Annotated in this window: 42 protein-coding genes, 2 tRNA genes and 1 pseudogene (2 of these 45 only partly in view); 33 read left to right on the plus strand and 12 right to left on the minus strand. The window is 37.8% G+C overall.

Annotated features, from left to right (window positions below; all coding sequences use genetic code 11):
• Positions 1-1,175 carry the 5' portion of a preprotein translocase subunit SecA gene (gene secA / locus LGB01_03105; protein ID MCB4753203.1) on the minus strand. Its footprint begins 1,450 nt before the window's first position, so 1,175 of the gene's 2,625 nt are visible here — the first part of the coding sequence; the start codon lies at positions 1,173-1,175; its stop codon lies off the left edge, out of view.
• Between the two features lie 179 nt (positions 1,176-1,354).
• On the opposite strand from secA, the gene lolA reads away from it, so the two are divergent.
• From lolA to LGB01_03120, 3 genes are all read left to right on the plus strand, one after another.
• Positions 1,355-1,879 (plus strand): LolA-like outer membrane lipoprotein chaperone, encoded by a 525-nt coding sequence (lolA, locus tag LGB01_03110; protein MCB4753204.1) that lies wholly within the window; start codon positions 1,355-1,357, stop codon positions 1,877-1,879.
• A gap of 98 nt (positions 1,880-1,977) precedes the next feature.
• A complete protein-coding gene (arsC, locus tag LGB01_03115) occupies positions 1,978-2,331 on the plus strand; it encodes an arsenate reductase (glutaredoxin) (protein ID MCB4753205.1) in 354 nt (117 codons plus the stop codon).
• 114 nt (positions 2,332-2,445) lie between these two features.
• On the plus strand, positions 2,446-4,044 hold the full coding sequence (locus tag LGB01_03120) for an ATP-binding cassette domain-containing protein (GenBank protein MCB4753206.1): 1,599 nt from the start codon (positions 2,446-2,448) through the stop codon (positions 4,042-4,044).
• A 24-nt stretch (positions 4,045-4,068) separates the two neighbouring features.
• Here the strand turns inward: LGB01_03120 and LGB01_03125 are convergent, their stop codons facing one another.
• On the minus strand, positions 4,069-4,809 hold the full coding sequence (locus LGB01_03125) for a YebC/PmpR family DNA-binding transcriptional regulator (protein ID MCB4753207.1): 741 nt from the start codon (positions 4,807-4,809) through the stop codon (positions 4,069-4,071).
• A gap of 267 nt (positions 4,810-5,076) precedes the next feature.
• Here LGB01_03125 and LGB01_03130 point away from each other — a divergent pair, with 267 nt between their 5' ends.
• From LGB01_03130 to galE, 9 genes are all read left to right on the plus strand, one after another.
• Entirely contained in the window at positions 5,077-5,397 is a 321-nt protein-coding gene (locus tag LGB01_03130; protein MCB4753208.1) for a thioredoxin family protein, read from the plus strand.
• Positions 5,398-5,564: 167 nt separating this feature from the next.
• Complete coding sequence (gene gyrA / locus LGB01_03135) at positions 5,565-8,057, plus strand: DNA gyrase subunit A (GenBank protein ID MCB4753209.1); 2,493 nt, start codon at positions 5,565-5,567, stop codon at positions 8,055-8,057.
• Between the two features lie 42 nt (positions 8,058-8,099).
• Positions 8,100-9,140, plus strand: coding sequence for an aspartate-semialdehyde dehydrogenase (locus tag LGB01_03140; protein ID MCB4753210.1), 1,041 nt, complete (start codon positions 8,100-8,102; stop codon positions 9,138-9,140).
• Positions 9,141-9,713, plus strand: coding sequence for a YqhA family protein (locus LGB01_03145; GenBank protein MCB4753211.1), 573 nt, complete (start codon positions 9,141-9,143; stop codon positions 9,711-9,713).
• Positions 9,713-10,762 (plus strand): uroporphyrinogen decarboxylase, encoded by a 1,050-nt coding sequence (gene hemE / locus LGB01_03150; protein MCB4753212.1) that lies wholly within the window; start codon positions 9,713-9,715, stop codon positions 10,760-10,762. Before LGB01_03145 ends, hemE begins: the two co-directional genes overlap by 1 nt.
• Complete coding sequence (locus LGB01_03155; protein MCB4753213.1) at positions 10,763-11,686, plus strand: radical SAM protein; 924 nt, start codon at positions 10,763-10,765, stop codon at positions 11,684-11,686.
• 46 nt (positions 11,687-11,732) lie between these two features.
• Positions 11,733-11,807: transfer RNA gene (locus LGB01_03160), tRNA-Asn, on the plus strand.
• A gap of 14 nt (positions 11,808-11,821) precedes the next feature.
• Positions 11,822-11,898, plus strand: a tRNA-Arg gene (locus LGB01_03165).
• Between the two features lie 582 nt (positions 11,899-12,480).
• Positions 12,481-13,491 carry a UDP-glucose 4-epimerase GalE gene (galE, locus tag LGB01_03170; protein MCB4753214.1) on the plus strand — a complete coding sequence of 337 codons (1,011 nt, stop codon included), beginning with the start codon at positions 12,481-12,483 and terminating at the stop codon, positions 13,489-13,491.
• A gap of 64 nt (positions 13,492-13,555) precedes the next feature.
• Here the strand turns inward: galE and LGB01_03175 are convergent, their stop codons facing one another.
• Entirely contained in the window at positions 13,556-13,879 is a 324-nt protein-coding gene (locus LGB01_03175) for a divalent-cation tolerance protein CutA (GenBank protein MCB4753215.1), read from the minus strand.
• Complete coding sequence (locus LGB01_03180) at positions 13,866-14,324, minus strand: low molecular weight phosphotyrosine protein phosphatase (protein MCB4753216.1); 459 nt, start codon at positions 14,322-14,324, stop codon at positions 13,866-13,868. The genes LGB01_03175 and LGB01_03180 overlap by 14 nt, the downstream gene beginning before the upstream one ends.
• 174 nt (positions 14,325-14,498) lie before the next feature.
• On the opposite strand from LGB01_03180, the gene LGB01_03185 reads away from it, so the two are divergent.
• The 10 genes and pseudogenes from LGB01_03185 to ccsA all read left to right on the plus strand — a co-directional run bounded on the left by LGB01_03185 (position 14,499) and on the right by ccsA (position 32,988).
• Entirely contained in the window at positions 14,499-14,960 is a 462-nt protein-coding gene (locus tag LGB01_03185) for a 23S rRNA (pseudouridine(1915)-N(3))-methyltransferase RlmH (GenBank protein ID MCB4753217.1), read from the plus strand.
• Between the two features lie 10 nt (positions 14,961-14,970).
• Positions 14,971-15,327, plus strand: coding sequence for an RNA polymerase-binding protein DksA (gene dksA / locus LGB01_03190; protein ID MCB4753218.1), 357 nt, complete (start codon positions 14,971-14,973; stop codon positions 15,325-15,327).
• Positions 15,328-15,347: 20 nt separating this feature from the next.
• Complete coding sequence (locus LGB01_03195; GenBank protein MCB4753219.1) at positions 15,348-16,385, plus strand: hypothetical protein; 1,038 nt, start codon at positions 15,348-15,350, stop codon at positions 16,383-16,385.
• A gap of 7 nt (positions 16,386-16,392) precedes the next feature.
• On the plus strand, positions 16,393-17,349 hold the full coding sequence (locus tag LGB01_03200; protein MCB4753220.1) for a tRNA-dihydrouridine synthase: 957 nt from the start codon (positions 16,393-16,395) through the stop codon (positions 17,347-17,349).
• Positions 17,350-17,410: 61 nt separating this feature from the next.
• Positions 17,411-17,839 (plus strand): hypothetical protein, encoded by a 429-nt coding sequence (locus LGB01_03205; protein ID MCB4753221.1) that lies wholly within the window; start codon positions 17,411-17,413, stop codon positions 17,837-17,839.
• A 38-nt stretch (positions 17,840-17,877) separates the two neighbouring features.
• Entirely contained in the window at positions 17,878-18,543 is a 666-nt protein-coding gene (locus tag LGB01_03210; GenBank protein ID MCB4753222.1) for a sulfite exporter TauE/SafE family protein, read from the plus strand.
• A gap of 6,152 nt (positions 18,544-24,695) precedes the next feature.
• On the plus strand, positions 24,696-24,878 hold the full coding sequence (locus LGB01_03215; GenBank protein ID MCB4753223.1) for a hypothetical protein: 183 nt from the start codon (positions 24,696-24,698) through the stop codon (positions 24,876-24,878).
• 900 nt (positions 24,879-25,778) lie between these two features.
• Positions 25,779-27,332: an excinuclease ABC subunit UvrA gene (gene uvrA, locus LGB01_03220; GenBank protein MCB4753224.1), complete on the plus strand. Its 1,554-nt coding sequence runs from the start codon at positions 25,779-25,781 to the stop codon at positions 27,330-27,332.
• Between the two features lie 94 nt (positions 27,333-27,426).
• A pseudogene (locus tag LGB01_03225) lies at positions 27,427-29,764 on the plus strand (DNA polymerase I).
• Between the two features lie 116 nt (positions 29,765-29,880).
• Positions 29,881-32,988 (plus strand): cytochrome c biogenesis protein CcsA, encoded by a 3,108-nt coding sequence (gene ccsA, locus LGB01_03230; protein ID MCB4753225.1) that lies wholly within the window; start codon positions 29,881-29,883, stop codon positions 32,986-32,988.
• Positions 32,989-33,044: 56 nt separating this feature from the next.
• Here ccsA and LGB01_03235 read toward each other — a convergent pair whose 3' ends face one another.
• Positions 33,045-33,680: a ThiF family adenylyltransferase gene (locus LGB01_03235; protein MCB4753226.1), complete on the minus strand. Its 636-nt coding sequence runs from the start codon at positions 33,678-33,680 to the stop codon at positions 33,045-33,047.
• 51 nt (positions 33,681-33,731) lie between these two features.
• The gene (gene surE / locus LGB01_03240) at positions 33,732-34,529 is read right to left on the minus strand and encodes a 5'/3'-nucleotidase SurE (protein ID MCB4753227.1); all 798 of its coding nucleotides are present in this window, start codon (positions 34,527-34,529) and stop codon (positions 33,732-33,734) included.
• A 239-nt stretch (positions 34,530-34,768) separates the two neighbouring features.
• Here surE and bamD point away from each other — a divergent pair, with 239 nt between their 5' ends.
• Both bamD and lon read left to right on the plus strand, forming a co-directional pair.
• A complete protein-coding gene (gene bamD, locus LGB01_03245) occupies positions 34,769-35,509 on the plus strand; it encodes an outer membrane protein assembly factor BamD (GenBank protein ID MCB4753228.1) in 741 nt (246 codons plus the stop codon).
• 39 nt (positions 35,510-35,548) lie between these two features.
• A complete protein-coding gene (lon, locus tag LGB01_03250; GenBank protein ID MCB4753229.1) occupies positions 35,549-37,966 on the plus strand; it encodes an endopeptidase La in 2,418 nt (805 codons plus the stop codon).
• Between the two features lie 46 nt (positions 37,967-38,012).
• Here lon and LGB01_03255 read toward each other — a convergent pair whose 3' ends face one another.
• The 3 genes from LGB01_03255 to uvrC all read right to left on the minus strand — a co-directional run bounded on the left by LGB01_03255 (position 38,013) and on the right by uvrC (position 43,867).
• Positions 38,013-41,156 carry a response regulator gene (locus LGB01_03255; protein MCB4753230.1) on the minus strand — a complete coding sequence of 1,048 codons (3,144 nt, stop codon included), beginning with the start codon at positions 41,154-41,156 and terminating at the stop codon, positions 38,013-38,015.
• 15 nt (positions 41,157-41,171) lie between these two features.
• Complete coding sequence (locus tag LGB01_03260; GenBank protein MCB4753231.1) at positions 41,172-42,413, minus strand: hypothetical protein; 1,242 nt, start codon at positions 42,411-42,413, stop codon at positions 41,172-41,174.
• A gap of 167 nt (positions 42,414-42,580) precedes the next feature.
• Positions 42,581-43,867 (minus strand): excinuclease ABC subunit UvrC, encoded by a 1,287-nt coding sequence (gene uvrC / locus LGB01_03265; GenBank protein ID MCB4753232.1) that lies wholly within the window; start codon positions 43,865-43,867, stop codon positions 42,581-42,583.
• A gap of 994 nt (positions 43,868-44,861) precedes the next feature.
• On the opposite strand from uvrC, the gene LGB01_03270 reads away from it, so the two are divergent.
• The 3 genes from LGB01_03270 to guaA are packed head-to-tail and all read left to right on the plus strand — an operon-like array spanning position 44,862 to position 49,255.
• A complete protein-coding gene (locus LGB01_03270; protein MCB4753233.1) occupies positions 44,862-46,313 on the plus strand; it encodes an FAD-binding protein in 1,452 nt (483 codons plus the stop codon).
• Between the two features lie 38 nt (positions 46,314-46,351).
• Positions 46,352-47,683, plus strand: coding sequence for a sodium:proton antiporter NhaD (nhaD, locus tag LGB01_03275; protein MCB4753234.1), 1,332 nt, complete (start codon positions 46,352-46,354; stop codon positions 47,681-47,683).
• Between the two features lie 30 nt (positions 47,684-47,713).
• A complete protein-coding gene (guaA, locus tag LGB01_03280; protein MCB4753235.1) occupies positions 47,714-49,255 on the plus strand; it encodes a glutamine-hydrolyzing GMP synthase in 1,542 nt (513 codons plus the stop codon).
• 48 nt (positions 49,256-49,303) lie between these two features.
• Here the strand turns inward: guaA and LGB01_03285 are convergent, their stop codons facing one another.
• The 3 genes from LGB01_03285 to LGB01_03295 are packed head-to-tail and all read right to left on the minus strand — an operon-like array spanning position 49,304 to position 50,281.
• Entirely contained in the window at positions 49,304-49,534 is a 231-nt protein-coding gene (locus tag LGB01_03285) for a hypothetical protein (GenBank protein MCB4753236.1), read from the minus strand.
• Positions 49,527-50,141 (minus strand): metal ABC transporter permease, encoded by a 615-nt coding sequence (locus LGB01_03290; protein MCB4753237.1) that lies wholly within the window; start codon positions 50,139-50,141, stop codon positions 49,527-49,529. The genes LGB01_03285 and LGB01_03290 overlap by 8 nt, the downstream gene beginning before the upstream one ends.
• 59 nt (positions 50,142-50,200) lie before the next feature.
• Positions 50,201-50,281: a hypothetical protein gene (locus LGB01_03295; GenBank protein MCB4753238.1), complete on the minus strand. Its 81-nt coding sequence runs from the start codon at positions 50,279-50,281 to the stop codon at positions 50,201-50,203.
• 347 nt (positions 50,282-50,628) lie between these two features.
• Here LGB01_03295 and htpG point away from each other — a divergent pair, with 347 nt between their 5' ends.
• The 6 genes from htpG to LGB01_03325 form a co-directional block, all read left to right on the plus strand.
• The gene (gene htpG / locus LGB01_03300) at positions 50,629-52,491 is read left to right on the plus strand and encodes a molecular chaperone HtpG (protein MCB4753239.1); all 1,863 of its coding nucleotides are present in this window, start codon (positions 50,629-50,631) and stop codon (positions 52,489-52,491) included.
• 86 nt (positions 52,492-52,577) lie between these two features.
• Positions 52,578-53,510 carry a cation diffusion facilitator family transporter gene (locus tag LGB01_03305; protein ID MCB4753240.1) on the plus strand — a complete coding sequence of 311 codons (933 nt, stop codon included), beginning with the start codon at positions 52,578-52,580 and terminating at the stop codon, positions 53,508-53,510.
• A gap of 55 nt (positions 53,511-53,565) precedes the next feature.
• Positions 53,566-54,141, plus strand: coding sequence for a uroporphyrinogen-III synthase (locus tag LGB01_03310; protein MCB4753241.1), 576 nt, complete (start codon positions 53,566-53,568; stop codon positions 54,139-54,141).
• A 380-nt stretch (positions 54,142-54,521) separates the two neighbouring features.
• Positions 54,522-55,790: a phosphoribosylamine--glycine ligase gene (gene purD, locus LGB01_03315; GenBank protein ID MCB4753242.1), complete on the plus strand. Its 1,269-nt coding sequence runs from the start codon at positions 54,522-54,524 to the stop codon at positions 55,788-55,790.
• A gap of 8 nt (positions 55,791-55,798) precedes the next feature.
• Positions 55,799-56,251, plus strand: coding sequence for an RDD family protein (locus tag LGB01_03320; GenBank protein ID MCB4753243.1), 453 nt, complete (start codon positions 55,799-55,801; stop codon positions 56,249-56,251).
• A protein-coding gene (locus LGB01_03325) for an LPS-assembly protein LptD (GenBank protein ID MCB4753244.1) crosses the window boundary here: on the plus strand, positions 56,244-57,671 show its 5' portion. 693 nt of this gene lie beyond the right edge of the window; 1,428 of the gene's 2,121 nt are visible here — the first part of the coding sequence; its start codon is at positions 56,244-56,246; the stop codon falls past the right edge of the window. The genes LGB01_03320 and LGB01_03325 overlap by 8 nt, the downstream gene beginning before the upstream one ends.

Consider the following 57,671-nt stretch of genomic DNA (forward strand, 5'->3'; position numbering starts at 1 on the left):
TGTGCTGTACCGGTCATGCCGGCAAGCTTGTCATAAAGACGGAAATAATTTTGATAGGTAATCTCTGCAAGTGTTTGTGACTCCTCTTGTATCTGGACGCCCTCTTTTGCCTCAAGTGCCTGATGCAGTCCTTCAGAGTAGCGACGTCCCTCAGAGAGACGTCCTGTAAATTCATCAACAATGATAATCTCACCATCTTGCATAACATAGTCAACATCTTTCTCAAAAAGATAGTGAGCCTTGAGTGCTTGATCGAGGTGATGGGAGAGGGCAGCATTTTCAAGAGAATAGAGATTGTCTACTTCAAAGAGATCTTGTGCCTTCTGAAGACCTTGTTCGGTCATAATGATAGTACGGTTTTTCTCATCAACAACAAAATCACCAGTCATGATCTTATCTTCGCCTGGTTTAGCAGGAAGTTCTTCACCTCTTTCCATCTGTTTGGCAATTTCATTTGCCTTAGCATAATGATTGTGATCACGCTGTGTTGGGCCAGAAATAATGAGTGGTGTTCTTGCTTCATCAATGAGGATAGAATCAACTTCATCTACAATGGCATAGTTGTGCTTGCGTTGTACTTTCTCTTCAGCACGTACCTTCATGTTATCACGCAGGTAGTCAAAGCCATACTCATTATTGGTACCATAGGTAATATCGGCATCGTATTGTGCCTTACGTTCTGTCTCATCATAAATATCGGAGACAACACACCCAACTGTATATCCAAGAAACTTATAGAGGACACCCATCTCTTCGGAGTCACGTTTAGCAAGGTAGTCATTTACGGTGACCACATGTACCCCTTTACCTGTCATGGCATTAAGAATGACTGCAAGGGTTGCAACAAGAGTCTTTCCTTCACCGGTTTTCATCTCAGCAATATTGCCATCATGCAGAACCATGCCTCCAACCATCTGGACATCATAATGTCTTAGTCCAAGAGTTCGTTTACTTGCTTCACGTGTAATTGCAAAGGAGTCGTAGAGTACTTCATCTGGTGTTTTTTCTCCACTATTTACAGATTCTCTAATGGTATCAAAAGCTATCTTGAGCTCTTCATCACTCATTGGGCTATAGGTACCTTCAAGGTCATTGATATGTTTGACTTTTTTGAGGTAGTTTTTGACAATTCTATCATTTTGTGTGCCAAACACTTTAAGTAGATTTTTGATCATTGTGGCATTGCCTATCTTGTAATTTTATGTAAAAGTGCGATAATTTTATCTAAAAAGTGATTAATGCTCCGTTAAGAGGATGAACGCATTGCTCCCCTACTTTTCCGTAATATTTGCAAGCTTAAGGCTAAACACCTTGCAAGTATTTTTAAGATATATTCTCCAAATAAAGGAAAAAAATGAAATTACTGTGGATAACACTTATGGGTGTAGTAGTGATGTGGGCAAACACAATCATGTTACCTGAACATTTTAAGGCAGCATTTGTTCAGACAATTACGAATCCAAAACAGAAAGTTATTCACTACAAGGGAAGTGTAGTCTACAGTGAGAATAATTTATTTAAGTGGTCTTATGTGGAGCCTACAAAAAAAGAGGTGTGCACCAATGGGAAAGAGATACTTGTGGTTGATCATGATCTTGAACAAATCTCTGTTTACCAGATTGATAAGGGTTTTGACTTGATGCAGATACTCAAAAGTGCCAGACTCTATAAAAAGCATATTTATGTGACACAGTATGAAGGAAAAAATTATACGATTAAGCTTAACAACAAAGGACAGTTGCAGAGTGTGCTCTATTATGATGACTTAGACAACAAGGTTCAGATACTCTTTACTAAAATGAAATATGGCAAAGGAAAGTTACCAGCTTTAGTCATAAGATGTAGCTATTCGGCAGACTATGATATTATTAAAGGATAGCAATACCTTTTGAGGTACCTGCGCAAGACACCATAGCTATAATCTTAATTTTAATATAGACAGGATAGGCTTCCAAAAAAGATAAAAAAGGATTATCTATGAACAAAATCACTATTTGGCACAATCCTCGATGCAGCAAGTCAAGAAATGCGGTTAACCTTCTTGAAGAGAAAGGCATAGAAGCGGAAGTAATTCAATATCTTGATACACCACCAAGTAAAGAGGAGATTAAAAAGGTATTAAAAATACTAAATATCTCTGCACAAGAACTTATGCGAAATAAAGAGACAATCTATAAAGAGCTAGGTTTAAAAGATATAAAAGATGAGGAGAGACTCATTGAAATGATGGCAAAGTACCCCAAGTTAATAGAGCGTCCCATCGTCATTAAGGGTGGCAAAGCAGCAATTGGACGACCAATAGAAAAGATTATTGAGCTACTTGATTCGTAATGGTGACAATAGGTATGGTTAGAGTGTACTATCATTCCTCAATTATTGTCTTTAATCACTTTTAATACATTATGATAGAATGCCACAAAATTATATGATACAAAGGAGACTGTGATGCTCAGTACAGTCAATCTAACACAACGCTACGGAAAACGTGTACTTTTTGATAAGATAAATCTTACTCTTGATGTGGGTAAGCGTTATGGACTTATTGGTGCCAATGGTGCAGGAAAATCTACTTTTATGAAGATTCTTGCTGGAGAGATTGAACCAAGTGAAGGTGAGGTGCAATTACAGCCTGGGCTCAAGCTAGGGATGCTTAGCCAAAATCAGTATGCATTTGAGGATTTTACACTTAAAGATGCGGTACTATATGGTAACAAAAAGCTCTATGATGCCCAAAAAGAGAAAGAGAAACTCTATATGGAGGGTGATTTCGAATCAGACAAGGTCAATAATCGCTTAGCAGAGCTGGAGATGATTTGTGCTGATGAGGACCCTACCTATGAGAGTGATGTGAAGATAGAGAAGCTCTTAGCTATGCTCGGTTTCTCAGCCAAACAGCACAATGATTTGATGAGCTCTCTTACTGGTGGCGATAAGTTCAAGATTTTATTGGCACAGGTACTTTTCCTTAAGCCTGATGTACTCCTGTTAGATGAGCCAACTAATAACCTCGATATGGAAACGATTGCATGGCTTGAAGAGGAGCTTAAGCGACATGAGGGGACATTGGTAGTTATTTCGCATGATAGACACTTTCTTAATGGTGTGGTTACACATATTCTTGACCTTGACTTCCAGACCATTCGTGGATTTACTGGAAACTATGATGAGTGGTATATTGCTGCTAACCTTATAGCCAAACAGGCTGAAGTAGACAGAAATAAAGCACTCAAAGAGAAAGAGGAGCTTGAAAAATTTATTGCCCGATTTTCTGCCAATGCCTCTAAAGCAAAACAGGCAACTTCTCGACAGAAGCAACTCGATAAGCTTGATGTAGAGGAGATAAAGCTCTCTTCTAGGCGTGATCCCTCTGTGATGTTTCGTCCACATCGTGATATTGGGAATGAGGTGCTAGAAACGATCAAGCTTTCAAAAAGCTATGAAGATATCAAGGTATTTGAAAATATTAGTTTTAAAGTCAATAAAGGTGACAAGATTGCGTTAATTGGTGCTAATGGAGCAGGAAAGACTACACTACTTGAGATACTTATGAACAACCTAGAGTCCGATAGTGGGAGTTATAGCTGGGGACAGACTATCACAACAAGTTACTTTCCACAGAATACAACTGATGTGGTTGTTGGTGATATGGAGTTGCCACAGTGGATACAGGGCTTTAATCCTAAGTGGCACATTGACGATATTCGTAAGACGTTAGGACGTATGCTTTTTAGTGGCGAAGAGCAGAAGAAGAAGATTGATGCCTGTTCAGGAGGAGAGAAGCATCGTGTTATGATGAGTAAAATGATGATGGATTCTGCCAATTTCCTTGTGATGGATGAGCCTAATAACCATCTTGATCTTGAAGCAATTGTAGCACTTGGTGAAGCATTGCATAGTTATCAGGGTGGTGCCATTGTTGTTTCACATGACCGTGAGCTTATCGATGCTTTTGCTAATCGTATTATTAAGCTTAATGAGGATGGTACAGTGATAGACTTTGAAGGGGATTATGAAGAGTTTGTAAAGAAGCATGGAAATGATTAATCATTTCCATGCATAGATGATGTATTAGCTTATATTGGTATACACTGTTTGCACATCATCATCCTCTTCAAGCTTCTCGATGAGTGCCTCTATCTCCTCAAGTTGCTCATCATTAAGGTCAATAGGCGTATTGGCAATATACTCTAGTGCCGACTTCTTTGGTTCGATATTTCTCTCTTCAAATGCTTTGCCCATTTCACCAAATGAGGTAAACTCGGCATAAATACGTAAAATAGGTTTATCATCCCCATTCTCTTGTGGTTCAACATCTTCTTCTATCTCCTCTAAACCGTAATCTATGAGTTCAAGTTCAAGTTCTTCGATATCCATGCCCTCTATTTTATCTATAACAAAGACTGATTTTCTAGTAAACATATAGTTGAGTGATCCGGATGTAAGCACTTCAGCACTATTTTTACGGAGAATGGCTTTGACGTTAGCAATGGTACGGGTGCTATTGTCAGTAGCACACTCAATGATCATTTGTACACCATACGAGGCCTTGACATCATAGGTAATTTCTTTGATATCTGCAATATCTTTATTGAAAGCACGTTTTATTGCAGCTTCAATATTATCCTTTGGCATATTCTGTGCTTTAGCATTGAGGATGGCAGTACGTAGCTTGGAGTTCATCTCAGGATCAGGACTCCCTCCCTCTTTGGCTGCCATGGTGATGACCTTTCCCAGTTTGGGAAATAGGCGGGACATGGTGCCCCATCGTTTCATTTTTGCTGCTTTACGGTATTCGAACGCTCGTCCCATTACATCTCCTCTCCAATAAAATAGATTATTGAGTGTATTGTACCCTTTTGATGATGAGAAATGAGTGATAGGGAACAAATAGCAGACCTATCTAATCAATTGATACAATATAGTTTTAAGCAATTAGATTATTATGGAAGTTCTATGAAATAGAACAAAAAATATAATACTTTTGTTATACTCCACGAAAAAAGATACAGGTAACGTGTATGGACATAAAAGATAAAAAGTATTGGATATACAGATATAGATTTAAAGAGATCAAAAATGATACTTAGAGAACTACAAAATATAATACAAGAAGAGTGTGGCGTACTTCTCTATTTTTCTGGCAAGAACTGTAGTGTTTGTCATGCACTTAGACCAAAATTCAAGGAACTATTTGACAAAGAGTTTCCACTAGTCAGGCAGATATATCTTGATGCCCACGATAACCCTAAAATCTCTGTACACTTTCAGGTCTTCAGTGTACCAACGATAATTGTCTTTCTAGATAGCCATGAGTTTGTTCGTGAGGGAAGAGCAGTGAGCTTGTACGGAATGGCTAAGCAGCTGAAACGACCGTATGACATGATGACAGAAGTATAGCAAAGACCCAAAATAAGCTATTTTATATAAAATATTATGTTAATCAATAATTCCTGTTTTGTAAAAAAATCTCTATAAACCGCCCTAAAACCCAAAATAAGCCCTTTTGCCTTTTTCTTAATATACATTTAGATAAAATCATGAGACTTTTTAAAAAGGAAAATAAAATGGCTAATTTGTTTGAAAATAGTCACAATACTGAAGAGGTATTGATTGAGGAGAGTATCAGGTCAAGCTATCTTGACTATTCTATGAGCGTTATTATTGGACGCGCACTCCCTGATGCACGTGATGGGCTCAAGCCAGTCCATAGACGTATTTTATACGCGATGAATGACCTAAATCTTTCACACCGTGCCCCATACAAGAAATCAGCACGTATTGTTGGGGATGTGATCGGTAAGTATCATCCCCATGGTGATAACGCAGTCTATGATGCACTTGTGCGTATGGCACAAAACTTTTCTATGCAGTCACCACTCATTGATGGGCAAGGAAACTTTGGTTCTATTGATGGTGATAATGCTGCTGCAATGCGTTATACTGAAGCACGTATGACAAAGATAGCCGAGGAGTTACTAGGTGACATTGAGAAGGATACGGTTGATTTTGTGCCTAACTATGATGATTCTATGGTTGAACCAGATGTACTACCTTCTCGTGTACCCAATCTGTTACTGAATGGTTCGAGTGGTATTGCTGTTGGTATGGCAACCAATATTCCTCCGCACCGTCTAGATGAACTGATTGATGCCTTGGTGCTTCGTATTCAAAACCCTAAAGCAACAATCGAGGATATGATGAAGATTGTTCAAGGACCTGACTTCCCAACAGGTGGTATTATCTTTGGGCGCAAGGGAATTACTGATGCCTATACCACAGGACGTGGACGTATCAAGGTAAGAGCCAAAACGCATATTGAGCAAAAGGGGAACAAAGAGATTATTATTATCGATGAGCTTCCTTTTCAGGTCAATAAAGCAAGGCTCATTGAAAATATTGCCCAACTGGTACGCGATAAACATATCGAAGGTATCAGTGAAATTCGTGATGAGTCTGACCGTGAAGGTATCCGTGTGGTACTTGAACTTAAACGTGATGCAATGAGTGAGATTGTTCTTAATAATCTTTTTAAAAGTACACAGATGCAAGTGACTTTTGGGATTATTATGCTTGCTATTAACAATAAAGAACCTAAAGTCTTTAATTTGATGGAGCTTTTTGACCTCTTCCTTAATCACCGCAAAACAGTTGTTATTAGACGTACTATTTTTGACCTCGAGAAAGCCAGAGCCAGAGCACACATACTTGAAGGCTTAAAGATTGCAGTGGACAATATTGATGAGGTAATCAAAATTATCCGTAGCTCTTCTGATGATGAGGATGCACGTAGTAATCTTATGGAGCGATTTAAACTTTCCGAGATCCAAGCAAAAGCAATCCTTGAGATGCGTTTACGTCGCCTGACTGGTCTAGAGATTGAGAAGATTGAAAATGAACTTTCTGAGCTACTCAAGAAGATTGCAAAGCTTGAGAGTATTCTCAAGAGTGAAGCAAAGATTAACACTATTATTCGTAAAGAATTGATAGAGATAGGAGAGAAATTTACAACCCCAAGACGTACTGAAATTGTAGACGACTATGATGACATCGATATTGAAGATCTTATTCCAAATGAGCCAATGGTTGTGACTATTACCCATAGGGGGTACATTAAGCGTGTGCCAGTTAAACTCTATGAGAAGCAACACAGAGGTGGTAAAGGTAAAACGGCAGTAACAACCTATGATGATGACTTTATTGAGAGCTTCTTTACCTCTAATACGCACGATACACTTATGTTTGTTACCAATAAAGGACAACTCTATTGGTTAAAGGTTTACCGTATTCCTGAGGGCTCTAGAACTGCCAAAGGTAAAGCAGTGGTTAACTTAATTAATCTTCAGCCTGAAGAGAAGATTATGGCAATCATTCCGACAACGGACTTTAATGAGAGCAAATCGTTAGTCTTCTTTACAAAGAATGGAATTGTTAAACGTACTAATCTTAGTGAATACTCCAATATTCGAAGTAATGGAGTGCGTGCCATTAACCTTGATGAGAATGATGAGCTTGTGACAGCTAAAATTGTTACACCTGAAATCAAATGGCTCTTTGCAGCAACAAAGAAAGGACTCTGTATTCGGTTTAAGGTTGAAGATGCCAGAGAGATTGGACGTGTCGCACGTGGTGTTACCGCAATTAAGTTTAAGATTAGTAATGATTATGTTTGTGGTGCAACAACCATCAAGAGTGAAGAGGATGAACTTCTAATGCTCTCTGAAAAAGGACTTGGAAAGCGTACAACTGCCAGTGAATATCGTGAGCAAAATCGTGCAGGTAAGGGGGTTATCTCTATGAAGCTAACACCTAAAACTGGTGATGTGGTTGGCGTAGTTATGGTTGAAGAGGATAAAGATTTGATGTGTTTAACTTCTGTGGGTAAGATGATTCGTGTTGATATGGAGCAGATTAGAAAAGCAGGACGAAATACATCAGGTGTCAAAATTGTGACTGTTCAGAAAAAAGATATTGTTGTCTCTGTAGCAAAATGTCAAAAAGCAGAGAAGCCACAAGAGTTTTCTGAGAATGAGCATACAAACGAAGATGAAGTGTTGTAATCAAGTATCAAATTTTAAAAAAATAATATAGGACTCTTTATAGTGAAAGAAAAATATAATATAGCGGTTGTCGGTGCTTCAGGTGCTGTAGGTGAAGAACTTTTTAATGTACTTGGAGAGGTTAATTTCCCTATCGATAATCTTTTACCATTGGCGAGTGCTAACTCGGTTGGTATTAAAGTAGAGTGTCAGGGAAAAACCTACAAGATAGAAGAGTTAACTGAAACAGTTTTTGAAGGACGCAATATTGATATTGCTTTTTTTAGTGCAGGAGGGAGTATTTCGGCAGACTATGCTAAGTATGCGGTTGAAGCAGGAGCTGTGGTTATAGATAACACTTCACACTTTCGTATGGATCCCGATGTACCTTTGGTTGTTCCTGAAGTAAATCCAGAAGATATTGAACTGTGGGAAGACACTGGCATTATTGCCAACCCAAACTGCTCAACAATCCAGATGGTGCAATTACTCAAACCTCTACATGATCTTTATGGCATTAAGCGGGTCGATGTCAGTACATATCAGGCAGTTTCTGGTGCAGGAAAGGCAGGCATGGAAGAGCTGGTAAAGCAGATGCAGGACTTCTTTGCCTTTAGGCTTAATGATTCTGAAATTAAGGCATTTTCACACCAAATTGCACTCAATGTTATCCCTCAAATAGATGTTCCGCAATTAAATGGCTATACCAAAGAGGAGATGAAGATGGTTAATGAGACTAATAAGATCATGCATACAGACTTTGCTGTTTCGGCAACCTGTGTACGTGTTCCTGTGTTGCGTTCACACTCTGAGTCAATTACCGTTACCTTCAAAGAAGGTGTAGATGTGAGTGTGGAAGAGGCCAAAGAAGTATTGGAAAACTTTGAAAATGTTAAAGTTATAGATGATCTTACAAACAGTGAATACCCTATGCCAATTATTGCAACCGATACTGACCACACCTATGTTGGTCGTATCCGTAAAGATATTTTTGCGGAAAATATCCTCCATATGTGGGGTGTGGCAGATCAAGTACGCGTAGGTGCGGCAACTAATGCTGTGCGTATTGCACAGAAATGGATTAAGCTTCAGGAGGATATATAGATGAAAGAGAAGACCCATGCAGACAAGAAACAGCTTCAGGAAGATTTATTGAGCCAAAGTTGGTATGAAAGCACCTTTGAAAATATACTTTGGAGTACACGTTTTTTTGTACTGCTTGCAGTTATTTTTAGTATGATTGGAGGCATATCACTTTTTATTGTAGCGAGTATTGATGTATGGCATGTGGCAGTAATGGTTTTTGAAAACTATTTTGGTCACGCTGTACATGTAAGCCATTTTCATGAAAAAATTGTAACTGAACTTATCGGTGCAGTTGATCTCTATTTGATAGCAATCGTACTTTTTATTTTTGGCTTTGGACTCTATGAACTTTTTATCTCTCAAATTGATGTAGCAAAAAAAAGTGCTGCATCTAAAATACTAGAGATACATTCTCTTGATGAGCTTAAAGATAAACTTGCTAAAGTAATTATTATGGTACTTATTGTTGGTTTCTTTAAGCGGGCAATGAATACAACCTACACTGAACCGCTAGAGATGCTTTATCTTGCCAGTGCAATACTTGGTCTTGCGCTTTCATTTTATTTTATGCACAAAGGAGACAATCACTGATGTCAAAAATATTTGTAGACGCCTGTCTGGGTAAAGAGACTCCATATACGCCAGTATGGATGATGAGACAGGCAGGGCGTTACTTGCCTGAATATATGGCAGTACGTACAGAGGCAGGCAGTTTTCTTGATTTGTGCCACAACCCAAAAAAGGCAGCAGCAGTAACCATTCAGCCTCTTGATATCATTGGTGTTGATGCAGCAATTCTTTTCTCAGATATCTTGGTTGTTCCTGATGAGATGGGAATGGATCTAAGTTTTGTTAAAGGAGAAGGTCCAAAATTCTCAGACCCTATTAGGGATCAAGAAGATCTTGACAGGCTTACCGGTGGCGAAGAGGCAGCAGACAAACTACTCTATGTGTATGAGACTATTAGGCTACTCAGAGAGCAACTCGATGGGCGTGGTGACGAGAAAGCACTCATTGGCTTTACTGGTGCACCGTGGACACTGGCAACCTATATGATTGAGGGGAAAGGGACAAAGACTTATGATGTTTGTAAAAAGATGATGTACTCCAATCCTAAATTGCTTCACAGTATCCTTGCTAAAGTGACAGAAGTGGTCAAGTATTATATGCTTAAACAGATTGAATCAGGTATTGATGTAGTACAGATATTTGACAGTTGGGCAGCAGCAATAGAGCCAAGCAAGTATGACGAGTTTAGCTGGAAATATATGGTAGAAATTGCCAATTTCCTTAAAGAAAAACATCCTGAAGTACCTATTATCATGTTCCCCAAAGGGATCACTGCGTTTATTGAACGTGGATTGGTTTATGGTAATTTTGATGTAATGGGTATTGATTGGGGAACCCCGATGACAATGGCAAAAGAGAAACTTGGAGACAAATATGTGCTTCAAGGAAATATGGAACCTTGTCGTCTCTACTCAAAAGAGGCTACTACAGAATGTGTTGAAGCCATACAGGATATCATGGGAGGCAAGCGCCATATTTTTAACCTTGGACATGGCATACTCCCAGATGTTCCAGTAGAAAATGCAATACATTTTATTAAAGAATGCCAGAGGATAAGTGGTAGAAATTAGATGCCAAATATTATCTTTGGTCCCATCTCTTCCCGTCGATTTGGAAAATCCCTTGGTGTTGACCTAAGTCCAGGAAAGAAACAATGTAATTTTGATTGTCTTTATTGTGAACTTAGTCCTGCCAAAACAATGGTACAACAAGATGAAGTACTTTCGGTAGAAGAGATTATTGCTTCTATCAAGAAAGGACTTGAAGGGCATGAAGACATTGATGTTTTAACTGTCACTGCCAATGGAGAACCAACGCTCTATCCAAATATTTCTGAGCTCATTGACGCAATCAATAAGATTAAAGGTAATACAAAAACGCTTATTCTTTCCAATGCTTCAACCATCAATAGTTCTAAAGTGCAAGAGGCATTACTAAAATTTGATGAAGTAAAACTATCACTCGATTGTGCAACACAAAAGTGTCTTAAGAAGCTTGATCGCTCTCATAGCGGTATCGATGTTGAGCATATCAAGTTGGGAATGTTAACATTTAAAGACAAGTATCATGGATCGATGATTATAGAGATACTTGTAGTGAAAGATTTGAATGATTCCAAAGCAGAGATAGAGCAATTAAATAACTATCTGATGAAATTACGCCCTGCACGCATTGATATTGGTACTGTAGATCGTCCTCCAGCATTTGATGTTAAGTCAGTTAGCTATAAGGAACTATTGTCCATTAGTCACCTTTTTGATGCATCACTACCAATTCATATTGTTTCTCGAAAAAAAGCAGAAGTCAACCCCTCTACCTATACACAAGAGGAGATACTTCAGACCCTTTCAATGCGCCCTTTAACAGAAGAAGATATATGTGTATTATTTGACGAAGAGAGCCAGAAGAGGTTTGAGATATTAAAATCTGAAGGAAGGGTCATTTCTGTCAATATAGTCGGGGTAATTTTTTACAAAAAGGCTTTAGAGCCTTGACTTTAAAGGACTTTTTCTCTATAATCCCATTCACAAATTCGATTGTTCCGGCATAGCTCAGCGGTAGAGTAGATGACTGTTAATCATTTGGTCCCAGGTTCGAATCCTGGTGCCGGAGCCACTTTTTATGTAGATGCACTCGTAGCTCAGCTGGATAGAGCACCCGCCTTCTAAGCGGGCGGTCTCAGGTTCGAATCCTGACGGGTGTACCACCTTTTATTGTTGTTAAGATAATCACCAGTTCAAAGTGTAACGGTATCTGTTACTACCAAATATGGTATCCAATAGACTTGGTAATTTTCGATATGTGCGATTTGGTATTCCTACAAGTGATCACTATATCTTGCATATTATTAGTAGCTCAATGGTAGTGCAGGTGCCCTCTGTTTATCAAATAGCACCCTCATTTAAAAAGTTATAATCTTTATCAGTTTTATTCTGGATCTCTATAATATGCAGGTTGGAGACTATTTTGAACAGGAGAGAACTTATCTACTAGTCTTAGGAAACCATGAGAATCCTGTGGATACAATATATACTGTTACTATTTACAACATTAGTCTACCATAATTCTTTTTGATAAGGTTTGTTTGCCATATCCTACTTAGAGATAAGCCATAAAAATATTTATAGATGTATTAGTTTATTCTTATCTTTATAGATAAAATAATCAATTAAAATGAATATAAAAATAGTTATTTTTAAAAATAGATACATTATTTCTTTGTTAGCTTTCAATATAACCTAGGTTTACTTAATATAAAATACTATAGTTGAATATATAGGAGTTTAGAATGAATATTTTAGTGACTGGAGGTGCTGGATATATTGGATCACATACCTCACTCCTTCTTTTGGAAGCTGGACATAAAGTGATTGTCCTTGATAATTTCAGTAACTCATCTAGTGAAAGTATTAAGAGAGTAGAGGAGATTACTGGAAAACCTATTGTACTCGTAGAGGGCGACATAAGGAACCAAAATGAGCTTGAAGTACTCTTCTCTTCTTATGAGATTGATATTGTAATTCACTTTGCTGGGCTTAAGGCAGTGGGTGAGTCCGTTGAAAAACCAATGAAGTATTATGAGACAAATGTTTATGGTACAGTACAGTTGTGCAAAGTGATGGCAGAGCATGGGTGTCGATCTATTGTATTTAGTTCATCTGCAACGGTTTATGGTGATCCTCATTCAGTTCCTATTAAAGAAGATTTTTCATTACATCCTACCAACCCCTATGGTAGAACCAAACTGATGATTGAAGAGATGCTACGCGATCTATATATTTCAGACAATCAGTGGAAGGTGATACTGCTTCGCTACTTTAATCCAGTAGGAGCACATGAGTCTGGTAAAATAGGTGAAGATCCAAATGATATCCCCAACAACTTAATGCCCCTTATTGCTCAGACTGCAGTAGGTAAACGTGAAAAAATTTCTATATTTGGAAATGACTACAATACGCATGATGGTACAGGAGTACGGGACTATATTCATGTGATGGATTTGTCAGAAGGACACCTTAAGGCACTTGAAAAGATTGGTAATATGAATGGTGTTCTCACCATTAATTTAGGAACTGGACGAGGGTATTCTGTATTTGATATGGTTAAAACTTTTGAAAAAGTATCTGGAAAAGAGATACCTTATGTTATTGCACCAAGACGCAGTGGAGATATTGCCCAATGCTATGCTGACCCAAGTTATGCAAAAGAGGTACTTGGCTGGGAGGCAGAAAAAGGCATTGAAGAGATGTGTGAAGATACTTGGCGGTGGCAAAGTATGAATCCAAGAGGGTATCATTAAATTAGATGCCTAGCCCGATTTCATAAGTCTATTGCTTACCTTTTTTGTAGCTATTTATATAAGTTCAGTTTTTGGTTTCCCCATCAATCCACCGCAAGTAATCTGGCTTGGCATCATCTATAATAAACATTAGTATTTCAGGAACATCATAGGTGTGGATTTTTTCTATTGTTTCTTTAATCTCTGCAAAGAGTGAAACGTTTGTTTTGATTTCAAGGCGTATCTCTTTGCTTGTAATGATTTTGCCTTTCCATCGATAAGAACTCTCAATAGATGAGACCTGTACACAAGATACAAGTTTTTCTTGTAGTAGGGTTTGTGTAATCAGATCTGCATTCTCTTGATTGTCTGTGGTTGTTGTGACCATACAGTAGTTAGATGCACCCATGTTCCACCTTTTCAATCAAGTCTTTTACGGCAGTTTCAATCATATTGTAAACCTTTTCAAAACCTTCAAATCCATTAAAAAAATAGGGATCTGGCACATCCTCCCCTCCGTGACTACCAAAATCACCAAGTAGGTAGATATTTTGAAACCCCATTATTTCTAGATCATTTCGGTTCTGTTTATCTAGGGCAACAATATAATCAAATTTGTACTGGTCACTTTGCGTGACAGGTCTTGATCTTTGTGATGAGATATCAATATTGTGCTGTTGTGCTACTTCAATAGAGTGTTTGCAAGGTGCCTCACCTTTATGCCACTCACTGGTTCCTGCAGAGTCAATTTCAATTGTTTTTTGAGATTTCTGAATAAGATAGTGATGGGCAATTCCCTCAGCAAGTGGACTGCGACAAATATTTCCAAGACAGACAAATAAGATACGCTTCATCCCGCCCCCTCTTAGTTCAATTAAGGTATTTTAGTATAATTTATCCTAAAAAAGAGAGAATACTGGAGAAACATAAATAATGGTCTAGCCCCCTCTGTTGACTGTCCTTAAACGTTGCTCTCATTTATTACTAAAAACAGGTACAATCATAAAACTTTAAGGTAGGGATAGAGTATGAAGATAAATGTTATTATTGTTGATAAAAAAGGGAAAGATGGGCTATATGCACCACTGATAGAGCACTATAAAAAGATTGCAAAACCATTTGCAAAAATTGATGTCATAGAGTGCTTTGACAAAGAGATTGCTAAAGCACATGATATCTCTCCCAAGGCAGCACAGAAGGCATATTCTGAAGCAATGGAGCAGTACCTTCTTGGTAGTTTTAATATTGCATTAAACCCTTCATCAAAAGAGGTAGATAGTTTTGATGTTGCAAACCTGCTTAAGGATAGAAGTAGTATAAACTTTTACATTGGCGGTGCATACGGCTTTGAGAGCAATTTTTTAAGTAAATGTAATAAAGCCATATCATTTGGTAAAATAACACTTTCACATAAACTGGTTAAGATTGTACTACTCGAACAGATATTTAGGGGTTTGGCAATTAACAATAATCATCCATATCATAAATAGGAAAATGAGCATGTTGACACAAAAAGAACTGGAGATATTCAAGGGTAAATTACTTGATAGGAGAGTACAGATTGAAAAGAATCTTATAGGAACGGCACAGGAGCTTGATGGCATGAGAGAATTAGAACTCAATGATGAGGGTGATTATGCCGCAGCTTCGGCAGAAAGTATAGTAGATGGTGCAATCTTGGATAAACAACGAAAAGAATTAGCAGAAATTGATTTGGCTTTGGATAAAATAAACAACGAAACCTACGGTATTTGTGAAATGTGTGAAGAGCCAATAGGGCGTGCGCGTCTTGAGGTCAAAAATTTTGCACGTTTTTGTATTGTTTGTAGGGAGATTAGCGAAAAAGAAGAACAGTAAACCTGTTAAAAGGAGTAGATATGAGAATCAGGTTATATATATTCGTGGCACTGCTATTGATAGGGGTCACGGGTGTATCGACACAGATGATTAACCCAAATCATTTTTCAATAGAGGTTATGGGGCTTCATTTTGATTTTCCTATAGCAGTATGGATTGTATTGCCAATGCTTCTTCTTCTTCTTTTTACAGTAATACACATGTTTTACCATAGTCTTAAAAACTATTTTGAAGCAAAGAAGTGGTCACACGACATTCAAACACTTGAAGATGCGTTCTACTGGTCACTTATGCATGAGCCTAAAGAGCAGAAATATATGGTTGATGAGATAAAGAGGTTAGCAGTCATTCTTAGCAAATCAACGATTGATATGGTTGATAATGTGGAAGGGATGAGTGATAGGCTTGTAGGCGCTACAAGTAGCCTTAATAGAATTAAGCATGGTGAGTATGTAGACCTTAAAGAACATAAACTTGCAAGGGTATTTAATGAGGGGAATCCTCACCTTATACAAAATTGTCTCAATCGCCTTAAAGATGATTTAAACTTTGTAGAAGAGGTGATCAATCTTCCTTCAAGTTTTTCACAGATCATACAGCAGGAGGCATTAAAGATTTTTGCTACCAAAGTAACATTTTTTAAAGCACGAAAATATGTAAAAATATTTGATGTTAAAAACTTCATGGTTATGCTTAATCGTGCAACAGAAGATAAAGATTTGGGTCTGAGTGCAGATATGTTAAATGAGTTTGTAGCAGTTTTACAGCTTTCATGTAGTGACTATATTCATATTGCCAAAGTAACCAAAAAAATATTTTCTCCTGATGAGAACTTAGCACTTTTCCGAGACTACCAACAAGAGACTCCCAAGGCACAAAATGCCTACCTTTATCTACTTTTTGAATATGAACTACTCGATAAAATTGAAGCATATTTTGAAGAGCATGAAGTACATGAGTTTGTAAAGTATCGCGCACTTTTTGAATTAAAAAAACAGGACAAAGGATTTAAGCTAGAAGATTTAATCGATACAGAGTCGATTTGTAAAAATATCTAAAGCAGATATGCCTAAACTTGATTTTACCAAACCTTTCTATGCTCTAGCCCCACTAGCAGGATTTACGGATCTTCCTTTCCGCTCTGTTGTTAAAAAGTTTGGGGTTGACCTGACTGTCTCAGAGATGATTAGCTCTAACGCACTGGTATACAAGAGCAAAAAAACATACCGCATGTTGGAAAAAGCACCTTCAGAAGACCCATACAGTATTCAGATTGCAGGTAGTGATCTTGAGGTGATTCAAAAAGCAGTTGAAATTATTAATGAAAAAGAAGGGGTAAGTGTTATTGACCTTAACTGTGGCTGTCCTGCTCCCAAGGTGGTCAATAATTTACAGGGATCCTCCTTGCTAACCAATCTCTCACAGATGGGAAAGGTGATTGAAACCATCAAGAAATACTCTACCAAGGAGTACACTTCTGTTAAAATGCGTTTGGGTTTCAATGAAAAGAATCATATTCAAATTGCCAAAGTGGCTGAGGATGCTGGGGCAGATTATATTGCTGTACATGGGCGAACCAGGGCAGGTCGATATAAGGCTGCTGTTGATTATGATGCTATCAAAGAGATCAAAGAGGCTGTTGCAATTCCAGTGATTGCCAATGGCGATATTGACTCCCCTCAAAAGGCACAGTGGGTCTTGGAATATACTGGTGTAGATGGAATCATGATTGGTCGTGCCGCCATTAAGGCACCATGGATCTTTTCCCAGATTAAAGAGAAGATGAATGAACCTAGTTCAGAACTTATTAAAAATGTAGTACTTGAGCATTTTGACCAAATGATCTCTTATTATGACAAGTATGGTGCAATTATTTTTAGAAAAAACCTGCACGGATATTCAAAAGCAGGCTATCAAGGTGCTTCAGAATTTAGAGATACCATTAATCGCATTGAAGACCCTAAGCAGATGCGAGAGGTCATAGAAACATTCTTCTCCCAAAAATTTTTCTATGAAGATTGATATATATCAAAACCCTTTATGGGGAGATTGATTATAATCCTTTTTAAAAACAAGGCTATGCATGCTATTTATACTCATTAAAACCATCCACCTCTTTGCTGCATTTATCTATGGTGGTTTTCTCATTACAGACAATCTATTTTGCAATAAGATTAAAAAAACATTTAGTGAGGATGAGCACAAACATATACGTGAATCTTTTATGAAATATGTAAGAAAAGTTGTACCACCAAGCCTTATTGTAGCAGTATTGACAGGACTTTATCTAATCTCACAAGTATATGGTCCAATAGATCCAAAGCAGGGACTTACATGGTTTCAGGGTATTTTGGCACTCAAGGCTTTTTTGGGAATATGGCTTGGGCTGAGAGGTTTTTTGCAGGTTTATGTGGGCATACAACCTTTTGTATTTAAAAGTCATGTCCTTCCATTTGCTTTTGTAATCACAATAATTTTTCTTTCTCAATTTATGTATCTCCCGGTTCAATAAAAAATTACGCTACAATCTCCTATCTTTTTTGGAGTAGTATGATGTTTATTGAATTGGTACCTGTTGGCATATTCATAGGCACAATGTCTGGTTTCTTTGGTGTTGGTGGAGGGATGATCCTTGTGCCCATTCTTTTGGCCATAGGATTTGAGATTAAAGATGCCATTGGGATCTCCATAGTTCAGATGACATTCTCTTCTATTTTTGGTTCTTACCTGAACTATAAAAAAGGTTCACTCATCATAGGTGAGGGGATCTTTGTCGGGCTTGGTGGTTTTGGTGGTGGCTACATTGGTGGTTATGTCACAGAGCACATTCCAGATACTGCGTTGCAGTTTACATTTCTGGGCTTGCTTCTCTTTGCTCTTTTTAGGCTCTTTTTCTCCAAAAACCATCATGATGATACCCAAACCAAGACACTCAACAAAGGCTTACTTTTTACCATAGGTTTGGGGATTGGTATTTTCTCTATTACACTAGGGATTGGTGGCTCCATCATCTTAACACCACTTTTAGTAGGGCTTTTGCACTACCCCATCAAAAAGGCAGTCTCAGCTGGGCTTTTCTTTGTAGTATTCTCTTCCATCGCAGGGATGATAAGCCGTTTGAGCACCGGAACCATAGACTTTGGCAATGGGTTGGTGGTGGCAATATCTCTTGTAGGTGTGGCACTGGGTATTTGGCTTAAGACCACGTTACTTTAAAAACCATAAGATGGCACTGTTGGTGTTGTATGTGTTTGCGTTAGGGATGTTAGTGAAAGATGTGGTTTTAACAGTCAGAAGTTGAAATAGTTTTCCGTTAAGAATTAAACTTTCTCTCAAGGTTTTGTTATGTGTTTAGTCATATGCCTGTTGCCGATGTTTAAAATCAACTACCGCAATAATAGTTTTTCATTTTTTATCAAATAAAAAGTCGGTAATTGCCAACTCTATATCTATAATAGCCTTCTAGTACGCCTTTTAACTTTTATATTTGTTCCATAGTGTGGATTCTCGTAACTGAGGATACAAAATTTTCTATTTTTGTATATAATTTTTTTATCTATTGTGGTCTTTATTTTTAAAAATGTCTTAGTTTCTGCAATTTGATATTTAGATATTTTATAATCACCATTTTTAAATCATCTAAACAATTCATTAAATTTTCAACTGAAAGCTCTTTATCATTGGAAATTTCTTGTATCTCATCATTTTCGACAAACTGTGAAGATGTCAAATACTACAGTGATATGTTTTTACAATATACCTTTAAGTTTAGCAGAATTACTCGTAACTTCAAGTACAAAGTACATTTTATTTTTATTTTCTTGATCATCTAATGCATGTTTACTTAAATTGTTTACAATTATTTCAATAGTTCTTTATCTTTTATAGATTCATAATTCAAAAAGGTATTGGTCTTCCTTCTTTTTGGAATATAAATACGTCCCATATAAGTATTTACATTGTAACTGAAATATAACGCCCCCTTCTATTTTTTCTTCTGGACTTATAAGGTCTTCTTTTAAATGGGCATAAGTATCCATTGACAATGAAGAAGATATTGGCAATAATGTGTCATTAATCATAGCACTGATTGTTGCTTTAGTTGCTGTTCCTGTTTGATATATTGGTCTATGCATTTCTTTAATAGAAAAGAACACTTTTCTATTATTGAATCAAGTTGATGCTGTTTAATTTTGGTAATTTTTTATTTTTGATTCTTCATATAGTTTTCCAAGTGTTTATCATAGTCTACATGTACTAAACTTTCAGAAGTATAATCATATGCAGAATAAATATGTCCTAAGATGTGTCTTTTGGGGCTGTACCTAAGCCATACAGTACTGTACAAAATAGGCTGCTGTCATTTTCCAACTACCATCTTCTGATGGTAATGAATAATTTCTGCATTCTTTAAGATGGAGATTGTGTGATAACTTGATTATTTAATATTAAATGTGTGGTAAGAGCAGGGATCTTTGAAACCCAGTAAGTGCTTGTGCAATATCCTTATAAATCAATTCTATGATTGTCTGAACTATTACCTTCGAATGATATTGTAGAATTTTACTATATCTATCAAATATATTCCTTTTTAGAATTATAGATAATGGTCAGAGTATAGAAATGGTGACCTTCCCTCGTTCCATCCATCCTCAGTGAAAGGGATACATGAAAAAATTATAACCAAATAAAGGCATTATTGTCCTACTATGCGCTCTCATGCAGAAGCAACAGGGCGAGGAGGTGGAAATGGAGAGATTTTGTAATTTAGGCTCTTGTATGCATTCCCACACCGAGGACGGATAAGAATGAAAAAACCCTTTAGGCTTCTTTTTGAACCCTCAACCGTACATAATCTAACACTATCCACTCTTCTTCACTATAAATCTCACTTTTTTAAAATATCTCTACACTCTATTTTAAATATCTCAAAATCCTCACGGCTTAAATGCTCCGAGTAATGCCGATGGCAAATATATCTAACCAGTTGACGATGTCATTCATGGAATTGTGGAGTCTAGGGGATAAGTTCAGCATAGCTTGCCAGCCCTCAGACTCTAACAATGCCGTGTACTCCTCCACACTAGAGAGGAAAGTACCAAGGGTTTCAAATACTCCCCACGTGGGATGAGTATCAAATACCTTTTGCATAGCAGAGACGACGATACATATTACCCACACCTCTCCAAACTCGGCTGTAAACGTCCACCATTTTTAAGCGATTTTGCTATGTTTTTACAGCAGACCTGGCATCCCACTTACCCAATGCAAAGTGGCGTGGAAACCTGCATCAATTCATTTTCATAAAGGCAATGCCGTAACAGAGACAACATAAGCCTCAACTCCTTGCTTTACAAGCCTCTATCATCTCTGCACTCATATCTACCCAATGACTTTTGCCTCTACGCTCCTATCTCAACTTGGCTAAAGTACCCTCTCACACCCCGCATCGTATAGTCTCACCCTTTGGGGTCAAGTAAATCTACCACAGGCAATGCCAACTGTGAGACAAAATCCGTATGTTTGTTTGTGAGTTTTTGGATTCCATTTGGTTTGTTTTGTTTTATATTTTCATTTTGCTCTCCTTTTCCCTTGTTTCGAGGAGGGATGGGAATGAGAGATAAATTTCCACTAGATATTTATTGACCACTCTGTTTGTTAGCACATGCCCTCTTAATAGTTTTGCAATAATAACTCTCTTTTAAAAAGTTCAGGAACTACTACCTCTTAAAGGAAAAAAGTTACTAGATTGTACTTTTTCTTTTATTTGCCTATAAACTTTTCTTGCGGCACTTAAACTATCTTTTTGATATAGTCAACAATATTTAAAAGGTCTTCTTTTGCATTTGAAGTCCATTTAACTTTAATTTACTAAGGGATTAGCTAAACAAGAGCTAAAAACATCTTCTGAGTCATAGAAGATGTCCACTTCTAATATCTTTTTCTGCAAATGAAAGAAAGCTTCATGATAGCAGAGCATTTTCATATCTTAACTCTTTGGATCTTGTATAACAGCTAGCTTCACCATTTTATTGTGATTATCATAGATCTATGAGTTTCATTGATATATTTTAGAACATCATTTAACTCTACTTTTAGATAGGTAACAGGTTTTATATCATCTACAACCATTTGCATAAAATCTCCTTCCAGTCTCCTTTTATTGTAGTATTAAATTAAGACTTAATGTGCTAATGTGATGCCAATGGTCGAATGGCCAATAAATTTCTGCTAGGTAATTTTATCGGTTACTCTATTTTGTTATGTCTTTTTAGTAAGTTTGTACTCAGAATTTTAACAACATCTTTGGAAGAATATCGTCAAGGTTTTCAACATCTTTATCGGTAAGTTCGATTAACTTAAAATTATATTTCTGGTAATCTCCTTTTTTTCTTTGCTTTCCTTCTTGCATACTTAGGATCATTTCAAAGCCCAAAATTCAATATATACTTTTCCTGTAGAATATAAAAATCACAATAAATTTCTTCTTCAATAGGTAGTTTTCTTTCGTAGCATGTGTGCAAGATTTCTGCCATGTAAAGCCAATTATCTGTAACATTTCAGATTTACTCTAACCATATGTCCATCACACAATCGCTCTATGTTTTGCTACTCGCTTTTCTCGAAAATTTGAATCTCTAGAATCATCAATTTTCTTTTGAATGCTCTTCCACTTCTAAATTACTTTGCACATTATTGATATAAAAAGTATTATTTTTAAAGTGATTCATCATTCAACATAAAGTATTCCATTTTGATTATTTTCTTTTTGAATACCTCCAATTTTAGTTCCAAGTAGTGTTGTGTCCAACCTTTTAAATATTTTCAATAAATCAATCTCTGATAAGATTAAGTTGATTTTCTCGCTGTGGACCATATTTATTGCCTATTTTTTGTAGAAGAAAAAAACTCTTTTCCTTGTATTAGTTGTTTGGAATTTCTATATTCGTTCCAAGCAATATGGTCTCTCCAAACTTTAGGTGATTTTCATAGCACCACTATTCTGTATACCTAAATCAATTCATTATAGCCTTTTTCATCTTTGATAATATATTTTCTTTGCTAATAAAAAGTTCATCAGTTGTGACGTTTGCTCATCGATAGCACAGCTATGAAATGAATATTTGTTTTATTTTTATTATTCTCTCCTGATTTAAATTTATTTATTTCAGCTTGATTGCCTTTTTTTGCCTTACGTAGAGACAGATCACCACCACATTTTGGACAAGACTTTTTATTCTCTTTTTCTTTAACAATATTTTTACATATTTTTTATGTTCTTGGTTTTGTTTTAAAGAACGGAGCAAGTTGTCTTGATTCTATTGAATCAATAATTTCTGAAACTTCTTTTTGTGAAAATACTTTCTCTTTTTGATTTAATATAATCAATATAGCTAATACCATACTTTACATTTTTAGGCATTTGGGTTTAAATGTACTATCATACGGTAAACACAATAACTGAAAATATTTTATTGGATGATATATATTTAATGCGTCTTGAATGGTTTGATATGTTTATAATTTTGATGAAGTGGATTTTGAAATTTATTGGTGTGTTTGTAAATTTTTGAGTCAATATTTTTGCTTTTCATCACCAAATATCCATCCTTTCATATTTTTGTTTCGACTACAAAAATGTATATTCTGGCACAATGATATGGTCTATTTGTGTGGTACCACCTTCGATTGGAAGTGTTACATTTTTATGAGATAGTATTTATTTTTATCAGAGTCTCTCAATTTTGCGGCAATATTCACTAGAAGTCACCAGCTTCTCCTTTTCCTGTCGGTGTTCTAAAATACTACTACTAAAATCATTGAGCAAATACCATAATTGTAACAATGGTTCTAAAATTGTTGATATGTTTACTATGGCTTATGTCCTTTTGGTCGTTTAACGTTGCAAATGCTGTTAGTAAAAGTGATGACGAAGGAGTGGTACTTTTGCTGTCGAGTGCATTTGCCTTGTTGTATTCTTTTTAGTTTAGACCTGACAAAATTGCATTTTCTATACGCTCGAAAGCATTTTGATACCCTTGCATCAAGTATTGGTGTGTCTTGCCGATCTGATTGACCACCATCATATGATATTTTATTACGGGTAACAAAGTTCAAGCGTACTTTTGTAATTTTCCGATTTTTCTACAAATGCTGTTGCAGATGTTTGAGAAAGCATTTGATATTCCGAGCAAAGAACATAGAAACAACATCGCTGTTAATGCACTTTCTGCCATAATTAGTCGTATCTTTGTCTGCACTTCTGACCGTATAACCCAAATCTTGGAGACCGATAGAACACTTGAAAAAAAACAATACCTTTCCCTGTTTATATTCACGTGTTTGCAAGCTTTGTATTTCTAATGGTGTTAATGTAGGTGGTGCTGAATTCATACTTTAGCCTGTCAACTTACCCTGCTCCAGCCAGTGGCTATAAATTTGATAGTTTTCATTTTTTCTCTAGAAATTAGATGTTCTGCTTCTGAAATCAGTGACAATGTCCCTGCTGTTAAATTTAATAATCAATTAACTGATCATTCTTGAGCTACTTTCGAAACCCGATGCATTGCCTGACTGACCAGCCAAAATTATTGTCCAGTACCAGATTGACTGGATAATTGGAAGCTTGTGCCGTTCTTTGTAGAATCCATACTTCGCATTCCATCCCTTGTTGTAATATTTGGTGATCCAAAGTTTCCAATACCTCTGCTTTTGTTGTCTTCAGTCACTAAATTCATTTGAATATTACCTTGCGTAAGCTGGGAGTTACGTTCAGTTAGTGGCTTAGGTTCCGATACGCATCCAACAAGCATTATGCCAACATAAACTCAACAAAAGAAATTGATTTTCCCATAAGACATCACCTCCATTTCGATCGTTAAAGTTATTGTTGCAATTTGACTATGAATAACTATATATTCAAGAAGGAAAGTATAGGCATTTTATCATAAAAACTATGTTTAACATAATAATTAATAAAAAATATTCTGATATATGTATACAAATATGTCAATTTAAAATCTTTTACCCTTTCCTCAGAAAAACCATAACAATCATATTACTTGCACCCCTTGATGCATTAAGATAAATATATACAGTCAAAAGATGTATAGTGTAAATACCCATTGAATACTAGAGACCAATATTAGTTAATTATCTATAATTCCAAATTAATTTCTCAACAAGGCAAAGAGCAAAAGTATGGCAACAAAACAAGATATGATCCATGTCTATGGCGCAAAGAATAACCTCAAAATATTGATATCTCTATTCAAGAATGAACTAGTAGTCATTACCGGCATCTCTGGTTCCGGGCAAATCAACATTGGCATTCTCTACCCTCTACGCGGAAGGGCAACGTCGTTATATTGAGTCACTTTCAAGCTATGCGGCAGTTTTTAGGACGTGTAGGTAAGCCTGATGTTGACAAGATAGAGGGACTCACACCTGCCATTGCCATTGACCAAAAGACCACCTCTAAAATCACGTTCAACAGTAGGAACAATCATAAGAAATCTATATTTATTTACGCCTACTCTTTGCAAGAGTGAGGAAACAATACTGCCATCAGTGTAAAAACCTATCTCTTCCATGAGTGCGACAGATATTATTGAAGAGGTGCTACGTTTGTTTCCTGAAGGGCAAAATTGGTTATTATGGCACCATTGGTTAAAGAAAAAAGGCACCTTTGCTGATAATGCTAGAATCACTGCGTCACAAAGTATGTACGTGCAATGATCAATGGAGTGATGGTGCGTTTAGACGATGAAATCGAGCTAAGTAAAACCAAAACATACCATCAAAGTGGTTTATTGATCGTGTTGTGGTCAAAGAGGAGAGCCGAGACCGGAATTGGGCAGGATGTGAAAGGCACTTGAGAGCTGCAGGGAGATGGGTGGAGTACTGAACCACGAAGTGTTAGGGCTTGATCGCAAGGACTATCACTACTCCGAACATTTGGCATGTGTTTTGACTGTAAAGCTCAGTTTTGAGCCGTTGGAGCCTGTGAGCTTCTCTTTTAGCTTCACCCAGGTGCCTGTCCTGCCTGTGACGGGTTGGGGGATCCGCTATGCCATAGACCTTAAAAGGTAATAGACCAAGAACTAAGCACTATCGACAAAGGTGCTGTAAAAATTATGTATGGCTTCAACAAGTTACTACACCCAAGAGTTTCTTAATGCATTCTGTGAGCAGAATGGCAGTGACACATCAGTTATTATGGTGAACGAGCATCAGCAAAAGGCGATACTCTATGGTACCAGCGGAGCTCTATGGTGGACTTTGCATGGAACGTCATAGCTCAAACGTGAATGGCCAGGAGATTGGTGAAGTTTGCTACGACATGTTCAAAGATGAAAGGATATGGTGGTATGTATTTGAAAGGTATGTGATAAGTGTGATGGATATCGCTTGCATCCACGCTCTTTGGCAGTTAAGATAGAGGTACAGTATTGCTGATATTATTGATATGCCTATTGAGGAGGGGCTATGCCTATTTTGCTGATGGAAAAAACTTTTTACACTTGAGGCGAACAGCAAAACAGATTGCTGAGTCCATGCTAAAGGAGATTAAGGGCGTCTCTACTTTCTGTATGATGTTGGTCTTGGATACATTACACTTAGCCGTGATGCACGGCTCTGCTATCTCAGGGTGGGCACAACGTATCCGTATTGCTTCACAGATTGGTTCGGGGCTAACAGGGGTGATGTATGTGCTTGATGAACCAAGCATTGGGCTACATGAGCGTGATACAATGAAGCTTATACGAACCCTCAACTCACTCAAAGAAAAAGGCAACTCTGTTATTGTCGTTGAGCATGACAAAGAGACCATTATGGCAGCAGATTATATTGTCGATATTGGTCCTGGGGCAGGGGCATTTGGTGGTGAAGTGGTATTTGCTGGCACTCAAAAGAAACTACTCAAAGCCAAGACACTGACTGCACAGTATCTTAATGGTAAGAAGGAGATAAGCTATGCCCATGACCGTCCTCAGGAGACGTGGATAGAGATTAAAAATGTGACACTTAACAATATTGAGTGTCTTAATGTGCGTATCCCACTCCATAACTTTGTTTGCATTACAGGGGTAAGCGGTTCAGGAAAATCATCATTGATTCTTCAGACCCTGCTACCAGTGGCACGTGAACTGCTTAACCATGCCAAGAAGGTCAATAAGGTTGATGGCGTAGAGATTAATGGATTAGAACAACTTGATAAGGTAATCTACCTCGATCAAAGCCCCATTGGACGTACTCCGCGCTCCAATCCTGCAACCTATACAGGCATTATGGATGAGATTCGTAAACTCTTTTCCCAAACCAAAGAGGCAGAGTTGCGTGGCTACAAAATAGGGCGTTTCTCCTTCAATGTCAAGGGTGGGCGTTGTGAAAAGTGTCAAGGAGATGGGCAGATTAAGATTGAGATGCACTTTTTGCCTGATGTGCTTGTAGAGTGCGATACGTGTCATGGCACACGCTACAATGCCCAAACACTTGAAGTACGCTATAAGGGCAAGTCAATCTCTGATGTACTCTCCATGAGTGTGGCAGAAGCATTAGGGTTTTTTAAAGCCATTCCTGCCATTGCTTCCAAGCTCTCTACGTTAGCAGCAGTGGGACTTGACTATATTACACTTGGACAAAACGCAACAACGCTCTCAGGGGGTGAGGCGCAACGTATCAAACTAAGCAAGGAACTTAGTCGAAAAGATACAGGTCGTACACTCTATGTGCTTGATGAGCCAACTACAGGACTGCATTTTTCTGATGTAGATAGGCTAACAGGGGTATTGCACCACCTTGTCCATCTTGGTAATTCGGTGATGGTTATTGAGCATAACCTCGATATGGTAAAGAATGCAGATTATATTATAGATATGGGACCTGAAGGGGGGAACAAAGGTGGATTGATTATTGCAGAAGGGTCTCCTGAAAAACTTGCAGCCGAACATAAGACAACAGGTTCATATACGGGTGAATATCTTGCAAAAGAGTTAGCCTAGCCTCAAAGGTCACAAGCTACTTGACGATGATGGAACGATAAAGCAAAGGTCTAACAGACTATTGGCTAAAATAGTAAAAAAGAGGGTATTTTTATTGAAAACAATCACCATTATTGACACATTCGGATTCTTTTTTCGTGCCTACTATGCACTTCCTCCATTACGTAACTCTGAAGGGTTCCCTACAGGGCTATTAACAGGTTTCATCAATCTTGTCGATTCGTTACATCGTAATCATGCAACAGACTATCTGGTCTTTGCACTTGACAGCAAGGGACCAACGTTTAGAAATGAGATTTATCCAGCATATAAAGCCAACAGGGAGTCACCGCCCCAAGAGCTGATTGAGCAGCTGCCCATAGCAATTGAATGGATTGAGAAAATGGGATTTGCCAATCTCTCTGAAGAGGGCTTTGAAGCAGATGATATTATCACGACTGTAACAAAATTTGCTAGAGAGCAAAATATGAAGGTAACGATTGTATCACACGACAAAGACCTTTATCAGCTTATAGATGACACACAAGTGGTGATGTATAATCCCATTGACCAAAAAGAGGTTGACGAAGAGGCATGTGTAAAAAAGTTTGGGGTATCCCCTGAGGATTTCATTAACTTTCAAGCAATTGTTGGAGACAGCTCTGACAATGTGCCTGGGGTTAAAGGTATTGGGGTTAAGGGTGCGGCAAAACTTATCAATGAGTATCATACACTTGAAGCAATCTATGCCGACATAGAAAATGCAGGCACCCCACGTATTCAGCAATTACTACTTGAGAGCAAAGAGAGTGCTTTTCTCTCTCGCAAATTAGTGCAGATGCGCGATGATGTCTATGATTTTCTAGATCTCTCTCAATAGTGAAGAGGATGCTGTAGAGGCGTTAAGAAAGCTAATGCAATGTCGTGTCATTGGACAGAACCTTAAGTTTGATCTTTCACTACTCTATAATCGTTATAATCAGGAGGAGATTGTCCCGTTTGCAGATACGATGATTATGGCATGGCTTTCTGATCCTGGGCGTAAAGTAGGGCTGGATGCCTTAGCACGGAAATTCTTTAAATATGAGATGAAACCCTTCAAGGAGATGGTCAAGAAAGGAGAGAATTTTTCTTCTGTTGCTATTGCAGAAGCAACCTTCTATGCAGCCGAAGATGCATGGATGACTTTTCTGCTCTATGGCGCCATTCAAAAGAAGATGGAGCTTGGTTCGCTGACTCACTTGCTTCAAGAGGCTAAACAGGTGGAGTATCTTTTTATCAATGTTCTTATTCGTATGGAGCAGCTTGGCATTAAGGTTGACCAGCCACTCTTGGAGGTACTTCAGGGTGAGTTGAGTAAAGAGCTTGCATTGTTGACAGAACAGATATACGCACTGGCAGAAACAGAGTTCAATATCCGCTCAACCCAGCAACTTGGGGTAGTACTTTTTCAGCAACTTGGGCTTCAGGGAGGCAAGAAGACCAAGACAGGTTATAGTACCAATGAAGCAGTGCTGCAATCACTCAAAAAAGAGCATCCAGTGATAGAGAAGATACTGAGCTATCGCGAATATCAGAAGATACTCTCTACCTATGTAGAACCGCTGTTGAAGCTGGCACAAAAAGATAAAAAAAGTCGTATCTATACCTCTTTTTTACAGACGGGAACAGCAACAGGAAGGCTCAGCTCCAAAGATCCCAATCTTCAAAATATTCCAGTACGTTCAGAACTCGGTAGGCGTGTTCGTGATGCTTTTATTGCTAAAGAAGGCTATAGGTTAGTGAGTATTGACTACTCTCAGATTGAATTGCGTCTACTGGCACACTTTTCACAGGATGCAGCACTGCTTGAAGCATTTAAGATGGGTGTTGATATTCATATGGCAACGGCAATAAAGCTTTTTGGAGAAAGTGAGGCAAAAGCCAAACGTAACTTTGCTAAATCGGTCAACTTTGGACTACTCTACGGTATGGGACCCAAAAAGCTCTCTGATGAATTGGGTGTCACTCAAGCTGAAGCCAAAGAGATTATTGCTAACTATTTTAACTCTTTTCCTACAGTGAAGCAGTTTCTTGAAGGCATACAAGAACAAGTAAAAGTTGATGGATATGTTGAAACGATACTTGGAAGGCGTAGGCTCTTTGACTACGATAGTGCCAATGGTATGCAAAAAGCTGCATTTATGCGAGAATCGGTCAATACTGTTTTTCAAGGATCGGCAGCAGATTTAATTAAGCTTTCCATGTTGGAGATAGATACATGCATTAAAGAGGAGAATCTTGATGCCTTTATGTTGCTCCAAATTCATGATGAACTTATATTTGAAATAGAAGAGCATAAGGTCGATGTGCTCTCTAAGCGTTTTGTTGACATCATGGAGTCTGTTTACGAACTTAACGTGCCATTAGAGTGTTCTGTCAGTACAGGGAGTAGATGGGGAGAGCTTAAGTAGGTTACTTTTGAAATACTGTATAAGAGTATATTTAGATAAAATGACTCCTAATTAATATAGCGTTAATAAATATTGGTTAGAATGATTCCCTATTCGTTTTCTAAGGGGTACTAGCAATGTTAAAGAAGATTTTTTCAATGAAAATGGCAGTTTTAATGCTATTTTCATTTGGTATTATAATAGGAGTTGCAACTTTTATAGAGAATGACTATGGCACACAGACAGCATGTGCATTAGTCTATAAAGCAAAATGGTTTGAGATATTTCTTGCCTATTTTATCTCTATTTTAATCTATCAGATTGCTACATATAAAACATACAAAACCAAATTCCCTGTTTTTCTTTTTCATTTTTCCTTTATTGTTGTTGCATTGGGCGCGCTTATTACCCGATATGTAGGGTATGAAGGGATTATGCATATTAGAGAAGGGCAGATGACAAACAAGATGGTCTCCGATATAAAAGTGATGGAGCTTTTTGTCAAGACCAAAGAGCACAATGCCTCTCTTGAGAAACCACTCTTCTTCTCTACAATGACACACAATGATCTTTCAGAGAGCCTCAAAGTAGGCAATAAAGTCCTTAAAGTATCACTTGAAACATACCTTCCGACTGCTGATGAAGAGGTTGTATCTGATTTAAATGGTACGACACTACTTGAGATGAAGATCTCTGCTGGAGGTAGGGGAAAAATCTATTACTTTAAGAGGGGGGATATTAAAGATTTCGATACCTTTTATGTTTCGTATGGGGCTGTAGATACTCCGACAGATAAACCTACCTTCAAGATTACAGGCAAGCCAGATCACTTACAGGTAAACTTTCCACTTGCTATCAAAACGCTCAATATGGATACTCGAACACCTGCCAAGATACAGCCAGGAGATAATCCTTTGACGCGTCGTATACTTTATCGCTTCGGAAATAGTGCAATTGTTTTGAAAGATATTCATAAAAAATCAACCATTAAGATAGTGTCACACGCACTGAAAACCAAATCAGGTAAACCTGAATATATCAAGTTAAACGTTACTGTTGGCAACAAAAGTAAAGAGGTGGTCTTTAGACCAATGAAGGGACAAGTGGGTGACCTGAAGCAGTTTACCCTGAATGGTATGGATATTCAGATGCGTATTGGTGCAAAGGTCATCACGCTACCATTTGCCATCAAGTTAGTTGACTTTGAACTGGATCGCTACCCAGGGTCTATGACGCCAGCATCATATTCGAGTAGGGTTATTCTTGTTGACCAAGAAAAGGGAATAAGGATGCCATACCATATCTATATGAACCATGTGCTTGACCATAGGAACTACCGATTTTTTCAATCTTCCTACGATCCTGATGAAGAGGGTACGGTACTTTCGGTTAACCATGATCCAGGCACACTTCCTACCTATATTGCCTATTTTCTTTTAGGGTTAGGAATGATTTGGAGCCTTTTTATCCCCAATGGACGCTTCCAGAAACTTTTTAAGGGGGTACGAAAACTTCAACATGGTATGACTGCTACCCTTGTGGCCATTGCTTTTTTAATGGCACCACAACATACCAAAGCAGCACCACTAGCAATCAGTACAGATGTACTGAAGCAGATGCATGCCTACAGCATTGAACATGCTAAAAATTTTGGAACCTTACCGGTACAAGACCATCGAGGGCGAATGAAGCCAATGGATACAGTTGCACATGATGTGATTGCCAAAATTACTGGTCGTACAAAATTATATGATCTTGATCCTGATCAGATGTTTCTTGGCATGACCATACAACCGGAGATTTATCAGAATGTTCCAATGATAAAGATAGGGCATAAAAAAATTGCTCTTGCTCTTGGGCTTCCTGAAGATACCCAATATGCTAAATTTACTGACTTCTTTAAACGAGAGGGAGACAGAAGCTATAAATTGTTCGATGCGGTAACCAAGGCAAGTCGAAAAAAGCCTTTAGAGAAGTCGAAATATGATAGAGAGCTCATTAAAATTGATGAACGGGTTAATGTCTCCTATATGACTTATCAGGGTACACTGATGCGTATTTACCCAGTACCCCATGACAAGAATAATAAGTGGGTTGCACCACTTGATGCACTCAAAACGTTTTCTAAAGTAGAAAAAAAAGAGGTACAACTGACCATCTCTGCCTATTTTGCTTTTGTTACTTATGGTCTGCAAACTGGTGACTGGAGCAAAGCAAATCTTGGTATTGCAGCAATCAAAAAATACCAAAGACGTTATGGTGCAGAGGTGTTGCCAAGTCCAGACCATATTAAGGCAGAAATTTGGTATAACAGATTGGGACTCTTTAGTAAACTTTTCCCTGTCTATCTCATGCTAGGACTTATACTCCTCATATTTTCCTTTATGCATGTACTTAGACCAAACTTCTCCATGAAATGGGTTATGCGTATTGCATGGATAACACTGATTGTGGCTTTTGCACTACATGTCACAGGAATGGGTATCCGTTGGTATATTGCAGGCCATGCACCTTGGTCAAATGCTTATGAGTCCATTGTATTTATTGCTGCAGCAACTGTACTTGCAGGTATTATTCTTGCACGTCGTTCACCATTTGCATTAGCAGGTACTGCGCTGCTAGCAGGTATTACCATGTCCGTAGCACACCTAAGTTTTATTAATCCTCAGATCACCAATCTTGTACCAGTACTTAAATCTTACTGGCTGATGATGCATGTGGCAATCATCACCTCTGGTGATGGCTTTCTTGGCCTTGGTTCTATTCTCTCTTTGATGGTACTCATTCTCTTTATTGCCAGAGGCAAGGAGGGGCATGAGAATATTGATCGATCCATTAAAGAGTTGACCAACCTCTCTGAAATGGCACTCATTATTGGATTGATGTTGCTGACAGTAGGGAATTTCCTTGGCGGTGTTTGGGCTAATGAGTCTTGGGGTCGCTACTGGGGATGGGACTCTAAGGAGACGTGGGCAGCAGTGACCATTCTGATTTATGCAGCAGTACTCCATATGCGTTTTATTGCAAAGCTTAACAATACTTTTATCTACAATGTTGCTGCAACGTGGGCTTATTCAGCAATTTTAATGACCTATTTTGGTGTAAACTACTATCTGTCCGGACTACACTCTTACGCTGCAGGTGACCCTGTGCCTATCCCAATGTGGGTCTATTATGGTGTGGCAGGACTTTTTGTTTTAACACTGCTTGCCACAAAAAATAGGAATCTTGCAAAAACCTCTTGAAGTTATATTGGTACTCTTGTATTACAGAGATACCAATTGAGTCATACAGAACTGGACTATGCTTGAATAATTCGCTTGATTGCTTCAGAGCAGATGGTTAATCCGACAGCACCAGTAACTGCCACACAGGATCCTTTCTCTTTGCATTTATCCTCTTCGGGTGAAAAAACAACTGTAAAGTTTCTGTCAAATTTTGCTTTTTTGAGTTCATTGCGTATTTTTCGTGCCAATGCATCACCATGTGTTTTCCAAATGGAAGCAACCTCTATCTTGGAGGTATCATAGCGTTTAGCAGAACCTAGCGCCATAATGAGCTTTTTGTAAACCTTTTTTGCTACTGCTATTTTTACTTTGGTGGTATCGGCAGCATCAATAACGATATCATATGGTTCAAAATGAAATGTTTCCACCCACGCCACATCCATTTTCTGACAGATAGTCTTGATATTTGGATAGAGCTTGGCAAGCTGTTTCACTTTTACCTCACCCACTGCATCAGAGCCAATCTGTCGATTTTGATTAGTCTGATCATAGGTATCAAAGTCAAGAATAGTGATGTCATTCACTCCCGAGCGATAAAGGCAGTCAAGCGTGTAAGAGCCAACCCCTCCCACACCAAGAATAAGTATTTTTGCTTTTTGGAGTTTTTTAAAATCTTCTCCAAAGAGCATACGGCAACGCTCATACCTCATGGCATCTCTTTCATGTGTATCAATGGGTATATTGATGCAAGGTGAGACCAGCTATGCTTTTTCATTGAGCCATTTTTGTACATTGTCTATCTCGCCATGTGCAGTCATGTCAAGCTGTATGGGTGTTATGGAGACATAGTCATCATCGATTGCCTCAAAATCTGTTGTGTACCCTTTGGTGTCTAACCATCCAAGCTCAGGCAGACCAATCCAGTAGTACTCTTTTCCACGGGGATTGTGGTGCACTTGTGCATTATGTGCGTAGAGACGATTGCCTGCTCTGGTGACCTTGAAGCCTTTGCACTGGGTTTTGGGAATAGGAGGAATGTTGATGTTTAGGAATTTTCGTGGAGGGAGAGGAAAGTCACCCAAAAAGATCTTTTCAACCAATGTAGCAATACTCTCTTGTGCTAATGTGTACCCAAGCTTGTCAATACTCTTGCCAGATTCAGTATAGACTTGAGAGATGGCAATACCGGGTATGTTCTGAAGCACTGCCTCCATTGCTGCACTTGCTGTACCAGAGTAGGTGATATCTTCACCCATATTTGAGCCAATATTGATACCCGATACGACAAGATCAGGTTTTTTATTGCTATAGATTTTATTGAGTGCCAAAAAGATACAATCACTTGGTGTGCCGTCATCAAGTTTAAAAAAGTGCTCCTCAAGTTGTACAAAATGGAGTGGACGTGTAAGTGTGAGTGAATGCCCACAGGCTGATTTTTCTGTTGTGGGAGCCACCACCGTCACATTTCCCAATGGCTCCAAAGCATGACGAAGTGCTACTAATCCTTGTGATTCGAATCCATCATCATTGGTGATGAGTATCTCTTTTGGTTGCCTCATATTGTATGTGCCTTGTAAGATTGTGATAGGGTGTAGTATATACTAAAACATATATTTCATCAAGTTTTTTTAGTCATTTCTTTTTTGCCATTGATATTTTCTGTGAAGCCTGTTGTCTTGAAGCATGTCTTCAGAGTTGATATGTAAGGTTTATGTTTATCTATCATGTGCTAGTCCCACTTTTGAAACGATTATACCTGGTTTATGTATGTAACTACATACTTTTTGATTGATGCAATATGGCTTGCTATTTTCTTCAAAGCCATTTTTTACGTACGCTTCGCTATGATAGCGATAAATTTATAAGAGTGGAGAAGCAAGGTATGCAATCTAAAAAAAGTCTTCTTATTGTAGGCATAGCTGTAGGACTGGCCTTTCTTTTTACGGCATGCCAAAAGCATGAGAATGCCATAGAATTTAATAAGCCCGCACTCTACTGGTACAAGCATATTGTACAGAGTATTGCGGTGAGCAATATGGATAAAGCTGATAAGTATTACGTTTCACTCAAAAGTGAGCATACGCATTCTCCACTACTGCCAACAGCCATAATGATACTTGCACAAGCACACATGCGAGAAGAGGAGTACCTGCTTGCTAACTACTATTGGGATGAGTATAATAAGCGCTATGCCAATGAAGGGGAGCATGAATATACCGAATTTATGAAACTCAAAGCCTCTTTTCTTGGTGTGAAAGATGTCTATAAAGATCAAAAACTTATTATAGACAGTATTAGTCGTGCCAAGCTCTATTTGCTTCGCTACCCAGACTCAGCATATAAACCTATGGTTAATTCATTACTAGCAAGACTTTATATGTCACAATATTTGCTCAATCAAAATATTGCTGCACTCTACGATCGTATTGATAAGCCCGTAGCAGCAAAGTTTTACCGTAAAAAAAATAAACATTCTCTTGTTGAAATAGCAGATATTACACCACCGAAGAGTGGTTTTCTTGGAGAGATGTTTAATTAAACACAGATTATATTTGATGTAAATTCTAAAGGATTTAATGTGCAACTTAGTGATTATGATGCTTTTCCCAATACACTTCCAGTCATAGTAGAGGATGAGCTTTTTCTCTACCCTTTTATGATCAGCCCAATCTTTTTGAGTCATCAAAAAGATATTGATGCGGTAACAGATGCTATGGAGAATAATTCCCTTCTTTTTGTTACATCTTCGGTTGCAGGAAAAGAGGGAGATCGTGAATTTGATGCTATGTATAAAATGGGTGTTATTGGAACCATTATGCGTAAGGTTCAGATTCCAGATGGAAGAGTCAAGATACTCTTTCAAGGGCTAACACGTGGAAAAATTATTGAGCCACTCTCTGAGGAGATCAATAAAGCAGTGATAGATGTGGTTAAGCCAGAGTCTTTTGATCAGCTTCGTACCGATGCCTTGATGGATGTAATTCGAGATAAGATTAAGAAGCTCTCAATGTTGAGTCCTCGTGTGCCAACAGATCTTGTACGTACCATTGAAGAGAATAATGAACCACAGCGTATTGCAGACTTGGTCTCTTCTATGCTAGAGCTTGACAAAGAGGTAGCGTACACACTTTATATTGAGCCAAATATTGAAAAACGTCTGCTTGGGCTCATTGATGTGATTACTTCAGAGATAGAGTCTGCCAAGGTTCAACGAGAGATACATTCTAAAGTCCACAATAAGATTGAGCAGACCAATAAGGAGTATTTTCTCAAAGAGCAGCTTAAGGAGATCCAGCAAGAGCTTGGCATGGATACCCAAAGAGAAGAGGAGATTGTAGCCTTTCGTGAGAAGATAGAGGCATTTAAGCCTCATATAAATGAAGATGCCTATAAGGAGATTAGTAAACAGATTGATCGTTTTGCACGGATGCATCCTGATTCAGCCGATGCAAACTTGTTGCAGAGCTATTTAGAGTGGGTGCTTGAGTTACCGTTTGGAAAAGTAACAAAAAAGACCCTTTCTGTTGAAGATGTAGCATCTGAGCTTGACAAAGATCACTATTCGTTAGAAAAACCAAAGGAGCGCATTGTTGAATACTTTTCTGTTAGAGAACTAGCACAGCTTCGTGGCATAAGTCGAACAGAGACGGGTGGGGCAATTCTTTGTTTTTCTGGACCTCCGGGTGTAGGAAAAACTTCATTGGCAAACTCTATTGCCCATGCGCTTGGTAGACCATTGGTACGTATTGCCCTTGGAGGGCTAGAGGATGTAAACGAGTTAAGGGGGCATCGTAGAACCTATGTAGGTGCGATGCCTGGACGTTTGGTATTGGGTTTGATTGAAGCTAAGAGTATGGATCCTGTCATTGTACTTGATGAGATAGACAAGGTAGGAAGAAGCATGAGGGGCGACCCTACTGCAGCACTACTTGAGATACTTGACCCTGAACAAAATAGCAAATACCGTGATTACTATCTTAACTTCAATATAGACCTCAGCAAAGCAATTTTTATTGCCACTGCAAATGATGTGGGGCGTATCCCTTCACCATTACGAGATCGTATGGAGTTTATTGGACTCAACTCCTATACGCCTAAAGAGAAGTTTGAGATTTCAAAGCGTTATTTGGTACCCCAAGAGCTTAAGAAACATGCATTAAAGAAAAGAGAGTTTTATGTCTCTGACAAAGCACTTCATATGCTTATTGATGAGTATACGAGAGAAGCAGGGGTTCGTAATCTTCGTAGACGCATTGCAGGATTAATGCGAAAAACAGCACGTATACTGCTTGAGGACAAAAGCAGAGAGATTGTGCAAGTTACCAAAAAGAATCTTCATAAGTTTGTCGATAAGAAGGTTTTTGAGATTTTACCTGTAGACAAAAAGCCACAAGTAGGTGTCGTTTCTGGGCTTGCATGGACTGCAGTTGGTGGAGATGTACTTACCATTGAAGCAATTAAGATTAAGGGAAAAGGTGGACTACAGTTGACTGGAAGTCTTGGTGATGTAATGAAAGAGTCGGTACGTATTGCGTACTCTGTAGTGAAGATACTTATTGATGAGCGCAAACTTAAGATGGATACATCAGCTATTCCTCGTACAGCCAAAGAGAAAGAAGAGGATACGGTTCTTGATCCAAGTGAAGCCTATAAACGATATGATCTCCATATTCACGTTCCTGAAGGTGCAACCCCCAAAGATGGACCAAGTGCGGGTATTACGATGGTAACTGCTATTGCTTCTATTTTAAGTGACAAAAAAGTAGATAATTGTGTTGCGATGACGGGCGAAGTGACACTAACTGGCAAAGTGCTCCCCATCGGAGGACTAAAAGAGAAGCTTATTGCCGCTTATAAGGCAGGGGTAAAGAAGGCACTAATTCCTATAAAGAACTATGAAAGAGACCTTAAGGACATTCCAGATGAAGTAAAAGAAAATATTAAAATTATAAGTGTATCTAGTGCAGAAGAGGTCTTAAAAGAAGCCCTTCTTTGAGAAGATAGTTAATCATATTTTTTAAGTGCTTCTATTGGATTGTTTTCTATATAGTTTCTATAGCTGCTTTGATTTTATCTTTACTATTGCTGTCTGTAATAATGGTAATGGTATCCTCTACACCAGAAAGACCCCAGCTTGCAAGATCAGAATCGGTAAAGAGTATATCGTAATTGCCTGTGTGTAGTTTTGCTTTTAACTCATTTTGGTGCTCAGCAATATCATAATCGTAGCCTAAGTTATCGAGTAGTTTTATTAAAATCTTTTGTTCAAGTAGGGATTTTTTGGCAATAAGTATTTTTTTAGCTTGTTTGTCTTCTTTTATGTTGTCAAGATTAATCTGCCCAACTGATACGACAGTATCCTCTTGTTGTGACTTTTGTAGCACTACCGTCTCTTCATTGATTTGTTGTTCATGTTTCTCTAGCAGTCCATCTTGTGCTGCTTTACTTGAAAGGAATTTATTTAAAATATAGAGTAGGTCAGTTGTCTCAATAGGTTTGGCAATATACTCATCCATACCTTTGGAAAGGAAATTTTCTCGATCACCCTTGAGGGTATTGGCTGTAAAAGCAACAATGGGCACATGGGGTACTCCCTTATCTTTTTCAAAGTCAAGAATTTTATGTGTTGCCTCAAGACCATCTACTACCGGCATCTGAATATCCATAAAGATTAGGTCATAGGCAGTATTTTGACGTTTTTCAAAAGCCTCTAAACCATTATTTGCAACTTCTACCTCAATACCATGCTTTTCAAGTGCATATTTAATTAATTTTTGGTTGATGGTATTGTCTTCAGCAACAAGTATTTTTGCATTAAATTGAACTGTTTGTACCTTTGGCTTATTCTTAACCAATTCTGAAGAAGTCAAGACAGTTTCACTTAGCATCATCTTAAGTTTGGTGAGTGTTACAGGTTTAAAAATAACATTATTTTGATTAACACCTATGGCTTCAATTTTTGCCCGACTGGTAACATTTGCAATAAGAATCAACTTGCTTTTGTCAATATTTGCAAGCCCATCTAAAATATCCTGCTCTGCTTTATCTAGATCTATCCAGTAAGTTTTACATATTTTTTTTTCGTCTAGTTCTCTGAATTTATCTAGAGATTCGAAGTATTTCACTTTTGATCCAAAGTAGTCAAAGTATGTATCAAGATAGTTGTCAAGAACAGTTGGAGTTTCTGCTTGATATTTTCCAATAGTCATGTCTTCAAAGGCATGATCATAATCCTCCTCTGTTGATTCAATCTCTTCAAGTGGGAGAGTAAAATAGAAGGTTGTTCCATGACCTTCGGTACTCTCAAGTTCAAGTTTGCCACCCATCAACTCAACAAATTGTTTAGAGATAGTCAGCCCAAGACCAGTACCTCCATACTTTCTTGTCACAGAAACATCAGCCTGAGAAAAGGCATCAAAGATATACCCTTTCTGATCTTCAGTCATACCAATACCATTGTCCTGTACAGAGAATACAATACGTGGATTTGACCTACCCGCATCCCCTTTAATCTTTTCTATTTTAAGATTAATCATACCACCATAGTCAGTAAACTTGAGAGCATTAGAGAGTAGGTTAATAATAATTTCTTTAATTTTGGTTGGGTCTCCTTTAAGTTTTGGAGAGATTGTTGGATCCATGTAGAAGTTAAGATCAATATTCTTCTCTGCTATACTGGCTGCGTAAGTCTCAACTGCATTCTCAAACTCCTCAGCTGAATTGAAAGCAATATTTTCAATCTCAACCTTATTGCTTTCAATCTTAGAAAGGTCAAGAATATTACTAATAATATTTAGTAGATTCCTGGAGCTTTTATCAATAATATTAAGGAATTCACGTTGTTCTGTATTGAGATCTGTATCTTTGAGTATTTTGGTAAATCCAACAATACCATTGATGGGTGTACGTATCTCATGTGACATATTTGCCAAAAAGAGTAATTTTGCTCTATTTGCCTGAAGGGCAAGGAGCTTATCTTGTCTTGCAGTCTTAACCAGTGTTTCAAGGAATTTGTATCCTTCTTTGGTCCCTTCTAGTGTATCAAGATCAATATTTTCAATATGTGAGGTATCTACGGCGAGACACTCATTGTTCTCTTTGATGTCTATCACTATGTGATTGAGTATATTTTCAAGTTTTTTGATATTTCTAGTCATACCTCTTGTGGTGATGTACCCAAGATAGGCAAGCAGTAAACTTAACAAGAGAATAGCAGTGGAGATTACAAGTAGTGAAAATTGCTTTTTAAGATAGAGACCTGTTTTGTGCCAAAGCATGTTAGACGTAACTATCTCTGCTTTGTTGTATAGTGTAATTTTTTGAGTCTGTAACGAGAACCAATCTGCAGGATCTTCTGTGTGCTTGCCACCATTAGCAGCTACTTGTATGCCCAAAGAAGTTTTAGCCAGTTTCTGGAGTAGATGTTTGGCTTTTGGGTTATTGAAAATATTGTTAAGCTTGGTACGCAGTTGTGGGTTGGAAACCTGTTTTATATCAAAGATATTTGCCCTGACTCTAGCACTATTCCATAGCATCATCTCATCAAAATCCATTGATGTTCTTTGGGTTGCATAGTAAGAGATAAGCCCACGTTCAATCTCGGCACCTTCTTTGGCAATATAGAGTTGAGAAAGGGTGGAGATCAAGGAGGTAATATCGGTATTGAGCTCAAAGTTATTAATGTGTAATAAATTCTGCATTATGGGTGTAGAGAGTTTTTGAACATAGCCATCTACAAATACTTTTTTAAAAGTATTTGTAGAAGAAGTAGTCTCTTTTCGAATTAGAGTAATGCCCTTAAAATTCTTTAAAAGCTTTTGGTAAAGTGTAGTATTTAGCTCAATATTTTCTCTAGGCAGTACTGGCAAAAGAGAAAGTAGACTTTCATTACGTATTACAATTTTATTATGCAATTGTAATAAAATGTTATCAGTAGAGATATATTGCTTTTTTAAAAGTTTGCCAAAGGCTTTTTGGTTGCTTCCCATGTAAAGTGCAGTCAATCCATACTCTTTTCCTGTATGCGTGAGTACTTTACTGATATATGCATTATTACTTAGTACAGTTTTTAAAGCTTGTGCTTTTTTGTAGTCAATATATGAAGTTATAAAAAAGTGACTTGAAAACAGAAGTAGCAACAAGATTGGTACAAGAGCAATTAACTTGAGTCTGTTGTGTATGGTCATGGCATGCCTCCTTTTTTATTCAGAGACAGATTTGACTTGGTTCTCAAGTGAAAGAAAATATGCCCAGTAATTCTTGACTAACTCAGGAACCCTGTCAATGTCTTGATTGAGTTCAATTTTGTGGAGTGTGTCAGCAAGTGGTTCGATATATAGGTTACTTGAAGTTCCTTTTAGAAGATGCCCTATTTTTTGTATTGTCTCGAGGTTATTGTCGTTATATGAGGCAAGTATCTTCTCTGTCTCTTCACGCGCCTGTACTGTAAAATCATTGATAAACTCCTCAACTAAGTCGACAGGAAGGGCAAGTTTTTCAGCAGACTCTTTAATGTGAAAATCAAAATGGACTGGTTTGATATCGCTAAGATCAATAGGTGCCCTCTCTCCTTCTGATGAAAGATCCTCTTTCTTGGAATGTACTGTGTCTAGTATTTTAAAAAAGGACTCTATGACAGTGTTACGTTGTTCGGTGGAAGAGGCATTGCTGATTTGTTTCAAAGTATCTTCGGCAAAGGGTAGATGCAAGACATTGGAGAGATGGATTAAGGTATGAAGTGCCTCTTTCCTCTCTTTTTCATTTTGACCCTGAAGTATCTGTCTTAACCCTAATGCTGTATCAATGTACTCTTTTAGGAAGAGATTATAATCATCTGCTGATATTCCAATTTTTTCACTGATATGTTTGATATCGATATAAATAGGTTCATTTTGATCTTGCAGACTACTCTGGGTCTCTGTGATTTCAGGCTCTGTATCATCAGGAAGGATAAGCTCAAAGAGATCTTTATCCTCTTCTGAGGCAGTAGATACTGTTTCCTCTGATGTGGACTCCTCGTTTTCAAATAGCTCAGCAATATCTGGGTCTAAAGCAATTGTCTCTTTATCCTCTTCTGAGGCAGTAGATACTGCTTCCTCTGATGTGGACTCCTCATTTTCAAATAGCTCAACAATATCTAGGTCTAAATCGATTGCTTCTTCAGTTTTTTCTTCAGAGATAGAGATATCTGCTCCTGATTTTTCCTCATGAATATTGACCAAATAAATATCACCAGTTTTGCCTACCAAGCAAGAGATAGTTGCACTATAGTATTTTGTTGTGCTACCGGTACTAATAGCCACCTCCTCTTCACCGAGATTAAAGATAATCTCTTGAAGATCCACCTTTTTGTAAAATGTATCTGTATTAGATATCCCAATATTTGAGAGAAGTTGAGAATCAATAGCAATAATTTGTCTGTCTTGGTTTATAATGCAGTACATAGTTAAGTAGCCCCTCTTAATTTTTTACTTAAGTCATTCTTGAATAGTATCTCATAACTCTTTGAAAGTAGCTTTAGGCATATATTGGAACAGTATATAATGTTATGATTTTTTTCCTCTTATGATTTTTGCAATTTTTTTATTGGTAACGTTTGCAATCTCTTCCATTATGCAGCATAGATTGCCTCAAATGTACCAAAATAGTCAAGTAGTTTTTGTATAGTCGCTTTTCCTACCCCCTTTTTATCCAAGAGTGATACTTGAGTATCCTCTTGGCGTTTTTTCTTTTGATGGTAAGTCACTGCATAGCGATGTGCCTCATCTCTTTGACGTTGTATCCAGTGAAGACGACTATCGTTAGGCTTAAGTTCCATTATACCTTCGTGTGTATAGAGTAGATCTTTTGCTGCTCCTTTTGCACGGTGAGCCTTAGCGTCGAGTTTCTCTTTGGCAATGGCAACTACATCAAGATTAACCTTTGCTTCGGCAAGTAGTTTTTTAGCAAGGTTGAGGTTTGCCTGCCCCCCATCGAGTATCCAAAGATCAGGTGGAGGAGTATTTTTAAAATCAATGATACGCCTTGACAGCATCTCTCTCATTTGCCCTACTTCATCTCCAATATGGAGTTCATAGCGCCTATAGCTATTTTTATCCCAATTTCCTTCATGCCAGACGACCATGCCGCCAACTGTTGCGACACCCATCATATGTGAATTATCAAAGGCCTCAACCCTATAAGGGATAGAGGAGAGGTTTAGTAGATCAGCAATACGTTGTTCGATAAGACTATCAGGATTTTTTTGGCGCAATAACTCTTTACAATTTTGTAGTGCTAAGGTAATTAGTTTTGACTTGGATCCACGTTTGGGGTGTGTGATGGTAATTTTTTTGCCAAAACGCTCTGAGAGTACTTGTGCGGTTTGTGATATATCTACAAAAGGGTGTGAGACAAGAATCTCGTTAGCCATTTGTGGTGTATCGATTGTATAGAACTCTAGCAAAGCCTGCTTGTAGGCTTCATTCTCTTCAAAGATATGGGTTTGCCTAAAATAGGTGTAAGATGAGGAGATAATCTTGCCATTTCGCATGAAAAGTTTCACAATAACACCACGCGCATCACCATTAATAATAGCAAAAATATCTACATTAAGAGTGTTGGCAAGGTCAATAGACGAATGGATACTTAATGATTTGATGGATTGTATCATATCACGCATGGTTGCAGCTTCTTCAAAACGCTCCTGTATTGCTAGTGTATCCATGCGTTCACTGAGTTTTTTAGTCAGTTTTTTGCGCTTGAGTAACCCCTCTTTGGCTTCTTGCACAATCTTTCCATAAGTCTCTAATGTGACTTTTTTTTCACAAGGAGCAAGGCATTTGTCTATCTGATAAAAAAGGCAAGCTTTCCCCTCTTTTAAGGCAAATAGGAAGAGATAACATCCAAGGCGTATCATTGTTTAAAAATGCCGCCACTGATCTTTGGTTACTCCTAGGTGGGGAACAGACAAACCTCAACCTTGCTAAAGCTTCACTGAAGCAAAGGGGTTAATCTTGATGTGAATTTACCCATTTGCAAGAGAAACTCGACGCTTCAAGGCTCACCGTGCAAAAAGGAGCAGCAAAGATCTACTCCTATACACACAGAAAGGTATGTAATGGAACTTAAAGCTAACGATAGTCGTCTTCCCTCTGGGTCTAGCATCAAAGGGAATGAAGGCACATCGCTATGCAGTGACTTACTGCATCAAAGAAAAACATAAGAGGATACTCAAATTATCACTCTTGGATCATAAAAAGAAGAAACGTGAAACTATACAAGAAACTACTATTTTAGCAAGGGTACATTTGGGAACCAATCTATGCTGCATCAATGGAGGATTACAGAAACGTTACTAATAAAAGAATTTCAAAAATCATAAAGAGGAAAAAATCCTTAACATTATATACTGTTCCCAAGATTATACACCTTCAAAAAACAGATAGAGGTGTATTTCTATTTTATAAGAGTATATTTTTAATTTTTCTAAATATAGATTTCGTCAACCTCTTTTGCGTATACTCTCCCACAGATGAATGAGACGTTTTTTTACTAAAGTAAAGATATCATAGTTATGTGATATCTCTTCATTGCTCTCATCCTTGCACGGATGTGAGAGTGCGACAAAAAGTATTTCATTTTTGATATAGACAAAGGCAATTGCTTTTTGCCATTTTTCTCCTAAAAGTGAGATAAATTTCCTATAACACGTATGCTGGTTTAGATATTTGAATTGAGGTTGGCTGGTAAGATGAGACAAGATTATGGACATACTTTTCATAGAATGATTATAGCATCAATTTACTGTATAGTCCTCGTGGGATGCGGACACAAGACAGATCCTGTCTATGTGTCAGGTACCTCACCGGTACAACAGACTACCAAAAAAGTGACATGCAAGAGAAGTGCCCTTGAACAAATATGATGTAATCATTATAGGTGCAGGAATTGCGGGTTTGTACGCAGCAATGAAGCTGCCCAAAAGCAAGAAAGTATTGGTTGTCTGTAAAGATATCCCATGGGAATGCAATACCTTCTATGCACAGGGTGGGATGGCAACAGCACTCAATGAATTGGATGTGTCAACACATATTGAAGATACGATGGCAGCAGGTACCTATCATAATGATAAAGAGGCTGTCGAAATTCTCTCTAAAACCTCTTTATGTATCATACCTGAGATGATTGGGTTGGGTATGAAGTTTGATAAGAATGAGAAAGGAGACATTCTTTATACCAAAGAGGCAGCACACTCTGTCGCACGTATTGTTCATGCTGGTGGAGATGCGACAGGGCGTTATATGCACTATTTTGCAATGGTGCAGAACAAGCATCAGCTTCAGCGCAATACACTCGTTTATGATTTGCTAATACAAAATGGTCGTTGCTATGGCGTGAAAGCAACAGTTAACTATGAACCAACCACTATCTATGCTGATGATATTATTATTGCTTCAGGCGGTATTGGGTCATTGTATGCTTACAATACCAATTCCCGTACAGTCTCTGCAGATATTCATGGTATTTGTGTCGAAAAAGGTATTGTACTTGCCGATATGGAGTTTATGCAGTTTCACCCAACAGTATTTGTTGATACACCTTACGCAAGAAAATTACTTTTAACAGAAGCATTACGTGGCGAGGGTGCTCATGTCGTAGGCGAGAAAGGTAACCGTTTTTTGTTTGATTACGACAAAAGAGGAGAGCTTGCCAGCCGTGATATTGTGGCACGGGGTATTTTTGATTATAGGCGCAAAATGGGAGAGAATGCCTATTTGGATTTCTCTATGTTTGAAGAGAAATGGTTTCATGAACGGTTTCCAAATATTACACATACATTTGAGGCATTAGGGTATCATTTTCCACAGGATCGTATTTCGATCTCTCCGGCATTTCATTATGCCAACGGGGGAATTCAATGTAATACCAATGGGTGCATTCCAGGCATAGAAGGACTTTATGTTATAGGTGAAGCAGCACGTACAGGTGTGCATGGTTCTAACCGTCTTGCTTCCAATTCATTACTTGAGGGAGTTGTCTTTGCTCAGCGTACGGTAGAGTATCTTTTGGGGAAAGAATACCATCAGGTAAAGACACCTGCGTTTGAGAAGGATTATGGTAATATTCTGCACAAAGAAAATGACAAGATCTACAAGCAGAAGCTACGCCATATTATGTGGAATGATATTGGTATCATTCGGACAACAAAAGGGTTACATGAAGCCAAAAATTTGATTTATGATATGAAAAATCAGGAGATTGGCAGATTGTTAGAGCTTCGGCTCAATACTGCTTCGGCAATTGTAGAGGCAGCATTGGCACGGACAGAATCTTTAGGCTCACATTATATTGAGTCTAGATAACCAATCTATAGACTTCACCATATCAAATAGGAGAATTGATGCACGAACAAATGCACTTAACAACAACATGGGTAGGAATACTCTCTTTGATTATCTTTATTGTAGGATATTACTTTATTGCTACAGAGGATAAATACCATATCAATAAAGCCAAGCCAGCACTATTAACAGGGACAGGTATCTTTATGCTCATTGGTCTCTATTTTTCAATGAATGGACTAGATGGACACTACCTTGAAACAAGTATCAATCATCTGATTATAGAGATTGCAGGCATATTCTTTTTTCTATTGGTGGCAATGACCTACATTGAGGCGATGATTGATCGTGGGGTTTTCTCTGCACTACGCTATAGACTGGTCTCCAAAGGTTACACCTATAAAAAGCTTTTTTGGGTAACAGGTATACTGGCATTTTTTATCTCTCCAGTTGCAGATAACTTGACTACAGCACTGATTCTTTCTACTGTATTACTGACGATTGATAACAAGAATAGACAGTTTCTTGTTCCTGGCGCTATCAATATTGTTGTTGCTGCTAATGCAGGGGGCGCATGGTCACCTTTTGGTGATATTACAACATTGATGGTATGGGTAGATGGCAAAGGGGACTTTACTGAGTTCCTCTTCCTTTTTCCCGCAGCATTCCTTGGTTGGTTTCTGACAGCTTCACTGCTTAAACGGTATGTTCCTGAAGGTGAACCCCCATTTAATACTGATGAGAAAAGAGCAGAGATTGCCGAAGGTGGTAAGCAGATTATTGGACTTTTTGCACTTACTATTGCAATGGCAGTACTTTCACATCAGGTACTACATTTGCCTGCAATGTGGGGTATGATGTTTGGTTTGGCACTGCTAAAAATGTATGTTTACTATATTAATCAAAATAGTGGCTCGACGAAGATTAATGCATTTAGTTGGATTGCCAAGATAGAAAACGATACCCTACTTTTTTTCTTTGGTATCCTTGCGGCTGTTGGTGGACTTCATTTTCTTGGGTTCCTTGAATATTTTACAGCACTTTATAATCAATTTGGCGCAACCGTGGTAAATATTGGGGTTGGTTTCCTCTCAGCTGTGGTTGATAATGTACCAGTTATGTCTGCCGTGCTTAAAGCAGACCCCAATATGGGCATGGATGCACAGTCACAATGGATGCTGGTAACAATGACAGCTGGGGTAGGGGGAAGCCTCATCTCTTTTGGTTCGGCAGCAGGTGTTGGTGTTATGGGAAAAATGCACGGTATTTATACATTTGCATCTCATATGAAATATGCATGGACTGTACTGCTGGGGTATATCCTTTCTATTGTAATTTGGTATTTACAGTTTGAACTACTGCACATTGGTGCACACCATCTCGTTAAGTAGGCACGATAAAAGAATACAAGGAAACTCCATATGAAGCAAGTACCTATTTTAGTTTTTGATTTTGGATCACAATACACACAGCTTATTGCTAGAAAATTAAGAGAGTCTGGTGTTTATGCTGAAGTAGTTCCATATTCTGAAAATATTGAAAATATCAAAGCAAGAAATCCACAAGGAATTATCCTTTCTGGAGGTCCAGCATCAGTCTATAGTGAAGATGCCTACCATCTTGATGAAAGTATTTGGGATTTAGGGTTACCAATTCTTGGCATCTGTTATGGGATGCAGTTGATCACACAACATTTTGGTGGTGTTGTTATTCCTGCCAATCACCATGAGTACGGGAAGGCAAAATTATATATTGAGAATCAAAATGCACCAATTTTTAAAAATATCAAACAGGATTCCATCGTATGGATGAGCCATGGAGATCGTGCAGAGAGGCTTCCTGAGGGCTTTAAGGTGATTGGAACAAGTGAAAACTCTCCTTATGCAGCAATTGCTGACGAGAGCCGAAATATCTACGCCTTTCAGTTTCACCCCGAAGTGCACCACTCTACTGAGGGCATGGTGATGCTCAAAAATTTTGCTAAGTATATCTGTAATTGTGGAAGCACTTGGAATATGGGAAGTTTTGCCAAAGAGAAGATCAAGCAGATTAGAGAGCAAGTTGGAGAAAAGAAGGTGCTCTGTGGTGTTTCTGGTGGTGTTGATTCTTCGGTTGTTGCAGCACTGCTGCATGAGGCACTCCCTAAAGAGCAACTCATCTGCGTTTTTGTTGACCAAGGGCTGTTGCGTAAAGATGAAGCAGAGCAGGTTCAAGATATGTTTAAATTGCTCGATATTCCACTTATTGCTATTGATGCAAAAAAAGAGTTTATGGAAGTACTCGCTGGTGTAACTGATCCTGAACAAAAACGTAAGGCAATTGGAGAGAAGTTTATTGAAGTCTTTGACAAAGAGGCAAGTAAACATACTGATGTTGCTTTTCTTGCACAAGGAACACTCTATACCGATGTTATTGAATCGGTCTCCGTAAAGGGACCTTCTAAAACCATTAAATCCCACCATAATGTTGGTGGACTTCCAGACTGGATGACTTTTGAACTGGTTGAGCCATTGCGTGAGATATTTAAAGATGAGGTACGAAAGCTAGGACTTGAGCTAGGACTACCCAAACATATGATTGGTCGTCATCCTTTTCCTGGACCAGGACTTGCTATTCGTGTCATGGGTGAAGTGAATGAAGAAGCACTTAGATTGTTGCGTGAATCTGATGCTATCATGCAAGAAGAGCTTAGGTCTGCTGGCTATTACGATAAGGTTTGGCAGGCATTTACTGTATTGTTAAATGTGCAGTCTGTTGGTGTTATGGGTGATAATCGTACCTATGACAATACTATTTGTGTGCGTATGGTTGAATCAGTAGATGGCATGACTGCAACTTTTGCATATATCCCACATGACGTACTAGAGAGGATTAGTCGTCGTATCATTAATGAGATTAACGGGATAAACCGTGTTGTTTATGATATTAGCAGCAAGCCTCCTGCTACTATTGAGTGGGAATAAAAAAGCAGAATCAAGACACCTATGATAGCCACAAACAAAAGAGTTAAGCTATAAGTCAATCATCTTTTTGATTTTGTGGACGAGATACAATCCTATTAAAGAAGAGAATAGGATATTAATAAAAATAAGTATTATATCTCCTGTTGTAGGCATCACAGATAGGCTCTCACCTAGTTTTGGATTGGAATAAAGAGAGAGCAGGGTAAAGAGTTTATCTATAATGCCATACAGCACATAGACAACAATATTAAAGACAATAAAAGAGGTAAATTTAGACATTTAATTTTTCCTTTCCTTTGATAAGTACCCACAATATACCAATAAGTGATACGATAAAAACAATAGTATACCCTGTAGGTAAATCATATATATACGATACAATCATAGCCAATATAATCATCGAAGATCCTATTGTCCAAGCAAAAATAAGTTTATGGAACTGTTGTTGTAATAGTGCCAGATAGGCAGGTACGATAAGCAATATAAAGACCACCAAAACCCCAGCCAATTGCACAGAAGAGGTTACTGTCAGAGAGAGTAACCCAAAAAAGAGTATCTCCTTGGCAAGACCTTGTAGTTTATTATAAAAGAGCCAGTAGAGTATAGCTACTGTACTATAGAGAAAAAAAGGTTCTATTAAGTCACTAGTGGTGGTAAATAAGATATCAGATGCTTGTAATTTATTAAACAATTCTGTACCTTCTGTAGTATTTGATAGTAAAACAATGATAGCACTAGCTCCCAAAGCATAAAGCATACCAATAAATGCCTCTATATGCTGTACTCTATAGATAGCAAAGGAGATGAGTCCTGCCCCAATGAGGGCAAAGAGTAGTGTGAAAGGAAAATTATATGTTCCCTCAAAAAAGAGTAAGCTTACTGCCACACCAATGGCTGCAAATTGTCCTAGGTTGACTTATGAAAACGCTCTTTTGTTTGTGGCTATCATAGATGTCTTGATTCTACTTTTTTTATTCCCCACTCAATAGTAGCAGGAGGCTTGCTGCTAATATCATAAACATACAGTTTATCCCGTCATCATTAATGATACGACATTAATCCTCTCTGGTACGTCATGGGATATGCAAAAGTTGCAGTCATGCCATCTTGTCATGTGAAGTATGTTTATCATGATGTATATGCGATGCTTGTAAAAATGAAGAGAGTAGATAGATAAGGAGTATTGTGTATAAGAAGTATTTTTTGAAGTACACAATTCCTCCTTTTTAAGATGCATTATAGCATATGAAAATAAATAATTTTTTATATTATTTAGTCAATATGACTAAACTTTCTTTCAAAAAAACTTGAAATATTTCTCAAAATATACTATAATATCCAAAATATTTTTTATAGATACAGGAGAAACTATTATGGCTAAACATCAATTTCAAACAGAGATAGGGCAGCTACTCAAGCTTATGACACACTCACTCTATTCGAATAAAGAAATTTTTCTAAGAGAACTCATTTCTAATGGGAGTGATGCCATTGATAAGTTTAACTACTTAAAGTTAACTGATGAGCGCTTCAAAGATACAGAGTGGTCAGGAGAAATATTTATTAAGCTAGATAAAGAAGATAGCTCTTTGACTATTGGAGATAATGGTATCGGCATGAATGAGTCTGACCTCATGGAGAATCTTGGTACTATTGCTAAGTCCGGTACCAAAGCATTTATGGAACAGATGACTGGAGATACCAAAAAGGACTCCAACCTTATTGGGCAATTTGGAGTTGGATTTTATTCAGTTTTTATGGTAGCAGAACATATTGATGTCATTTCTAAAAAAGCAGGTGAAGAGCAGGCATACAAATTTTCAACGGATGGGACAGGCGAGTATGAGATAAAGGCTGTAACCAAAGAGTCTCATGGTACGGTGATTTATATTAAACTTAAAGAGGATGAGAAAGAGTTTCTTGACAAGTGGCGTACTGAAGAGGTAGTCAAAAAGTACTCCAATCATATTGCTTATCCTATTATGCTTAATTATGAAGATACTGAGTTTGAAGGTGAAGGAGAAGAGAAAAAAGAGAAGAAGGTACACAAAAAAGAACAGATTAATGCTGCTACTGCCTTGTGGACATTACCAAAAAGTGAACTTAAAGAGAAGGACTATATTGAGTTCTATAAGACTATCTCACATGACAGTGAAGATCCACTGTTTTATCTGCATAATAAAGTAGAGGGTGCTAATGAATTTACAACACTCTTTTGTATTCCACACACTGCACCAATGGACATGTACCGTGCAGACTACCAGTCTGGAGTTAAACTCTATGTTAAACGTGTTTTTATTACCGATGATGACAAAGAGTTGTTGCCACCATATTTAAGATTTGTACGTGGAATTATTGATAGTGAGGATTTGCCATTAAATGTTAGTCGTGAGATTTTACAGGAGAATCGTATTTTGGCAAACATTAAACAAAACTCGGTCAAGAAAATTCTTTCTGGTATTAAGAAGCTTGACAATGAGAAATTTGATCGTTTTATTTCACAGTACAATAGAGTCATTAAAGAAGGCATCTATACTGACTTTACCAATAAAGAACTACTGCTTGATATTGTTCGCTATAAGAGTTCTAATGAAGAGGGCATGGTCTCTCTTGCAGACTATATTTCTAGAGGAAATAGTGAAAAAAAAGAGATCTACTACATTGTTGGAGAAGATGAGAAGATACTTAGAAACTCTCCGCTACTTGAGGCGTATAAAAAAGCTAATATAGAAGTACTCATTATGGATGACCGTGAAGTTGATACTATTGTTACACCGATGATTGGTCAGTACAAAGAGTGGACACTGAAGGATATTACAACGATTGAAGCACCTGATTCTCGTACAGAGGAAGAGAAAAAAGAGGTTGAAGAGGAGTTTAAGACACTGGTTGAAAAGCTCAAAGAGACACTTGGCGATGAGGTCAAAGAGGTAAAGATTTCAACACGTCTAACGGAATCTCCAAGTTGTGTAGTCAAAGATAGTTCTGATCCAATGGCAGGAATGGCAGCAATGTTTGCACAAATGGGACAGGAGATACCAGAGACCCCACTCATCCTTGAAATTAACCCTGACCATAAGATGATTAAGAAACTTGAGAACATTAAAGACAATACAACTTTTTCTGATATAGCATGGTTACTGCTTGATACTGCAAAACTCTCTGAAGGACTTGAACCTAAAGACAAAACAGCCTTTTCGCAACGTATTGCTAAACTAGCAATCAAGGCAATTTAGCATTGGGCTTGTAGCCCAACTTTATGCTATAATCTTTCTAAAATCCTATTTTTAATCTATCAGGAATTGCCTTGAATCAACAACCCATGTCACCACAAAAAAAAGCAACAGTCATCTCCACCTCTGTTGCCGCACTGCTTGTTTTTGTTAAGTTGATGATTGGAATTGCTAGTGGTTCGGTCGCAGTGCTTGCATCTGCTATTGATTCCCTACTCGATATGGGGGTTTCTATCTTCAATTTCTTTGCGATTAAAAAAACTGAAGAGGCACCTAACGAGGAGTATCACTATGGAAAAGGAAAAATACAAGCAATTGCTGGAGTGATAGAGGGAACTATCATTACTATATCGGGACTTTACATTATTTATGTTGCTATTGAGAAACTAATGCATCATAAGGAGACCATACTGTTGGTACCATCTATTGTTGCTATGGTGGTTTCTATTGTAATGACTTGGCTCTTAGTCCGCTACCTGCTTGATGTTGCAAAAGAGACAGATAATATTGTTATTAAAGCAGATGCGCTACACTACAAAACAGATCTTTGGAGCAATGCGGCAGTACTGATTGCACTGGTACTTGTATCTATAACAGGAATTGATACTATTGATGCAGTTTTTGGTACGGGTATTGGACTCTATATTATCTATTCGGCATATGAGATTATTGTTGAAGGGGTTGGTATTTTACTTGATAAAGCACTTGATAGTAACACAATAGCTAAAATTGATGAGATTATTTCCAATCATCCAGAGGTGACAAGTTATCATTGGTTACGTACCCGTACAGATGGCTCAACTAATTTTGTGGAGTTTCATATGGTGCTTCGTCCAAATATGCTACTGCTTGAGGCACACCGTATTGCTGATGAGGTTGAAGAGAAGATTATGCCACTTGATTCCAATAAACGTTGGGTCATTACTCCACACTTTGATCCATATGATGATGAAGATATGAATGAAGCAATGTTGCACGGTAAACCGCTTGTTGATTTGGAAAAAATAAAAAAAGATGACTAAGCGACCAATCTATTTATTGTCACCTACACCCAAAGAGGGAATAATTTCATTACCCATGATCAGCTTTAAAACCGTAGCTGAATATCTGGACTTTAATGATGCTGATACACTCATATTTACTTCCAAACAGGCAGTAAAGACGGTAGATATGATTGATAAACGATGGAAAGATTATCCTTGTATTGCTATTGGTAGCGCAACCAAAGTACAGATTGAAGTACTTGGTGGAGAGGTTATCTATTGTCCGAAAAATTTTTATGGTGAGATGCTTAGCCAAGATATTGCTACATTTCTCAAGGAACGAAAGATGCTCTACTTTCGTCCCAAAAAGGTCTCTTTTGATACCAAAACCTATTTACAAAAAAAGGGGATTAGCCTGAAAGAACAGATTGTCTACGAGACATCGTGTTGTATGTATGGTTTGAAAGAGATGCCAGAAAAAAAGGCAATTATTATCTTTACTTCTCCCTCAACAATCCATTGCTTTTTTAGAAACTTCAATTGGGATGAAAGTTTTACAGCAGTGGTCATTGGGGAGTCTACTAGAGTCCATCTTCCCAAGGAGGTGAAATACGTGGTAGCAGACCGCCCACTTATCATGTCTTGTATCGAAAAAGCACAATTACTTTAGGGCACTTCTAACTCTAAATAGGTTATAATTTATCAGCCTAGATGGTTCGACTACTGTAATATGGGGTCCAACATTTACTATTTGCAGGATATGTGGCAAGTGTGGTGTGTGGGTACTTCTGTTTGAGCATGGAAACATGTAAGGATTTTCCCCCTAAAGCGCTTCCCTCTCCCGCACCGTTGGCTTATTAGGGCCGACTTTATGCAGAACGGCTATCTGGGTAGCTTACTGGCGATGGTTTTTGCACGCATAGGCTTTCCAAAAGCTTTTTAAATAAACAAAAATAAGTTTGTCTTTAAGCCTTTTGAAAACCCTCTACGCACAAATGCTATCACTTTAGGTTACATTTAGAAAATATCTCATAAATTCTGGAGAAAAGAATGAAAATACTGATTATAGGCAGTGGTGGGCGTGAATATTCTATTGGATTAGCACTAAGTAAAGATGAGAATGTAGAAAAACTTTGGTTTTCACCAGGTAATGGTGCAACAGATAAACTAGGAGAGAACCTTGTTGCTGTAGACTTTAATGCACTAGCAGACTTTGTTGAGGACAATGATATCGATTTGACTATTGTTGGGCCAGAGGCACCGCTTGTAGAAGGAATTGTTGATATTTTTAAAATAAGAGGACTGACTATTTTTGGTCCTACTGCCAAAGCAGCACAACTAGAGGGCTCTAAGGTATTTATGAAAAACTTCTTGGCACGACATAATGTTCCTACAGCACGCTATATCGAAACTTCATCACTAGAAGAGGCATATAGGTTTATCGGTATACTACAAGTACCCATTGTTATCAAAGCAGATGGGCTTTGTGGTGGTAAGGGGGTCATTATTGCCAAGACACATGATGAGGCAAAAAAAGTGGCTGGAGAGATGCTTTCAGGCAACTCTTTTGGTGAAGCAGGAACAGCCATTGTAGTTGAAGAGTTTCTTGATGGTTATGAGCTTTCTGTATTTGCTATTTGTGATGGGAAGGACTATATAGTCCTTCCTGCTGCACAAGATCACAAGCGTTTGCTTAACGATGACGAGGGGCCCAATACGGGAGGAATGGGTGCTTATGCACCAACGCCATTGGTTAATGATAAGATTTACCACAAGCTTGATGAGCGTGTCATTAAGCCAACCCTTAAAGGAATGGAAGAGGAGGGAATGCCATTTACTGGTGTACTCTTCATTGGTGTGATGGTTGTTAAAGGTGAGCCTATTATTCTTGAGTATAATGTACGTTTTGGTGATCCTGAATGTGAAGTGTTAATGCCATTGCTTAAATCACCCGCAAGTGAGCTTTTTTATAAGGCTGCTACGGGTGATCTTAAAAATATTAAAATTGAATTTAAAGATCAGTATGCAGTTGGTGTAGTAATGGCAAGTAAAGATTACCCTTACAAAAATTCTCCATTGGTAGAGATTATTATTGATGAGGTTCATCATGAAGAACTAAAAGAGAATACACATATCTCTTTTGCTGGGGTAAGTCGTGGTGAGGATGGAAAACTCTATGCTTCTGGTGGACGAGTACTTGTCTGTGTAGGGCTTGGTTGCAGTATTAAAGAGGCAAGAGATCATGCATATATGTTAGTAGGGCAAGTACATTTTTCTGGAAAACAGTGCCGTACTGATATTGCCTATCAGGTATTGTAGGATATGTCATGAGTGAAAATATATTTTCTGTTACTTCTCATAATAAACGTATATGGTCTTTTGTGATTGATGATATGATTATTAATCTTCTTTTAATCATTATCTTCTATGAACCAATAAAAGCATTGATGGGGAATGTTACAGTAATAGATGAAACGACTGTCATGATGATTAACCAGTTTGTCATGGATAATGCAATCATTGTTTTTATGGTAAAAGTACTCTACCATACCTTGCTTGTATGGCAAAGTGGTATGACGTTGGGAAAATATGTGATGAAGATTAGAGTGGTTGACTATAAAACAGGGAGTTCTCCCTTGTTTTGGCAAGCATTTTTGCGTGCATCTATTAGGCTTGTTAGTGAGATGTTTTTCTACTTAGGCTTTCTTTTTGCTTTCTTTTCCTCTTTGCGCCAGACGCTACATGACAAGCTCTCCAATTGTGTTGTGGTCGATGCATAAAATTATTTTTCTTTGGTTTGCTTATATCGTATGTATCAATATGGTTTATGCTAATTCTAAGAAAAATAATAATCTTGAAGTAAGTGCAAAAGAGGTTAAAGAGACGAACACGACACTGCATGCAAAAGGTGGTGCAATTATCTACTATCAAGATATGATAATACGTGCCGATGATGTACTCTATAATAAAAAAGAACATCACCTTATTGCAGATGGTAATGTGGAGATGATTGGATATCAGGGTACAAAAGAGCATACTTCTCATATGGAGATAGACACCCAAAGTAGCAGGGTTAATTTTAAAGAGCTTTTTTTTACCAACGAGAATGATATATGGCTTTTGACCAATAAGGCCAACAGAAAAGAGGGAAATTATACATTTGGAAGCAGTATGCTCTCTAGTTGTGAAATTGAAAATCCCCTTTGGGTTATGCGCTTTTCTCAATCACTATATGACAGCAAAGAGAGGTATATGGAAGTCTACAATTCCAAAGTTTATTTTAATGATATTCCAATCTTCTATTTTCCTTATCTCGCCTTTTCAATAGACAATAGGCGCTCTTCAGGACTGCTATTTCCTCGGTTCGACTATTTTAGAAAAGAAGGATTTTTATATGAACAGCCAGTCTTTTGGGCAATTAATGAGAGTATGGATATAGAATTCAACCCACAAATTAGAAAAAACCGGAGTTTGGGGGTGTATGCTACCTATCGTTTTGCAGACTCACCTCACTCCTCTGGGCAGCTGAGGATAGGATACTTTAAAGATAACACATCTTATGTGAAAAAGAATGGTCTTTCTGAAGACAAGCACTATGGATTAGAGTTTTTATATGATTCTTCAAAAGTTTTCAATCAATATTTTTCTAAAGATTATACTGATGGACTATATATGAATACAACATTTTTGAATGATATTGACTATCTGAACCTACAGAAAACTACTCGCTTAAAACACTTTGGACAAGTACCATTACAGGAATCAAGACTAAACTATTTTCTTTATAACGATATATGGTATGGTGGACTTAATGCCAAATATTTTATTGATACCCGTTTAGAGAACAATGATGGAACTGTACAGATACTCCCTTCATTGCAGGTACATAAATATCTTAAAAGTTTCTTTTGGGATCATTTGACTTATTCTGTAGATGTACAAACAAAGCGATTGGATCGGAAAACAGGGTCAACTTTAAATCAGGTGGAGTTGAACATTCCTCTTGAAGTAAATTTTGCATTATTGGATGACTTTGTAAATATATCACTAGGCGAGTCATTTTCTTTTGGTCAGTTTTTTTTTAAAAATGATAATACTTTAGAGTCTCCTTATCTTAACCGCAACACCCATACCCATTTGGTCAAACTTTTCTCTGATTTAACAAAAAAATATACAGATTTTGCCCATATCGTGCAACCC

Source organism: Sulfurovum sp., assembly GCA_020525365.1.
Lineage (GTDB): Bacteria > Campylobacterota > Campylobacteria > Campylobacterales > Sulfurovaceae > Sulfurovum.

What these genes read in the sequence shown, in the direction of transcription:
- lolA (MCB4753204.1), top strand. Translation starts at nt 1,355, where the DNA reads ATGAAATTACTGTGGATAACACTTATGGGTGTAGTAGTGATGTGGGCA.
- LGB01_03320 (MCB4753243.1), top strand. Translation starts at nt 55,799, where the DNA reads ATGAGTGAAAATATATTTTCTGTTACTTCTCATAATAAACGTATATGG.
- uvrC (MCB4753232.1), bottom strand. Translation starts at nt 43,867, where the DNA reads ATGATACGCCTTGGATGTTATCTCTTCCTATTTGCCTTAAAAGAGGGG.
- purD (MCB4753242.1), top strand. Translation starts at nt 54,522, where the DNA reads ATGAAAATACTGATTATAGGCAGTGGTGGGCGTGAATATTCTATTGGA.
- LGB01_03235 (MCB4753226.1), bottom strand. Translation starts at nt 33,680, where the DNA reads ATGAGGTATGAGCGTTGCCGTATGCTCTTTGGAGAAGATTTTAAAAAA.
- nhaD (MCB4753234.1), top strand. Translation starts at nt 46,352, where the DNA reads ATGCACGAACAAATGCACTTAACAACAACATGGGTAGGAATACTCTCT.
- LGB01_03260 (MCB4753231.1), bottom strand. Translation starts at nt 42,413, where the DNA reads ATGTACTGCATTATAAACCAAGACAGACAAATTATTGCTATTGATTCT.
- LGB01_03285 (MCB4753236.1), bottom strand. Translation starts at nt 49,534, where the DNA reads ATGTCTAAATTTACCTCTTTTATTGTCTTTAATATTGTTGTCTATGTG.
- LGB01_03200 (MCB4753220.1), top strand. Translation starts at nt 16,393, where the DNA reads ATGCCTAAACTTGATTTTACCAAACCTTTCTATGCTCTAGCCCCACTA.
- LGB01_03125 (MCB4753207.1), bottom strand. Translation starts at nt 4,809, where the DNA reads ATGGGACGAGCGTTCGAATACCGTAAAGCAGCAAAAATGAAACGATGG.
- LGB01_03145 (MCB4753211.1), top strand. Translation starts at nt 9,141, where the DNA reads ATGAAAGAGAAGACCCATGCAGACAAGAAACAGCTTCAGGAAGATTTA.
- LGB01_03310 (MCB4753241.1), top strand. Translation starts at nt 53,566, where the DNA reads ATGATCAGCTTTAAAACCGTAGCTGAATATCTGGACTTTAATGATGCT.
- LGB01_03180 (MCB4753216.1), bottom strand. Translation starts at nt 14,324, where the DNA reads ATGAAGCGTATCTTATTTGTCTGTCTTGGAAATATTTGTCGCAGTCCA.
- dksA (MCB4753218.1), top strand. Translation starts at nt 14,971, where the DNA reads ATGTTGACACAAAAAGAACTGGAGATATTCAAGGGTAAATTACTTGAT.
- hemE (MCB4753212.1), top strand. Translation starts at nt 9,713, where the DNA reads ATGTCAAAAATATTTGTAGACGCCTGTCTGGGTAAAGAGACTCCATAT.
- galE (MCB4753214.1), top strand. Translation starts at nt 12,481, where the DNA reads ATGAATATTTTAGTGACTGGAGGTGCTGGATATATTGGATCACATACC.
- LGB01_03155 (MCB4753213.1), top strand. Translation starts at nt 10,763, where the DNA reads ATGCCAAATATTATCTTTGGTCCCATCTCTTCCCGTCGATTTGGAAAA.
- guaA (MCB4753235.1), top strand. Translation starts at nt 47,714, where the DNA reads ATGAAGCAAGTACCTATTTTAGTTTTTGATTTTGGATCACAATACACA.
- ccsA (MCB4753225.1), top strand. Translation starts at nt 29,881, where the DNA reads ATGTTAAAGAAGATTTTTTCAATGAAAATGGCAGTTTTAATGCTATTT.
- LGB01_03205 (MCB4753221.1), top strand. Translation starts at nt 17,411, where the DNA reads ATGCTATTTATACTCATTAAAACCATCCACCTCTTTGCTGCATTTATC.
- bamD (MCB4753228.1), top strand. Translation starts at nt 34,769, where the DNA reads ATGGCTTGCTATTTTCTTCAAAGCCATTTTTTACGTACGCTTCGCTAT.
- LGB01_03195 (MCB4753219.1), top strand. Translation starts at nt 15,348, where the DNA reads ATGAGAATCAGGTTATATATATTCGTGGCACTGCTATTGATAGGGGTC.
- LGB01_03255 (MCB4753230.1), bottom strand. Translation starts at nt 41,156, where the DNA reads ATGACCATACACAACAGACTCAAGTTAATTGCTCTTGTACCAATCTTG.
- htpG (MCB4753239.1), top strand. Translation starts at nt 50,629, where the DNA reads ATGGCTAAACATCAATTTCAAACAGAGATAGGGCAGCTACTCAAGCTT.
- LGB01_03130 (MCB4753208.1), top strand. Translation starts at nt 5,077, where the DNA reads ATGATACTTAGAGAACTACAAAATATAATACAAGAAGAGTGTGGCGTA.
- LGB01_03305 (MCB4753240.1), top strand. Translation starts at nt 52,578, where the DNA reads ATGTCACCACAAAAAAAAGCAACAGTCATCTCCACCTCTGTTGCCGCA.
- arsC (MCB4753205.1), top strand. Translation starts at nt 1,978, where the DNA reads ATGAACAAAATCACTATTTGGCACAATCCTCGATGCAGCAAGTCAAGA.
- LGB01_03175 (MCB4753215.1), bottom strand. Translation starts at nt 13,879, where the DNA reads ATGGGTGCATCTAACTACTGTATGGTCACAACAACCACAGACAATCAA.
- LGB01_03185 (MCB4753217.1), top strand. Translation starts at nt 14,499, where the DNA reads ATGAAGATAAATGTTATTATTGTTGATAAAAAAGGGAAAGATGGGCTA.
- LGB01_03120 (MCB4753206.1), top strand. Translation starts at nt 2,446, where the DNA reads ATGCTCAGTACAGTCAATCTAACACAACGCTACGGAAAACGTGTACTT.
- surE (MCB4753227.1), bottom strand. Translation starts at nt 34,529, where the DNA reads ATGAGGCAACCAAAAGAGATACTCATCACCAATGATGATGGATTCGAA.
- LGB01_03210 (MCB4753222.1), top strand. Translation starts at nt 17,878, where the DNA reads ATGATGTTTATTGAATTGGTACCTGTTGGCATATTCATAGGCACAATG.
- gyrA (MCB4753209.1), top strand. Translation starts at nt 5,565, where the DNA reads ATGGCTAATTTGTTTGAAAATAGTCACAATACTGAAGAGGTATTGATT.